General features: G+C 65.4%; 61 protein-coding genes (2 of these 61 running past the window's edge). 38 read left to right on the forward strand and 23 right to left on the reverse strand.

From position 1 onward, the window contains the following. The 3 genes in view from pgmG to N6H05_RS04250 are tightly spaced (at most 19 nt apart) and all read right to left on the reverse strand, a layout consistent with a single transcriptional unit that may run on beyond the window. A protein-coding gene (gene pgmG / locus N6H05_RS04240; RefSeq protein WP_284112834.1) for a phosphoglucomutase/phosphomannomutase PgmG crosses the window boundary here: on the reverse strand, positions 1-428 show its start. The gene continues 955 nt to the left of window position 1, outside the view; the window shows 428 of its 1,383 coding nt (coding positions 1-428); the start codon lies at positions 426-428; its stop codon lies beyond the left edge, outside the window. 19 nt (positions 429-447) lie between these two features. Beyond that, entirely contained in the window at positions 448-906 is a 459-nt protein-coding gene (locus N6H05_RS04245; protein WP_284112835.1) for a J domain-containing protein, read from the reverse strand. Next, on the reverse strand, positions 906-1,712 hold the full coding sequence (locus tag N6H05_RS04250; RefSeq protein WP_004209209.1) for a division plane positioning ATPase MipZ: 807 nt from the start codon (positions 1,710-1,712) through the stop codon (positions 906-908). Before N6H05_RS04250 ends, N6H05_RS04245 begins: the two co-directional genes overlap by 1 nt. A gap of 108 nt (positions 1,713-1,820) precedes the next feature. Here N6H05_RS04250 and panC point away from each other — a divergent pair, with 108 nt between their 5' ends. Then, positions 1,821-2,666, forward strand: coding sequence for a pantoate--beta-alanine ligase (gene panC, locus N6H05_RS04255; RefSeq protein WP_284112836.1), 846 nt, complete (start codon positions 1,821-1,823; stop codon positions 2,664-2,666). Here the strand turns inward: panC and N6H05_RS04260 are convergent. The 4 genes from N6H05_RS04260 to hemE all read right to left on the reverse strand — a co-directional run bounded on the left by N6H05_RS04260 (position 2,663) and on the right by hemE (position 5,198). Next, positions 2,663-2,797, reverse strand: coding sequence for a hypothetical protein (locus N6H05_RS04260; protein WP_017499432.1), 135 nt, complete (start codon positions 2,795-2,797; stop codon positions 2,663-2,665). The genes panC and N6H05_RS04260 overlap by 4 nt on opposite strands. A gap of 172 nt (positions 2,798-2,969) precedes the next feature. Then, on the reverse strand, positions 2,970-3,578 hold the full coding sequence (locus tag N6H05_RS04265) for a hypothetical protein (protein ID WP_004209206.1): 609 nt from the start codon (positions 3,576-3,578) through the stop codon (positions 2,970-2,972). A gap of 118 nt (positions 3,579-3,696) precedes the next feature. Continuing rightward, complete coding sequence (locus N6H05_RS04270; RefSeq protein WP_010335790.1) at positions 3,697-4,137, reverse strand: CopD family protein; 441 nt, start codon at positions 4,135-4,137, stop codon at positions 3,697-3,699. Next, positions 4,137-5,198: a uroporphyrinogen decarboxylase gene (gene hemE / locus N6H05_RS04275; RefSeq protein ID WP_284112838.1), complete on the reverse strand. Its 1,062-nt coding sequence runs from the start codon at positions 5,196-5,198 to the stop codon at positions 4,137-4,139. The genes N6H05_RS04270 and hemE overlap by 1 nt, the downstream gene beginning before the upstream one ends. Before the next feature lie 291 nt (positions 5,199-5,489). Between hemE and N6H05_RS04280 the strand changes: the two genes are divergently transcribed. The 12 genes from N6H05_RS04280 (at position 5,490) to N6H05_RS04335 (ending at position 12,997) form a co-directional block, all read left to right on the forward strand. Next, positions 5,490-6,317, forward strand: a complete 828-nt coding sequence (locus N6H05_RS04280) for a pyruvate, water dikinase regulatory protein (RefSeq protein ID WP_026108809.1) — start codon at positions 5,490-5,492, stop codon at positions 6,315-6,317. Beyond that, a complete protein-coding gene (locus N6H05_RS04285) occupies positions 6,314-6,907 on the forward strand; it encodes a Maf family protein (RefSeq protein ID WP_284112839.1) in 594 nt (197 codons plus the stop codon). Before N6H05_RS04280 ends, N6H05_RS04285 begins: the two co-directional genes overlap by 4 nt. Beyond that, the gene (gene aroE, locus N6H05_RS04290) at positions 6,904-7,743 is read left to right on the forward strand and encodes a shikimate dehydrogenase (RefSeq protein WP_284112840.1); all 840 of its coding nucleotides are present in this window, start codon (positions 6,904-6,906) and stop codon (positions 7,741-7,743) included. Before N6H05_RS04285 ends, aroE begins: the two co-directional genes overlap by 4 nt. 11 nt (positions 7,744-7,754) lie before the next feature. Next, entirely contained in the window at positions 7,755-8,348 is a 594-nt protein-coding gene (gene coaE / locus N6H05_RS04295; RefSeq protein ID WP_284112841.1) for a dephospho-CoA kinase, read from the forward strand. Between the two features lie 32 nt (positions 8,349-8,380). Further along, on the forward strand, positions 8,381-9,082 hold the full coding sequence (dnaQ, locus tag N6H05_RS04300) for a DNA polymerase III subunit epsilon (protein WP_284112842.1): 702 nt from the start codon (positions 8,381-8,383) through the stop codon (positions 9,080-9,082). A gap of 71 nt (positions 9,083-9,153) precedes the next feature. Next, on the forward strand, positions 9,154-9,747 hold the full coding sequence (gene hpf / locus N6H05_RS04305; protein WP_284112843.1) for a ribosome hibernation-promoting factor, HPF/YfiA family: 594 nt from the start codon (positions 9,154-9,156) through the stop codon (positions 9,745-9,747). A gap of 130 nt (positions 9,748-9,877) precedes the next feature. After that, a complete protein-coding gene (locus N6H05_RS04310; protein ID WP_004209197.1) occupies positions 9,878-10,345 on the forward strand; it encodes a PTS sugar transporter subunit IIA in 468 nt (155 codons plus the stop codon). After that, positions 10,305-10,802: a PaaI family thioesterase gene (locus tag N6H05_RS04315; RefSeq protein ID WP_284112844.1), complete on the forward strand. Its 498-nt coding sequence runs from the start codon at positions 10,305-10,307 to the stop codon at positions 10,800-10,802. The genes N6H05_RS04310 and N6H05_RS04315 overlap by 41 nt, the downstream gene beginning before the upstream one ends. Beyond that, a complete protein-coding gene (locus N6H05_RS04320) occupies positions 10,795-11,145 on the forward strand; it encodes a DUF1491 family protein (RefSeq protein WP_284112845.1) in 351 nt (116 codons plus the stop codon). The genes N6H05_RS04315 and N6H05_RS04320 overlap by 8 nt, the downstream gene beginning before the upstream one ends. A gap of 175 nt (positions 11,146-11,320) precedes the next feature. Next, positions 11,321-11,992: a cell wall hydrolase gene (locus N6H05_RS04325; RefSeq protein WP_284112846.1), complete on the forward strand. Its 672-nt coding sequence runs from the start codon at positions 11,321-11,323 to the stop codon at positions 11,990-11,992. A 103-nt stretch (positions 11,993-12,095) separates the two neighbouring features. Continuing rightward, on the forward strand, positions 12,096-12,602 hold the full coding sequence (locus tag N6H05_RS04330) for an MmcB family DNA repair protein (RefSeq protein WP_284112847.1): 507 nt from the start codon (positions 12,096-12,098) through the stop codon (positions 12,600-12,602). A gap of 20 nt (positions 12,603-12,622) precedes the next feature. After that, positions 12,623-12,997 carry a hypothetical protein gene (locus N6H05_RS04335; protein WP_284112848.1) on the forward strand — a complete coding sequence of 125 codons (375 nt, stop codon included), beginning with the start codon at positions 12,623-12,625 and terminating at the stop codon, positions 12,995-12,997. An 18-nt stretch (positions 12,998-13,015) separates the two neighbouring features. Here N6H05_RS04335 and N6H05_RS04340 read toward each other — a convergent pair whose 3' ends face one another. Next, positions 13,016-13,654: an ankyrin repeat domain-containing protein gene (locus tag N6H05_RS04340; protein WP_284112849.1), complete on the reverse strand. Its 639-nt coding sequence runs from the start codon at positions 13,652-13,654 to the stop codon at positions 13,016-13,018. Between the two features lie 44 nt (positions 13,655-13,698). Here N6H05_RS04340 and N6H05_RS04345 point away from each other — a divergent pair, with 44 nt between their 5' ends. From N6H05_RS04345 to N6H05_RS04360, 4 genes are read left to right on the forward strand one after another with little or no spacing between them, the layout of a single operon-like run. Next, complete coding sequence (locus N6H05_RS04345; RefSeq protein WP_284112850.1) at positions 13,699-14,352, forward strand: SCO family protein; 654 nt, start codon at positions 13,699-13,701, stop codon at positions 14,350-14,352. A gap of 3 nt (positions 14,353-14,355) precedes the next feature. Then, a complete protein-coding gene (locus N6H05_RS04350; RefSeq protein ID WP_004209190.1) occupies positions 14,356-14,781 on the forward strand; it encodes a YcgN family cysteine cluster protein in 426 nt (141 codons plus the stop codon). Then, positions 14,738-15,472 (forward strand): M48 family metallopeptidase, encoded by a 735-nt coding sequence (locus N6H05_RS04355; protein ID WP_502958958.1) that lies wholly within the window; start codon positions 14,738-14,740, stop codon positions 15,470-15,472. The genes N6H05_RS04350 and N6H05_RS04355 overlap by 44 nt, the downstream gene beginning before the upstream one ends. A 4-nt stretch (positions 15,473-15,476) precedes the next feature. Further along, positions 15,477-15,737: a hypothetical protein gene (locus tag N6H05_RS04360; protein WP_099231181.1), complete on the forward strand. Its 261-nt coding sequence runs from the start codon at positions 15,477-15,479 to the stop codon at positions 15,735-15,737. On the opposite strand, the gene trhO is transcribed toward N6H05_RS04360, so the two are convergent. Beyond that, positions 15,734-16,558, reverse strand: a complete 825-nt coding sequence (gene trhO, locus N6H05_RS04365) for an oxygen-dependent tRNA uridine(34) hydroxylase TrhO (RefSeq protein ID WP_284112852.1) — start codon at positions 16,556-16,558, stop codon at positions 15,734-15,736. The genes N6H05_RS04360 and trhO overlap by 4 nt on opposite strands. Before the next feature lie 65 nt (positions 16,559-16,623). Between trhO and pdeM the strand changes: the two genes are divergently transcribed. Together pdeM and N6H05_RS04375 are read left to right on the forward strand one after the other, a co-directional pair. Then, positions 16,624-17,283, forward strand: coding sequence for a ligase-associated DNA damage response endonuclease PdeM (gene pdeM, locus N6H05_RS04370; protein WP_284112853.1), 660 nt, complete (start codon positions 16,624-16,626; stop codon positions 17,281-17,283). 190 nt (positions 17,284-17,473) lie between these two features. Continuing rightward, entirely contained in the window at positions 17,474-20,269 is a 2,796-nt protein-coding gene (locus N6H05_RS04375) for a TonB-dependent receptor (protein ID WP_284114163.1), read from the forward strand. Here N6H05_RS04375 and N6H05_RS04380 read toward each other — a convergent pair. Then, positions 20,247-20,981, reverse strand: coding sequence for a YggS family pyridoxal phosphate-dependent enzyme (locus N6H05_RS04380; protein WP_284112854.1), 735 nt, complete (start codon positions 20,979-20,981; stop codon positions 20,247-20,249). The genes N6H05_RS04375 and N6H05_RS04380 overlap by 23 nt on opposite strands. Positions 20,982-21,004: 23 nt before the next feature. Between N6H05_RS04380 and N6H05_RS04385 the strand changes: the two genes are divergently transcribed. The 3 genes from N6H05_RS04385 to N6H05_RS04395 all read left to right on the forward strand — a co-directional run bounded on the left by N6H05_RS04385 (position 21,005) and on the right by N6H05_RS04395 (position 22,385). Continuing rightward, a complete protein-coding gene (locus N6H05_RS04385) occupies positions 21,005-21,559 on the forward strand; it encodes a thiamine phosphate synthase (RefSeq protein ID WP_284112855.1) in 555 nt (184 codons plus the stop codon). Between the two features lie 96 nt (positions 21,560-21,655). Next, entirely contained in the window at positions 21,656-21,979 is a 324-nt protein-coding gene (locus tag N6H05_RS04390) for a carboxymuconolactone decarboxylase family protein (RefSeq protein WP_010335771.1), read from the forward strand. After that, positions 21,966-22,385 carry a putative quinol monooxygenase gene (locus N6H05_RS04395; RefSeq protein ID WP_284112856.1) on the forward strand — a complete coding sequence of 140 codons (420 nt, stop codon included), beginning with the start codon at positions 21,966-21,968 and terminating at the stop codon, positions 22,383-22,385. The genes N6H05_RS04390 and N6H05_RS04395 overlap by 14 nt, the downstream gene beginning before the upstream one ends. A 61-nt stretch (positions 22,386-22,446) precedes the next feature. Here N6H05_RS04395 and N6H05_RS04400 read toward each other — a convergent pair whose 3' ends face one another. Next, the gene (locus N6H05_RS04400; protein WP_004209179.1) at positions 22,447-23,175 is read right to left on the reverse strand and encodes a hypothetical protein; all 729 of its coding nucleotides are present in this window, start codon (positions 23,173-23,175) and stop codon (positions 22,447-22,449) included. A 234-nt stretch (positions 23,176-23,409) separates the two neighbouring features. Between N6H05_RS04400 and N6H05_RS04405 the strand changes: the two genes are divergently transcribed. From N6H05_RS04405 to N6H05_RS04430, 6 genes are all read left to right on the forward strand, one after another. Beyond that, complete coding sequence (locus N6H05_RS04405; protein ID WP_004209178.1) at positions 23,410-23,856, forward strand: DUF3576 domain-containing protein; 447 nt, start codon at positions 23,410-23,412, stop codon at positions 23,854-23,856. A 103-nt stretch (positions 23,857-23,959) separates the two neighbouring features. Further along, entirely contained in the window at positions 23,960-26,473 is a 2,514-nt protein-coding gene (leuS, locus tag N6H05_RS04410) for a leucine--tRNA ligase (protein WP_284112857.1), read from the forward strand. 64 nt (positions 26,474-26,537) lie between these two features. Further along, complete coding sequence (lptE, locus tag N6H05_RS04415; protein ID WP_284112858.1) at positions 26,538-27,083, forward strand: LPS assembly lipoprotein LptE; 546 nt, start codon at positions 26,538-26,540, stop codon at positions 27,081-27,083. Further along, positions 27,080-28,108, forward strand: a complete 1,029-nt coding sequence (holA, locus tag N6H05_RS04420; protein ID WP_284112859.1) for a DNA polymerase III subunit delta — start codon at positions 27,080-27,082, stop codon at positions 28,106-28,108. Before lptE ends, holA begins: the two co-directional genes overlap by 4 nt. A gap of 43 nt (positions 28,109-28,151) precedes the next feature. Further along, the gene (gene msrB, locus N6H05_RS04425) at positions 28,152-28,556 is read left to right on the forward strand and encodes a peptide-methionine (R)-S-oxide reductase MsrB (RefSeq protein WP_004209174.1); all 405 of its coding nucleotides are present in this window, start codon (positions 28,152-28,154) and stop codon (positions 28,554-28,556) included. Between the two features lie 189 nt (positions 28,557-28,745). After that, entirely contained in the window at positions 28,746-30,839 is a 2,094-nt protein-coding gene (locus N6H05_RS04430) for a transglycosylase domain-containing protein (protein ID WP_284112860.1), read from the forward strand. 9 nt (positions 30,840-30,848) lie between these two features. Here the strand turns inward: N6H05_RS04430 and N6H05_RS04435 are convergent, their stop codons facing one another. Then, complete coding sequence (locus N6H05_RS04435; RefSeq protein ID WP_284112861.1) at positions 30,849-31,814, reverse strand: retroviral-like aspartic protease family protein; 966 nt, start codon at positions 31,812-31,814, stop codon at positions 30,849-30,851. Between the two features lie 278 nt (positions 31,815-32,092). Here N6H05_RS04435 and rho point away from each other — a divergent pair, with 278 nt between their 5' ends. Together rho and N6H05_RS04445 are read left to right on the forward strand one after the other, a co-directional pair. Further along, on the forward strand, positions 32,093-33,349 hold the full coding sequence (gene rho, locus N6H05_RS04440; RefSeq protein ID WP_004209171.1) for a transcription termination factor Rho: 1,257 nt from the start codon (positions 32,093-32,095) through the stop codon (positions 33,347-33,349). 116 nt (positions 33,350-33,465) lie between these two features. Further along, positions 33,466-34,185: a YjbE family putative metal transport protein gene (locus N6H05_RS04445; RefSeq protein ID WP_284112862.1), complete on the forward strand. Its 720-nt coding sequence runs from the start codon at positions 33,466-33,468 to the stop codon at positions 34,183-34,185. 39 nt (positions 34,186-34,224) lie between these two features. On the opposite strand, the gene N6H05_RS04450 is transcribed toward N6H05_RS04445, so the two are convergent. From N6H05_RS04450 to N6H05_RS04465, 4 genes are all read right to left on the reverse strand, one after another. Then, positions 34,225-35,250: a phytanoyl-CoA dioxygenase family protein gene (locus tag N6H05_RS04450; RefSeq protein ID WP_284112863.1), complete on the reverse strand. Its 1,026-nt coding sequence runs from the start codon at positions 35,248-35,250 to the stop codon at positions 34,225-34,227. Between the two features lie 272 nt (positions 35,251-35,522). Beyond that, positions 35,523-36,353 (reverse strand): class I SAM-dependent methyltransferase, encoded by an 831-nt coding sequence (locus N6H05_RS04455; protein ID WP_284112864.1) that lies wholly within the window; start codon positions 36,351-36,353, stop codon positions 35,523-35,525. A 188-nt stretch (positions 36,354-36,541) separates the two neighbouring features. Continuing rightward, positions 36,542-37,492, reverse strand: a complete 951-nt coding sequence (locus N6H05_RS04460) for a quinone oxidoreductase family protein (RefSeq protein WP_284112865.1) — start codon at positions 37,490-37,492, stop codon at positions 36,542-36,544. A gap of 20 nt (positions 37,493-37,512) precedes the next feature. Next, complete coding sequence (locus tag N6H05_RS04465) at positions 37,513-38,214, reverse strand: dienelactone hydrolase family protein (RefSeq protein WP_284112866.1); 702 nt, start codon at positions 38,212-38,214, stop codon at positions 37,513-37,515. Between the two features lie 164 nt (positions 38,215-38,378). On the opposite strand from N6H05_RS04465, the gene N6H05_RS04470 reads away from it, so the two are divergent. From N6H05_RS04470 to pepN, 7 genes are all read left to right on the forward strand, one after another. After that, positions 38,379-38,636, forward strand: a complete 258-nt coding sequence (locus N6H05_RS04470) for a DUF6489 family protein (protein ID WP_004209166.1) — start codon at positions 38,379-38,381, stop codon at positions 38,634-38,636. Continuing rightward, complete coding sequence (mnmE, locus tag N6H05_RS04475; protein ID WP_284112867.1) at positions 38,637-39,923, forward strand: tRNA uridine-5-carboxymethylaminomethyl(34) synthesis GTPase MnmE; 1,287 nt, start codon at positions 38,637-38,639, stop codon at positions 39,921-39,923. A gap of 89 nt (positions 39,924-40,012) precedes the next feature. Further along, on the forward strand, positions 40,013-41,863 hold the full coding sequence (mnmG, locus tag N6H05_RS04480) for a tRNA uridine-5-carboxymethylaminomethyl(34) synthesis enzyme MnmG (protein WP_284112869.1): 1,851 nt from the start codon (positions 40,013-40,015) through the stop codon (positions 41,861-41,863). Then, a complete protein-coding gene (rsmG, locus tag N6H05_RS04485) occupies positions 41,860-42,501 on the forward strand; it encodes a 16S rRNA (guanine(527)-N(7))-methyltransferase RsmG (RefSeq protein ID WP_284112870.1) in 642 nt (213 codons plus the stop codon). The genes mnmG and rsmG overlap by 4 nt, the downstream gene beginning before the upstream one ends. Beyond that, entirely contained in the window at positions 42,498-43,280 is a 783-nt protein-coding gene (locus tag N6H05_RS04490) for a ParA family protein (protein ID WP_004209162.1), read from the forward strand. Before rsmG ends, N6H05_RS04490 begins: the two co-directional genes overlap by 4 nt. Then, positions 43,277-44,206, forward strand: a complete 930-nt coding sequence (locus N6H05_RS04495) for a ParB/RepB/Spo0J family partition protein (RefSeq protein WP_284112871.1) — start codon at positions 43,277-43,279, stop codon at positions 44,204-44,206. Before N6H05_RS04490 ends, N6H05_RS04495 begins: the two co-directional genes overlap by 4 nt. 82 nt (positions 44,207-44,288) lie before the next feature. Then, entirely contained in the window at positions 44,289-46,892 is a 2,604-nt protein-coding gene (gene pepN / locus N6H05_RS04500) for an aminopeptidase N (RefSeq protein ID WP_284112872.1), read from the forward strand. Between the two features lie 42 nt (positions 46,893-46,934). On the opposite strand, the gene N6H05_RS04505 is transcribed toward pepN, so the two are convergent. The 4 genes from N6H05_RS04505 to N6H05_RS04520 are packed head-to-tail and all read right to left on the reverse strand — an operon-like array spanning position 46,935 to position 50,514. Then, complete coding sequence (locus tag N6H05_RS04505) at positions 46,935-47,549, reverse strand: ABC-type transport auxiliary lipoprotein family protein (RefSeq protein ID WP_284112873.1); 615 nt, start codon at positions 47,547-47,549, stop codon at positions 46,935-46,937. Positions 47,550-47,560: 11 nt separating this feature from the next. Beyond that, positions 47,561-48,523 (reverse strand): MlaD family protein, encoded by a 963-nt coding sequence (locus N6H05_RS04510; protein WP_284112874.1) that lies wholly within the window; start codon positions 48,521-48,523, stop codon positions 47,561-47,563. A gap of 3 nt (positions 48,524-48,526) precedes the next feature. Then, on the reverse strand, positions 48,527-49,402 hold the full coding sequence (locus tag N6H05_RS04515) for an ABC transporter ATP-binding protein (RefSeq protein ID WP_502958959.1): 876 nt from the start codon (positions 49,400-49,402) through the stop codon (positions 48,527-48,529). Beyond that, positions 49,402-50,514, reverse strand: a complete 1,113-nt coding sequence (locus N6H05_RS04520; protein WP_284112875.1) for an MlaE family ABC transporter permease — start codon at positions 50,512-50,514, stop codon at positions 49,402-49,404. The genes N6H05_RS04515 and N6H05_RS04520 overlap by 1 nt, the downstream gene beginning before the upstream one ends. Before the next feature lie 98 nt (positions 50,515-50,612). Between N6H05_RS04520 and N6H05_RS04525 the strand changes: the two genes are divergently transcribed. Continuing rightward, a complete protein-coding gene (locus N6H05_RS04525) occupies positions 50,613-51,287 on the forward strand; it encodes an HAD family hydrolase (protein WP_202600371.1) in 675 nt (224 codons plus the stop codon). 4 nt (positions 51,288-51,291) lie between these two features. On the opposite strand, the gene N6H05_RS04530 is transcribed toward N6H05_RS04525, so the two are convergent. The 3 genes from N6H05_RS04530 to N6H05_RS04540 all read right to left on the reverse strand — a co-directional run. Further along, positions 51,292-53,145: an AsmA family protein gene (locus N6H05_RS04530; RefSeq protein WP_284112876.1), complete on the reverse strand. Its 1,854-nt coding sequence runs from the start codon at positions 53,143-53,145 to the stop codon at positions 51,292-51,294. Between the two features lie 67 nt (positions 53,146-53,212). Continuing rightward, positions 53,213-54,145: a 2-hydroxyacid dehydrogenase gene (locus tag N6H05_RS04535; protein ID WP_284112877.1), complete on the reverse strand. Its 933-nt coding sequence runs from the start codon at positions 54,143-54,145 to the stop codon at positions 53,213-53,215. Further along, a protein-coding gene (locus N6H05_RS04540; RefSeq protein WP_180275619.1) for a cystathionine gamma-synthase family protein crosses the window boundary here: on the reverse strand, positions 54,145-54,810 show its 3' end. Its footprint extends 675 nt past the window's final position; the window shows 666 of its 1,341 coding nt (coding positions 676-1,341); its start codon lies off the right edge, out of view — the gene reads right to left on this strand; its stop codon occupies positions 54,145-54,147. The genes N6H05_RS04535 and N6H05_RS04540 overlap by 1 nt, the downstream gene beginning before the upstream one ends.

The following is a 54,810-nucleotide window of genomic DNA, read 5'->3' on the forward strand; positions in this document are numbered from 1 at the left end:
TCGCCCGTCAGCCAGTCGCCGGCCGCCGCCATGGCGCCGAGCTGCTGGATCGCCTCGCCATGAAAGGGCGCATGATCCAGGACCAGCTTGAAACCATTCTGATCTGCGGGATTATGGCTGCCGGTCACCTGGATAGCGCCCGCCACGTCCAGTTCGGCCTCGGCATAATAGAGCATCGGCGTGGGCCCCAGGCCAACGCGCAGCACATCGACGCCGCTGTCGGTGAGGCCGCGCACCAGCGCCCCCTCCAGCATGGGCGAACTCAGCCGCCCGTCATAGCCGACCGCGACCGCTGATCCGCCGGCGCGCCGCACCCAGGTCGCGAAGCTGCGCCCCAGCGCATAGCCGTCCGCTTCCCCGAGCATCGGGCCGACAACGCCGCGCATATCATATTCGCGCAGCAGGGTCGGGTGGAAGCGGTGGGCCATATAGTCCTTTCTGGGGCAATCAGCCGGCGGACGGACGATCCCGCTCGGCAAGGTCGGCAAGCAGCAGGTCGCGCGCGGCATTGATCTGGGCCGCCAGCGCTTCGGTTCCACCCTTGTCGGGATGGACCGAGGCGATGAGGCGGCGATGCGCGGCGCGGATATCGGTTGCGCGGGCGTCCGACGACAGGCCGAGCAGGGCGCGCGCGCCCTCCACGTCGGCCCTGTCAGTCTGCACCGGCGGCGCAGCCTTGCGTCTGGCGCGGTTAGCGCCCTTCTTCGCCTTGCCCTGCGACGCGAAGAAAAGGGCCGCGCCCAGCAGGATCGGCGCGCCGAGCGCCGGCTTGCCCTTGGCCGCCAGCACTGCGCCGACCAGCGCCGCCCCCAATGCCATGCCATCCTTGGTCGACATGCGCTGCAATCTCCCGGTCCAGATGAGCCAGCCCGCCAGGCCGATCAGCACCAGCGCGATCAGCCCCATCAGGCGGCGCCGAGCATGTCCACGGACGCGGCATGATCGCCGGTCGGCAAGGCCAATCCGGCCACCATCTCGCGCAGTTCCTGGCGCGCGGCGATGTGGCTGATGCCCAGGTCGCCCAGATGTCCCTTGTCGAGCAGGGTCAGGCCCGAGGGGAAGAGTTCGCGGAAGATGACGCGCTCCGACAATCCGGGAATGACGCGGAAGCCGACCCGGCGCGACAATTCCATCAGCGCATCGCCGACGCGCTTCTTGTTGCGGGCATCATGATGCTGGACGCGGTTGCGCAGCACCACCCAGTCGATCGACACGCCATCGGCCTTGGCCCGCGACTTGCGCGCTTCGAAGATGAGTTCGGAATAGAAGGACAGGCGGCGCACCCGGAAGGTTTCGGCATCGACCTGGCCGATCAGGTCGAAGTCGACGAAACTGTCGTTCATCGGCGTGACCAGCGTGTTGGCGCGGGCCGCCATATGCCGGGCGAAATCATCGTCGCGGCCGGGCGTGTCGACGATCAGGAAATCCTTGCCCTCCGCAACCGCCGCCGCCTGTTCGTCGAGCGCGGCGACATTGTCGCCCTGAAACACCGCAAAGTCGGGCGCCGACAGATCGATGCCGCGGCGGCGCGCGGTTTCGGCGCGGTTTTCCATATAGCGGGTGACGGTGCGCTGGCGCGGGTCGAGATCGATCAGGCCGACGCTATGGCCGAGCGCGGTCAGCGCGATCGCCGTGTGGACGGCGGTCGTCGACTTGCCGGTTCCGCCCTTTTCATTGGCGAAGACGATGAGGTGCGTTTGCGCGTTCGCCATCGGACCTTGATAACCCCGTGTTTGTCGCTCTAGATTCTTGACGGTCCCGTGGCGCGAAGCCTAGCAGGACGCCCCTGTGTCCCTGCCCTTATCGGAGCCCCTCGTCCCGTGCAAATTCTCCGTGACCTTTCCGCCCTGCGTGCCGCCGTCGCCGCGCTGAAGTCCGACGGAAAGAAACTGGCGCTGGTTCCCACCATGGGGGCGCTGCATGACGGGCATATGGCGCTGGTCGAGGAAGCGCGCCGCCATGGCCGCCATGTCGTGGTGTCGATCTTCGTCAATCCGCGCCAGTTCGGCCCGAACGAGGATCTGGACGCCTATCCCCGCCGCGAGGCGAAGGATGCGCAGCTGTTGCAGGCCGCCGGCGTCGACATCCTGTGGGCGCCAAGCGTGGAAGTCATGTATCCGGCCGGCTATGCCACCAATATCCGGGTGTCGGGGGTGAGCGAAGGGCTGGATGGCGCGGCGCGGCCGGGCCATTTCGACGGCGTCGCCACCGTCGTCACCAAGCTGTTCAACCAGGTTGCGCCCGATGTCGCGATCTTTGGCGAGAAAGATTATCAGCAGCTCGCCGTGATCCGCCGCATGGTTGCCGACACCAATCTGGACATCGAGATCATCGGCATGCCGACCCAGCGGGCCGAGGATGGTTTGGCGCTGTCGTCGCGCAACGCCTATCTCAGTGAACAGGAGCGCAAGGATGCGCTGGCGCTGCCGCGCGCGCTGGGTGAGGCGAAGCGGCAGATCGAGAAGGGCGAACCGGTTGAGGCAGCACTGGCGAAGGCGATCGCCACGCTGGCGACCCATGGTTTCGCCCCGATCGACTATGTGACCCTGTGCGACGCAGACAGCCTGGAGCCGATCACGACGCTCGACCGTCCGGCACGGCTGCTGGGCGCGGCGAAGCTGGGCAAGACCCGGCTGATCGACAATATCGCGGTCGATCCGGCCTAAGCCGAAAGTCCGCGCTTGAGCAGGACAGCGGCAAGGACGAGCAGGCCGACCACCGCCCAGCCCTCCCAGGTGCGGGGACCATAGCCCCAGCCGATACGCTTGGGGCCGAACCAGATGCGCGGGTCATTCATGGGCGTCTCCGCTTAACTTCGCACATTTCCCGCACATTTTGACATTATGTTGCGCGGGGGCGATCCTATTCGCCTGTCACCCGATCGGCGACACTCCCGCTATAGCATGGCCATGTCCGCGTAGGACAGCAGCCCGAGGGACCGGGGCGAAGGCCCCGATCCCCCCTGTCGATCAGAGCGCGCCAGCGGCCGGAGCGGCGGTTCCTTCTGCCGGCGTTGCGGCAGGGGTCGCGGCGATCGGCGCCGGCGTCGCCGCCGCGCTGTCGACCGAGAAGGCCAGATCCTCGTCGAGGAAGGCGGGGATGATCGAGCCTGACGGGATGTTGGCGCTGGTGCCGGTGGTGAAGAAGCCGGCGACCGGGATCAGCGCGATCGCACCGACGACGCCGGCGGTGCCGGTCACGCCCTTGTCATTGAAGGTGCCGGTCAAGCGCACCTGCCGGCCCCCCAGCCGGACATAGAGCACGCGGCCCTCGATGAAGCCGGACTTGCCCCACATGCCCTTGTTCCGCACGCTGGTGATTTCCGCGATGCCGGGCGTGCCGGCGGGGATCACCACATTATTGCCGACCATCACGGCTTCGGCGGTCTCGATATTGACGCGATCGCCGACCTTCACCGCCTTCTTCTTGGTGGTGAGTTCGACCAGCGTGCGAACGGGCACCTTGGCACCGGCGCGCAGGACATTGCCATCGACGGCAGGCGCGATGGTGACGGCAGGCTGCTGCGCAGCCGCCATCGGCGCGGCCAACGCAGCCGCGCAGAAAAACAGACGAATCATGATACCCCCACAGAAAGTCCGCAGGATGCGGACCGGCGGAGGCAAAGCATAGTCCGAAGACTTGCGCCAGAGGCCAAGTAAAGCGCCCGATCTTTTCGGACGCTTTACGCTACGACCATCAGAAGGGGCGGACGATCACCATGATGACGATCACCGCCGCGGCGATGCCGGGCACTTCGTTCAGCATGCGCAACTGCTTGTCGGCAAGGCTGCGCTGACCGCGTGCGAGCTTCTTCGCATAGCTGGCGATCCAGCCATGATAGCCCGACAGCGCCAGGACGAAGAGCAGCTTCAGGTGGAACCAGCCGAAATGCCAGGCGCCGATTTCCACCATCAGCATCAGGCCGAAGACCCAGGTAAGGATCAGCGACGGGTTGAGGATGATCTTGAGCAGGCGCGTCTCACGCTCGATCCAGCGCTGGTCCTCCGCCGAGCCCGGCACGGTTTCCTGATGATAGACGAAGAAGCGCGGCATCATGAACAGCCCCGCCATCAGGAAGATCACGAAGATGACATGGGCGGCCTTCACCCACAGATAGGCAGCGCCGAGATAGGGCATCAGCGTGTCTCCGTTCCGCGGACATAGGCGATCAGCGCCTCGACATGGGCGATCGGCGTATCGGGCAATATGCCATGGCCCAGGTTGAAGATATGGGGCCGGCCGGCAAAGCCGGCGCGCAAGTTATCCACAGCCTGTTCCACCGCCTGACCGCCGGCAATCAGCGCCAGCGGATCGAGATTGCCCTGCACCGGAAGCCCGGCCGGCAGCGCCTGGTTGGCCCAATGCGGGTCGACCGTTTCATCCACACCCACCGCATCGACGCCGGTGCCGATCGCATAGGCCGGCAGTTTCGCGCCGGCGCCCTTGGGAAAGCCGATCACCGGAATGTCGGGATGGAGCGCCTTCAATTTGCGCACGATCGCGGCATTGGGCTCTATCACCCAGCGTTCGAACTGGAGCGGGGCAAGGCTGCCGGCCCAACTGTCGAACAATTGCACCGCTTCCACGCCGGCTTCGATCTGGCCGGAGAGATAGATGACGGTTGCGTCGACGATCGCGTCGATCAGCGCGGCGAAGCGATCGGGCTGTTGATACGCCATGCGACGCGCGGCGCCCTGGTCCTTGCTGCCCTGTCCCGCGACCATATAGGTGGCGATCGTCCAGGGACTGCCTGCAAAGCCCAGGAAGGTCACAGACGGGTCCAGCGCGGCCTTCACCTGCCGCACCGTTTCATACACAGCCTCATATCGGCTGAAATCGGGTGTCAGCGCCGACAGGTCGGTCTCCGCCAGGATCGGGGCGAGACGCGGGCCTTCGCCGGCCTCGAACCAGAGATCCTGTCCCATCGCATAGGGGACGATCAATATGTCGGAAAAGAGGATGGCGCCGTCGAAGCCGAAGCGGCGCAGCGGCTGGAGCGTGACCTCTGCCGCGGCGGCGCTGTCATAGACCAGTTCGAGGAAGCCGCCCTTGTCGGCGCGAAGGGCGCGATATTCCGGCAGATAGCGGCCTGCCTGGCGCATGAGCCACATCGGCGGGACGGGCGGCACCGCGCCGCGCAATACGGAAAGGAGCGGCTTGGCGCTGACTGCGCCGGCGTGAGCGTCGGGACCCGTCATGAACTCTCTACTTTATAAAGATATTTAAAAAGGAATGTTGAGGTTGTTGGGCTGTTGGTTCGGGGGTTTATGCGCTGTCCCCGCTTTTGCCAACAGCTTGACTCCTGGAGTCACGCGATTCCGCGGCGAGTCATCTGAATCATCCCCATTACCCACAGGCTGTGGATAAGATTCCGGCCCTGTTGAGAGGCTGTGGATAAGATTCCGCTTTCTGGGGACGAAATGGGGCTGCAAAGTTATCCACAACTCTATCCCTTGCTTTATCCACAGGGGACTCACAGAGATATGCCTGTGTCACGTATCCATCTTCACCTGCTTTCGGACTCCACCGGCGAGACGCTGGAGAATATCGCCAAGGCGGCGATCGGCCTGTTCGAGAATGTCGAGGCGATCCGCCATTTCTGGCCGATGGTCCGATCCGAAGTGCATCTCGACCGGATCATGGAGGAGATATCCGCCCATCCCGGCCTGGTGCTGTTCACGCTTACCAACCATGTGCTGCGACGGCGGCTGGAAACGCGCTGCCGCGCGCTCGGCCTGCCCCATGTCGCCGCGCTGGACAGCGTGGCCGATGCCCTGTCCAACATATTGGGGCAGGAAACCCGGACCCGGCCGGGCCGCAAGCATATCCTGGACGAAGCCTATTTCGCGCGGATCGAGGCGATCCAGTTCACCATCGCCCATGATGATGGCGTGGGACATGAGAATTGGGAGGAGGCCGATATCGTCCTGGCGGGGGTGTCGCGCGCGTCGAAGACGCCGACCTCCATCTATCTTGCCAATCGCGGCTACAAGACCGCCAATATCCCGCTGGTGCCGGAATCGCCGCCGCCGCGCAGCCTTTATGGCCTGAAGCATCCGATGGTGGTGGGGCTGACCATCAGTCCCGAGCGGTTGATCCAGATACGGCGCAACCGTTTGCTGTCGCTCAACCAGGCGCCAGAGACCGCCTATGTGGATAGCGACAAGGTGCAGGAGGAACTGGCCTTTGCCCGGCGCATGTTCGCCGACAATGGCTGGCCGGTGATCGACATGACCCGCCGGTCGATCGAGGAAGCGGCCGCCGCCATCATCAACCTGTTCAACGACCGCGAACTGGCGGAAGGAAATGAAGCATGATCGTCCTAGCCTCGCAGAGCGCCAGCCGGCGCGCCATGCTGAGCGCGGCCGGTGTGCCGTTCGAGGCGCTGTCGCCGGGTGTGGATGAAGAGGCCGCCAAGGAAGCGCTGCGCGCCGATGGCCATGATGGCCGCGCGCTGGCCGATGCGCTGGCGGAGCTGAAGGCGCTCAAGGTGTCGCGCCGCGTGCCGGGCGCGCTGGTGCTGGGCTGTGACCAGACCCTGACTCTCGACGACGGGACGATGATCGACAAGGCGATCGACAAGGCGGATGCCGCGCGCATCCTGCGCCTGCTGTCGGGCCGGGTCCATCATCTCCACAGCGCGGCGGTGATCGTGCTCAACAATGAGCCGATCTGGCGCCATGTCGAGCGGGTGCGGATGACGGTGCGGCCGTTGTCGGACGGATTCATCGATTCCTATCTGGAGGACGACTGGGACGAATGCCAATGGTGCGTCGGCTGCTACCGGATCGAGGGGCCGGGCGCGCAACTGTTCGCCAGGGTGGAAGGCAGCCAGTTCGGTATCCAGGGCCTGCCGCTGCTGCCGCTGCTTGACTTCCTGCGCATAAGGGGCGTTCTGGCGTCATGACCGACAAGCTTCCCTATGCCCCCCTCCCTTATGCAGAGGTGATCGGCGATCCGATCGACCACAGCAAATCGCCCCTTATCCACAATTTCTGGCTGCAGGCGCTGGATATCGAGGCGGAGTATAAGAAGACTCATGTTACGCCCGAGGGGCTGTCCGCCTATTTCCTGCAGCGCCGGGCCGATCCCGACTGGCTGGGCTGCAATGTCACGATTCCTCACAAGATCGCGGTGATGGACTATACCGACGATCCGGGCGGCGTGCGCGACCGGATCGGTGCGATGAACACCATCGCCAGCGAGACCGCAGGGCCGCTGATCGGCACCAACACCGATGCCGGCGGATTCCTGCAGCCGCTGCTGCGCGATAAGTGGAAGGGCCGCCATGCGGTGCTGATCGGCGCGGGCGGCGCGGCGCGGGCGATCCTGTTCGCGCTCACCAGCCTGGGCGTGCCGGAGATCACGATCATGGCGCGCGACCCGGCCAAGGGACAGGCGCTGCTCGACCGGGCCGGGGTGAAGGGCAAGGTGATCGGCATGACCGATGCGCTGCCGGCCGCCGACTTGCTGGTCAACAGCACGTCGCTGGGCATGGTCGGCCAGCCGGTGCTGGATCTGGACCTGTCGCCGTTGCCGGGCAGCGCGACCGTCTATGACATTGTCTATGCGCCGCTGGAGACCGGGCTGCTGAAGGCGGCGCGCGACCGGGGCCTCAAGACTCTCGACGGGCTGGAAATGCTGATCGGCCAGGCGGCGCTGGCGTTCGACATCTTCTTCGATGCGGAGGCGCCGCGCGAGCTGGACGCGGAACTGCGCGCGCTGCTGCTGGCGGCGGACTGAACGGCGACGGGGTGAAGATCTACGGCCTCACCGGCTCGATCGGCATGGGCAAGTCGGCGGTCGCGGCGATGTTTCGCCGCGAGGGCGTGCCGGTGTTCGATGCCGATGCCGAGGTGCATCGGCTGCAGGGGCCGGGCGGCCGGCTGATCCCGGCAATCGAGGCGCGCTTCCCCGGCACCACTGGGCCGCAGGGCGTCGATCGGGCCAAGCTGGGCGCGGCGGTGTTTGGCCATCCCACCGAGCTTAAGGCGCTGGAGGCGATCGTCCATCCCGCCGTGGGTGAGTCGCGTCGGCGATTCCTCAAATGCCATCGGTCGCGCCAATTCGTGATTCTGGACGTGCCCCTGCTGTTCGAGACCGGGGGGCACCGGCGCATGGCCGGGATTATCGTGGTCAGTGCGCCCGCCTGGAAACAGCGGCGGCGGGTGTTGGCCCGGCCGGGCATGACGGTGGCAAAATTTCGCAGAATCCTGCACTTGCAGCTGCCCGATGCTGAAAAGCGGCTAAGGGCAGACTATATCATCAACACGGGTACGACATTTGCCGCGACCCGGGCACAGGTCAGGCGTCTGGTCGCTTGCCTTGGCGCCCGGACAGGCAGATAAGTAGAGTCATAGAGAGTCGGTTCAAAAGGGCGATGCGCGAGATCATTTTCGACACCGAAACGACGGGATTTGATCCGGCATCCGGCGATCGGCTGGTCGAAATCGGGTGCATAGAGCTTATCAATCGCGTGCCGACCGGCCGCACCTTCCACGCTTATTATAATCCACAGCGCGACATGCCCTCCGCCGCCGAGGCGGTGCATGGCCTGTCGAGCCAGTTCCTGTCGGACAAGCCGCTGTTCCGCGAGGGCGTGGCCGAACTGATGGATTTCCTGGAGGACAGCCCGCTGGTCGCGCATAATGCGCGCTTCGACTTCGGATTCCTCAATCACGAATTGAAGCTGTGCGCGCGCGACGCCGTATCGATGGACCGGATGATCGATACGGTCGCGATCGCCCGCACCCTGCATCCCGGCGCCAAGCACAGCCTGGACGCGCTCTGCACCCGTTACGGCATCGATCGCAGCCATCGCGTCAAGCATGGCGCGCTGCTCGACGCCGAACTGCTGGCGCAGCTCTATGTCGAATTGACCGGCGGCCGTCAGATCGGCCTGGGTCTTGCACAGGAGGAAGTCAAAGAGATCGTCAGGGTGGAACTGACGGAAACCGCCGTTGTTCGCCCTGTTCGTCCCGCGCGCGTCTTCACGGCGAGCGCGGAGGAGCTGGAGAGGCATGCCGCTTTCGTCGCGAAGCTGGACAAGCCGCTCTGGCTTGAGGAGGCACCGCCGGCCTGAACCTGCCGGCGTCTGCCACGTGCCAACCGGGCCGCTGATCCGGCGACCCGGCAAGAATAAGGAGAAGGCATATGGATATTCGTATTTCCGGGCATCAGGTTGAGACGGGCGAGGCGCTCAAGCAGCACGTCAGCGACCGGCTGGAAGCGATAGCCGAGAAATATTTCTCCCGCACGATTTCCGCCCAGGTCACCTTTCGTCCGGCCCCGCATGGTGCCTTCCATTGTGACATTGTCTGCCATGTGATGACCGGCCTGATCCTGAAGGGCGCCGGCGAGGCGCAGGAGGCGCATCCCGCCTTCGACCAGGCATCGGACCGGATCGAGAAGCAGCTGCGCCGCTATATGCGCCGCCTGAAGGATCGCAGCATCCAGGCCGCCGCGGCCGAAGCGCAGCGCGCCAATGGCTATAGTGTGGATGATATTGATGGTGCGGGTTACACCATCTTTGCTGCCGGTGTGGACGAGGAAGAGGCGGCCGATGCCCCCCTGATCGTTGCCGAAACGCGGGTCGATATTCCCGAAGCCAGCGTGTCCGACGCGGTGATGATGCTGGACCTGCGCAACACCAATGCCCTGCTGTTCCTCAACGCCGGGACCGCCGCCTATAACATGGTCTATCGTCGCCAGGACGGCACGATCGGCTGGGTCGAGCCGCGCGGCTGACGCCTCTCCTACCTGGGCCGCCTGTTGACCTCTAGGTGCAGGCGGCCTATGGGGCCGGGCTTTAGTTTCTCCGAGCAACGCGCATTTTTTTCGACAGGCTGGGCGCGCCTCGGCTGCCCCCGGAAGTAAAATGGTGCATTTCAACGATATTGTCTCGCCGGACGCGCTGGCCACCGAGGTGACTGTGAACGGCAAGAAGATGCTGTTCCAGAAGATCGCGGCTCTGGCGGCGCAATCCTATGGCGTGGATGCCGAAGCGGCCGCCGATGCGCTGCTGGAGCGCGAGCGTCTGGGCTCCACCGGCTTCGGTGGCGGCGTTGCCATTCCCCATGCCAAGCTGCCGGGCCTCGACCGCATGTGCGGCGTGGTCGTGCTGCTCGATCCGCCGGCGCCGTTCGACGCGGTCGATGATGCGCCGGTCGATATCGTGTTTGCCCTGCTGTCGCCGCAGGACAGCGGCGCCGAGCATTTGAAGACGCTGGCGCGTGTATCCCGCTATCTGCGCGACGAGGCGCAGGTGACGCGCCTGCGCGGTGCCAAGTCGGCCGAGGCGCTGCATGCGCTGCTGGCCGGTGGTGAGGCGCGTGACGCCGCCTGAGGCCGCCGCGCTCGCCAGTGGCGAGGCGGCGCATTTTCGCGCGCTGGAGCAGCTCTACAACAGCGCGCCGATCAACGACCTGTTTCTGTCGACGCTCCGCATATCGGAACCGGGTCGGTCGGTGATCGATTTCGAGGTCGACGAGCGGCATTTCCATGCCGCCGGCGCGGTGCATGGCACCGTCTATTTCAAGATGCTGGACGATGCGGCCTTCTATGCCGCCAACAGCCTGGTCAGCGACCGTTTCCTGCTGACCACCGCCTTCAACCTGCTGTTCACCCGGCCGATCGGCCCTGGAAAGCTGCGCGCCGAGGGGCGCTGGATCAGCGGCAAGCGCCGCGTCTATGTCGCCGAGGCGAGTATTCTCGATTCGGACGGGGAAGAGGTGGGCCGGGGCACCGGCACCTTCATGCGGTCACAGATTCCGCTGTCATCGCTGCCGGGATATCATGGCTGAGGATAGTCCGGCCGCGCGGCTGACCAGCGCAATGCTGGTCGGCGCGCTGGTGAAGCGGGTGAATGCCGCCGGCGGCTTTGCCATGATCTTGGCCAAGGGCGACGAGATGAGCGGCGTCGTCCTGGTCCAGGTGATGGACAAGGGGCGGGAATCCGCAATTTTCGAGCGGGTATCGAACTTTCGCGGCGGCCATGCATTGATGCGCTGTGGACCCCCTGCGGAAGAGGGGCCTCAGGCGTTCGCTGCCTATGCCGAACGCCGGCGCAGGTCGGACCCCGACCTGTGGCTGGTGGAGCTTGATATCGCGGATGCGGAACGGTTCGCCGCTCAAACGATCTGCTGATCGTTGACTCCTTGCACGCGCGCGGGCAATGGCGGCCAACGCTGAACGCGCAGGTTGCCTGCATTCGTCCATGGGGGGCGGGCCGGTAAACACGCAGACGGGGGGCGGCCGAACGTCACAGAATATCGGTTACAATCGACGTTTCTGGCCAATAACCGCACGATTTTGAGCAATAATGAGTTTTCGTCTGAAGGCCGCGATCATCGCGGCATTTACGCTGTCGGCCGCTGCGGCTGTTACGGCGTCGGACATGTCGAGCGCCAGCGAGGCCTCCCTGTCCACGGTTTCCCTGCCGGAAACCGCCGCGCTGACTAGCGCACCCACGGCCGGCACCAAGCCAGCCGTCGTTTTCGCTGCGCCGCAAGAAGTCGCGCAGTCGCTGGATTCCGGCTCCAAGGCTGGCAGCAATTTTTCGACCGATACTGAGCCCAAGGCCGAGACCCTGGCAGCCCTGGTTGATGCGCAAGGCGCTCCCGAGGATGTCGAAGGCGACATGAAGTGCCTGGCCGGTGCGGTCTATTTCGAATCCAAGGGTGAAACGCTGGAGGGCCAGCTGGCCGTTGCCCGCGTCATCATCAACCGCGCCAAGTCGGGCCGCTTCGCTAGCAGCCTGTGCGGTGTCATCTATCAGCCGAGCCAGTTCAGCTTCGTGCGTGGTCACGGCATGCCGCCGATCAACATCGCCAGCGATTCCTGGCGCGAGGCGGTTGCGATCGCGCAGATCGCCCTGGACGACAGCTGGGACAGCCAGGCCGAAGGCGCGCTGTTCTTCCATGCCCGCCGCGTGTCGCCGGGCTGGGGCAAGACCAAGCTGGCGTCGATCGACAATCACGTCTTCTATCGCTGATCCGCGCTCACCGCGCGACAGTGACGCCCTTTTGAAGGCCGGTTCGGACCCCATGTCCGAATCGGTCTTTTCTTTTGTTCTCTTCTTGTTCTAGTCTGGTGCCATGACCATCCAAGACGCCCCTCAAGACGCCGGTCGCTCTTCACCGCTGACCGACGGGACCGCGCTGGCGGTTGCGCGCGGTACGCTGCGCTTGTTCCATCGCCATGACATGAACGGCCTGTTGGAAGTGCCGCTGCCCAATGGCCGACGCGCCGACATCATGGCGATCGACAGCGCCGGGCGCCTGACCATCGTCGAGATAAAGTGCAGCCGGGCGGACCTGCTGGGCGACATGAAATGGCCGGATTATTTCGATTATTGCGACCGCTATTTCTGGGCGGTGCCATTGGGTTTCGACACCAGCCTGTTCGACAGCGAGGCATTGTGGCCGACGCGCACCGGCCTGATCGTCGCCGACCAATATGATGCCGAACTGGTGCGTGCCGCGCCGTTCGAGCCGCTGGCCGCCGCCCGGCGCAAGGCAGAGACGCTGCGTTTCGCCCGCCGCGCCGCCCGCCGCCTGTCGGCGCTGGCCGACCCGGATTATGCGACGAAATTGGGCTGGTAATATCAGAAGAAGGGTGGTCGATGCGCTCGCATCTGGAATTTCGATCGGCAGTTTATGCAGACGATGGGGCGGCCATCGCCCAGGTTCTGGCCGAACGCCTGCCTCATTATGGCTTTCAAGCCCAGCCGATCGTTCAGGAGGATTGGGGCTGGTGCGTTCCGATCGCGCATGAGGCCTTCTCACTGTGGATCGGATGTGGCCACTATCTGGAATATCCTGACGGTGTGCTTTGTTTCATCGAACCTTCACGGCCCTTTGTGAGACGTTGGTTTCGTCGAATCAGCACCATGCAGACGGTAGAAAGGCTGGCTGATGCCCTAGAGGCGATTGTCGACGCCAGTGGCGAAGCGAAGCATATCCGCTGGTGGACTGACGATGAAGTGGCCGCGGGCTAAGCACGGCCACCCGGCGTTTCAGAAAACCGGACCCTGGACCGGGCCTTTGGGCGCTGCGGCGTTGGCCTTGGCGGAATCGAGCGCCTCGACCAAGCCGGGCGTACGGCTGTCCCGTTCGGCATAGTCGCGGGCGGACATGCCAGCGATGGTGTCGCGCTTGTCGGGATTGGCGCCCTGGGCCACCAGCAGACGGACGAGGCCGATGTCGCGCAGCTGCACCGCGCGGATCAGCGGGGTTTCGCCGCTGCCATTGGCCTTGTCGACCTGCGCACCATGGGCGAGCAACAAGCGCACGCCTTCCTCGAACCGGTTCTGCACGGCGAGCAGCAGCGGCGTGGTGCCATTATTGTCGGCAAGGTTCGCATTGGCGCCCTTCGACAGCATGAAGTTGAGCCAGGTCGTGTCGCGGCGGCCGATGACGATGTGCAGCGCGGTTTCGCCGGTGGTGACGTCACGGCTGTTGATGACAGTCGAACCGGGCTTCTGCAGCAGTTCGGTCGCCTTGTCGCCGTCGGCGTCCTTCACCGCCTTGAGGAAGTTGTAATTGTTGGAAAACTGGGCCTGGGCCGCAACCGGGGCCATCAGTGCCAGGGTGATGGCGGCAGGCCGCGCCAGAAACAGCCAGGTGGAAAGTCCGCTCTTCATCCCAATCTTCATCGTCGCGCGCCCCGTTCGATTTGCAAATCGGCCCATAGCAAGGCATGGCAGGCGACACCATGAACAAAGCGCTGATCTCGCTCGCCCTGCCGCTTCTGGCCTTGCTGACGGCATGCAATATGGGGGCTGGCGGCAACGCATCAAGCGGCGAGAGCGAACAGGGCAATCTGGTCGGCGCGCGCATCGGCGCGCCCTTCACCCTGACCGACCAGGACGGCAAGACCGTCCATTGGGACGATTATAAGGGCCAGTATCGGATCGTCTATTTCGGCTACACCTATTGCCCGGATGTCTGCCCGGTCGATCTGCAACGGATCATGCAGGCGTTCAGCGCCTTCGAGAAGGCAGCGCCCGCCCGCGCCGCGAAGGTGCAGCCGATCTTCATCAGCGTCGATCCCAGGCGGGACACGCCGGCGGTGCTGAAAACCTATGTCGCGGCCTTCCACCCGCGCCTCATCGGCCTGACCGGCACGCCCGAGCAGATCGCGAAGGTGGCCAAGGACTTCGTCGTCCTCTACAATGCGGAAAAGCCGGAAGGGGCGAGCGAGTATCTGGTGAGCCACAGCCGCACGCCCTATCTGTTCGGGCCGGACGGCAAGCCGATCGCGCTGGTGCCGGTGGATGATCCGGGCACGCCGGACGTGGACGAGGGCGCACCCGATATCGTCCGCGCCTTTCTCGAAAAATGGGTCAAGTGACATTTGGACTTCTGGGACAAGCCCCTCGACAAGCTGAACCGCGCCGAATGGGAAGCGCTGTGCGACGGTTGCGGCAAATGCTGCCTGCACAAGGCGGAAGATGAGGATACGGGCCGCATCTATCCGACCAATGTCGCCTGTCGACTGCTCGACCGGCATAGCGGCCAATGCACCAACTATCCCGACCGGCGGCGGTTCGTGCCCGATTGCGTGCGGCTGACCCCGGCCAAGGTGAAGCAGATCAGCTGGCTGCCGCGCACCTGTGCCTATCGGCTGCGCGAGGCGGGGCTGCCGCTGCCCGACTGGCATTATCTGGTCTGCGGCGATCGCGAGGCGGTGCATCGGGCCAAGGAATCCGTGCGCGGCTGGACCGTGGCGGAGGCCGATGCGGGCGATTGGGAACATCATCTTGTCGACCGAGAGCTCTGAGGCAGAAATCCTGATCGACGGCGTGGCCATGCCGGTGCGGGTGCGCCGGTCGGCCCGCGCACGCGCTTACAAGCTGACCATCGACGGGCTGCGCGGCGAATTGCGCCTGTCGCTGCCGGCGCGGGCAAACCTCAAGCGCGCGCTGGGCTGGGCGCAGGGGCATGAGGACTGGGTCCGGGCGCAGATGGCGGTGACGCCGGCGGTGACGCTGCTGGGTGACGGCGCGACCTTCCCGCTGGAGGGGCGCGAGGTTCGCATCTGCTGGATCGCGGGGGCGACTCGGACAATCAGGCTGGAGGGCGACCGGCTGATCCTGGGCGGGGCGGCGGAATCGGTCGGTGCGCGGGTGCTGCGCTGGCTGAGGACACGGTCCAAGGCGGTGCTGGAGGCGGAGACGCTGGCGATGGCGCAGGACCATGGCCTGATCGTCGCCTCGGTCGGCACCGGCGACACGCGCAGCCGCTGGGGCAGTTGCACCTCGACCGGGGCGATCCGCTATAGCTGGCGGCTGATCCTGGCGCCGGCCTGGGTGCGGCGATCGACCGTGGCGCATGAGCTGGCGCATCTGCTGCACATGGACCATAGCCCCGCCTTCCACGCCGCCCATGCGCGCATCTATGGCGAGGATCCGCGTCCTGCGCGTGCCTGGCTGAAGGCGCATGGGGCGGGCCTGCACCGCTATCAGGCCTGAACCGATGGCGCGCCGGAAACGCTATCTGACGGCCACCATGCCGGACGGTTATGTGAAGAAGATCGGGCCGACCGCCGACCCCTTCACCCATTATTGGCGGATCGTTGCCATACTGGAAAATGGCAAGACCGAAGTCTTCTGGGGCCATACCCGTTCGCTGGCCGAGGCGAAGAAGAAGCGCGCGGCCGCGCCCGATGGCGCACGGATGCGGGGCTGGAAATCCTATCAGTTCGAGATGGTCGAACTGGTGGAAAGCGCGGATTAGCCCCGATGCGGCCAGGCGCCGTCGGCGCCGCCGCCGGGGCAGTCATGGTCGGCATCGCGCGGATAGGGCAGGCCACAGGCGCTGCAGGTGGCATAATGGCCCTGTTTGAGGCCATGGCCGACCGCGACCCGCTCGTCGAAGACATAACAGTCGCCCTGCCAGCGGCTCTTGGCTTCCGGCATTTCCTCCAGATAGCGCAGGATCCCGCCCTTGAGGTGATAGACTTCGTCAAAGCCGCGCGCCTTGACCAGCGCGGTCGATTTTTCGCAGCGGATGCCGCCGGTGCAGAACATCGCGATCTTGGGGCTGCGGCCTTCGTCGCGCAGCTTCGCGGCGAAATCGTCGAACCAGGCTGGAAATTCGCGGAAGGAGCGGGTGGCCGGGTCGATCGCATTCTCGAACGTGCCGACCGCCACCTCATAGGCATTGCGCGTGTCGATGATGACGGTGTCGGGATCGGCGATCAGCGCGTTCCAGTCCACCGGATCGAGATGGACGCCGGCCTGGTGGGCGGGGTCCAGGTCGCCCGCGCCCAAGGTCACGATCTCCGCCTTCACCTTCACCTTCATCTTGCCGAAGGGGGCACTGTCGGCGGTCGCATATTTCACATCGACATCGGCGCAGCCGGGCAGGGCGCGGATATGGGCGACCAGCCGCTCGATCGCCTCGGCCGTGCCCGCGACCGTGCCGTTGATGCCCTCGCGCGCCAGGATCAGCGTGCCGCAGGTGCCGAGATCGGCGCACAGCGCGCGCAGGTCGGCAGCAGTTGCCTGCGGGTCGGCGAAGGTGGCGAAACGGTAGAGGGCTGCGACGGTGAACATGGGGAGCCCTATAGGCGCTGGCGCGCATACTTGAAAGCCGGGCGAAGAGGGCGCATAGCCGGGCGATGGTTCCCCTTTCGTTCGCAGGTCATGATTTCCTGGCTTTGCCGGAGGCGGCTTTGTTCTGGCCGGCGCAGGGCGCGCTGCTGGTGGCCGACCTGCATTTCGAGAAGGCGAGCTGGTATGCGCGCTTCGGCCAGTTCCTGCCGCCGCACGACAGCGCGGCGACGCTGGACATGATCGAGGCGCTGGTGGCGCGCACCGGCGCGCGGGCGATCTGGTCGCTGGGCGACAGTTTTCATGATGCCGATGGCGCGGCGCGGCTGGACCCGCGGGCGCGGGCGCGATTGCAGGCGCTGACCGAACGGCTCGACTGGCTGTGGATAACCGGCAATCATGACGTCGGCGTGGCGCAGATGCCGGGCGGACGCCGTGCGGTCGAGGCGGAGGTGGACGGCGTCTGGCTGCGGCATGAGGCCGACCCGGCCGATCCCCGGCCGGAGATATCGGGCCATTTCCACCCCAAGCTGCGCCTGTCGCTGCGCGGCCGGCATGTGTCGCGCCGCTGCTTCGTCGGATCGCCGACCAAGCTGATCCTGCCGGCGCTGGGCGCGCTGACGGGCGGGCTGGATGCGGGCCATGGCGAGATACAAAGGGCCGTCGGGCCGGGTGCAATGGCGTTGATACCCGTTTCCGACCGATTGCTGCGCTTTCCGCTGACGTAAGCAAACGCTACGGAAACCGGGCGTTAAATTGTTGCTGCTAGGCAACAGGGCCATGCGGCCATCATCACGCAACTGCGGAAAATGCCCGGAATCACGCGATATATTGCGTTATTCCGACTGTGGCAGCATAATCGCGCATAGTCCCGACCCGGCAAAAAGCCAGGCGGGCCAGGAGAGGATGCACATCATGATGCACAAGAGCCTTTGGCTGCTGTCCGCCGGTGCCGTCGCACTGGCGGGCGCGATGCCGCTTGCCCATGCCCAGGATGCCGCGCCGCAGGCGGCGGTGGACACCGAAAGCGTCGACATCATCGTCACCGCGACCCGCCGTGCCAGCCCACTGTCCGACGTGCCGATCGCGGTATCGGCGGTCGGCCAGCAGGCGATGCAGAATAGCGGCGCCAATGATATTCGCGCGCTCAACCAGCTGGCGCCGTCCCTGCTGGTCTCCTCGACCGGGACCGAGGCCAATGGTTCGGCCCGTATTCGCGGCATCGGCACGGTCGGCGACAATCCTGGCCTGGAAAGCTCGGTCGCGGTGTTCATCGACGGCGTCTATCGTTCGCGCACCGGCGCGGGCCTCAATGATCTGGGCGAGATCGAGCGGGTCGAAGTGTTGCGCGGGCCGCAGGGCACGCTGTTCGGCCGCAATGCTTCGGCCGGCCTGATCAACATCGTCAGCAAGGCGCCCGAATTCACCCTGGGTGGCATGGCCGAGGCGACCTACGGCAATTATGATTATTGGCGCCTGGCCGGGCGCATCACCGGCCCGATCGCCAAGGGGATTGCGCTGAGCCTGGACGGCGTCTGGTCGAAGCGCGACGGTTTCTACGATCTGGTCGATACCAGCGGCAAAAAGGTCGGCGATACCAATGATCGCGACCGCTATTTCCTGCGTGGTCAGGCGCTGATCGAACCCAATGATGCCCTGTCGATCCGACTGATCGGCGATTATACCAATCGCGACGAAAGCTGCTGTGGCGCGGCCTATGTAGAGACGCGCGAACGACGGCCGGCGACCGGCGGCGGCTATAGCACGGCGCCGTTCAACCGCATCGGCGCGATCCTGGCCGGGCAGGGCAGCGTCTTCCCCGCCGATCCCTATGATCGCGAGCTGACCATCACCGAAGGGCGCGACTATGTCAGCAAGCTCAAGGATTGGGGCGTGTCGGGCGAGATCAACTATGATCTGGGCGGCGCGAAACTGACCAGCATCACCGCCTATCGCGACTATAAATCCCGCGACTATGGCGATTATGACTATTCGGGCGCCGACCTTCTCTATCGCGATCCCAACACCTATCGCCAGTTCAAGACCTTCACCCAGGAATTGCGGGCGCAGGGTTCGGCCTTCAACGAAGCGCTCGACTGGCTGGTGGGCGGCTATTACGCCAATGAGAAGCTGACGCTGGAGGATAATATCCGCTTCGGCGCCGACTATGGCCGCTTTGCCGCCTGTCGCCTGATGGCGGGCGCGGGCGTGAACAGCAACTTCACCGCGGCGCAACTGGCGGCCTGCGGCAGCGGCCTGGCCACGTCGGCGCTGATTGGCGGCACGCAGGCAAATCTCAACGCCGGACTGACCGCCGCGCTGATCAATGCCGGGTTGCCGGCCGGCGTTGCGGCGGCGCAGGCGGGGGCGATCTCCACCGGTCTAGGCAATGGCCTGCGCGCGCTGGCGGCGATTCCGGAAGGCACCGGCGACGTTGCCTCCATCTATCGCCAGAAGAGCGAGAATTGGGCGCTCTTCACCCATAATATCATCCACATCACTAAGCGGCTCGATCTGACCCTGGGCCTGCGCTACACCCATGAATCGAAGAAATTCTCTTCGGATTTCAATAACAACAATGCGACTTGCGCGGCCTTGCAGACCTCTTCACTGCCGGCGCTGGCGACCAATGCGTCGCTGGGCAGTGCGGCGGCGCTGGCGGGCGGCATCCTGACGCTTGGCTGCCTTGGCAACGGCTCGACCACGCTCAATGCGCTCGACCTCAACGACAAGATCAGCGACGGCGAGTTCAGCGGCACGGCGGTGCTGTCGTGGAAGCCGATCGACGAGATGCTGGTCTATGGCAGCTATTCCAAGGGCTATAAGGCGGGCGGCTTCAACCTCGACCGCTTCCAGCTGGGATCGACCGGCCTGAACACGGTGCCGGCGGTCTACGCGCCGCGCACCAATGCCGATGTGACGAGCCTGCGCTTTGCCGCAGAGAAGGTCGACGCCTTTGAAATCGGCCTTAAATATACCCAGCCGAAATGGAGCGCGAACATCGCGGCCTTCCGTCAGGAGTTCAAGAATTTCCAGCTGAACACCTTCAATGGCACCAGCTTTGTCGTGCAGAATATCAATGGCTGTGACAGCGCCCTGTCGGCGGCGCGGACCTGCGATTCCGGCGATGTCGGGCCGGGCCTGATCAGCCAGGGCGTGGAATTGGAACTGACCGCTTCACCGGTGCGCCATTTCCGCCTGACCGGCGGCCTGACCTATGCGCGCGCGAAATTCGCCAAGCGGCTGGTCGGCAGCGGCGATGGCAGCGTGCCGCTCGATCCGGCGCTGTTCCTGTTGCCCGGATCGATCAACAGCAATGCGCCGCAACTGGTGACGACCGCGAGCATGGCCTGGACGCCCGATATCGGGTCGAACGGCCTGTCCGCGCTCTTCTACATCGATGGCCGCATGATGAGCGACTATAATACCGGGTCCGACCTGTTCCCGGAAAAGGCGCAGGACGGCTTTGCGGTGTTCAATGCGCGCGTCGGTCTGCGGGGCAAGGACCAGCGCTGGGCGGTCGAATTCTGGGGCCAGAATATCTTCAACCAGGATTATACCCAGGTCGCCTTCAGCAGCCCGCTCCAGTCGAGCAGCCCGGCGACATCGACCACCGGGCAGTTCGCGCAGGGCGCGCCGATGGCGAACCAGCTGATCTCTGCCTACCTGGCCGAGCCCCGCACCTATGGCATTACCTTGCGGGGGCGTTTCTGATCATCCCCAGGCCGCTCCGGGGAACGGGGCGGCTGACGGGGGCGCGTTCGCCGAACAGGGCGGTGCCGACGCGAATGTCGGTGGCGCCCAGCATCAGGGCGGTTTCGAAATCGCCCGACATGCCCATCGACAGGCGCGGGAGGCCCTCTTCCCGCGCCATTTTCGCGAGCAGGGCGAAATAGGGGGCGGGCTCGACATCGGCCGGCGGCACGCACATCAGGCCGAGCAGCGGGATGTCGGCGTCGCGCGCGGCGGCGATCAGCGCCGGGACATCGGCGATCGGACAGCCGCCCTTCTGTTCCTCGGCACCGATATTCACCTGGATGAAGCAGGGCAGGCGCTTGCCTGCGGCGTCCATCGCCTTGGCGAGCGCGGTCAGCAGCGAGAGGCGATCGAGCGAATGGATGACGTCGAACAGGGCGACGGCATCGGCGGCCTTGTTCGATTGTAACTGGCCGACCAGATGCAGGGTCAGATCCGAAAATTGCTCGCGCAGGGCGGGCCATTTGTCCTGGCTTTCCTGGACGCGGTTTTCGCCGAAGACGCGCTGGCCGGCGTGGATCAGCGGAAGGATCGCTTCGGCCGGCTGGGTCTTGGACACGGCGATCAGGCTGATGTCGTCGGCGCTGCGCTGGGTCAGGCGGGCGGCGCGGTCGATCTGATCGCGCAGGGTGGCGAGGCGGGCCGCAGCTTCGGGGATGTCGGTGGTCATGGCGGCTGCTATAGGCGATGGCCATGCACGCCCGCCACCGCAAAAAGCTGCCCGGCCTCTGGCTGATGACCGATGAGCGGGTGGAGGATGCGTCCTTGCTGGCAGCGGCTGCGCGTCTGCCACGCGGGCGCGCGGGAATCGTCTTTCGCCATTATCGCACCGAGGCGGTGAAACGGCGCGCGCTGTTCGAGGCATTGCGGGCGATCGCGCGGCGACGGCGACTGGTGCTGATGCTGGCGGGGGACGCGCGGACGGCGGCGGCCTGGCGCGCGGATGGCTGGCATGGGCGGGATGGGTCGAAAAATTTCCACAGACTTATCCACAGCCAGGCGGCGCATGATCGGCGTGAGCTTCAGGCGGCCGCGCGCGCGGATATGGTTTTCCTGTCGCCGCTGTTCCCGACCCGGTCGCATCCTGGTGCCGGGGCGCTGGGGCGGATCGGCTTTGCGGCGCTTGCGCGGCAGGCGAAGGCGCCGGTGATGGCGCTGGGCGGGGTGAAAGCCAAGCACCGGCATATGCTGCGCGGGATCGGCGCGGTGGGTTGGGCGGCGATCGACGGACTGACCGACCATATATGAATCCGGGTCATGGGCCCTAGCGCGGATGTGGGCCTAATAGCCTGTGGATAAGTCGGGTAGGTTGGAGAGACGCCGTCCATTTTGCGGAGACCCGACATGACCGAACCCACCGACGCGCGCCGATCCTTTGGCGATCTGGCGCCTCATCTGGCGGAAATGACCGACAAGACCCTGTTCGGCGAAGTCTGGGCCGATCCGGCGCTGTCGCCGCGCGACCGCAGCCTGATCACCATCACCAGCCTCATCTCGCTCTATCGCGGCAATGAGCTGCCCTTTCACCTGCAGCGGGCGCTCGACAATGGGCTGACGCGCGCGGAGATCATCGCGACCATCACCCATCTGGCCTTCTATGCCGGCTGGCCGCCGGCGATGACGGCACTGGGGATCGCCCGCAAGCTGTTCGACGATGCGCAGGACTAAGGCGGCGATGGGCGTATTGACGCTGGCCGCCTTCATGCTGGGCGTCGGGGCCGGGCGGCAGGCGAGGGCACAGGCCGCGCCGGATAGGCCGATCGTGCGGATCGCGGAGCTGGAGATCGATCCGGCGCAGATCGAGGATTATAAGGCCTATCTGCGCGAGGAGATTGCCGCATCGGTGGCGCAGGAGCCGGGCGTGCTGTCGCTGTCGGCGGTGGCGATCGCCGGGAAGCCTGCCAGCATCCGCCTGCTGGAAGTCTATGCCAGTGACGCGGCCTATCAGGCGCATCTCAAGACACCGCATTTCCTGAAATATAAGCAGGGCACCGCCGACATGGTGCAGTCGCTACGCCTGATCGAGACGGAGCCGGTCATGCTCTGCGCCAAGGGTGGCGGCAGTTACTGTTGACGCGTTGGAGCGATCGGCATCAGGCGATGCCGATCATGCGTATCCTTGCCCTTTCAGGCGATCAGAATTTGAAGATGGTGCCCAGATAGACGGCCTGGTTGTCCTGGCGTTCGTCGGTCATCGGGGTCAGGCGGCCGGCAACGCTGTTGTTGTAGCGGATGCCCGCCGTCACATTCAGGTTGCGGGTCAGCGAGTAGGAGCTGGCCAGATCCAGCGAATAATCCTTGTCCGCACTGGGGTTGCGGACGGTCGCCGTCGGTTCGCGACGGCTTTCCAGCAGCACCTTGGTGCTGAATCGATCCTTCTTGCCGTCATCCAGCGAGAAATTCTTCGCATCGACCATGGTTTCGACCGGCACCGGGTCCAGCGCCTTGCGGCCGGTATTTTCCGGCAGGGCGAACTTGCGCCAGCCATGCTCGCCGTTCAGGCTGAAGCTGACGGGCGCGATGTTGACCGGGACCACCGAGCGGTTGGCGGCGACGCGATCGACGTCGCTGGCGCGGACCATGACAGTGATCGAGCGCTGGCCGCTGAGCGAACCGCTGGTCGGCGTGAAGCGGAAATTCTGACGACCGGCCGAGGCGGCGATCTTCGCATAGGCCGCAGCCAGACGCGAATCCTTGGTCGTGGGGGTGAAGGAGGATATGCTGCCCAGCGCGCCGAGCGACACCGGGGCTTCCTCACGCATGCGGACGAGATCGGTTGCGGCGCCAAAAGCGGGCGACAGCATGAAGCCAGCGACGGCGATTGCCGAGCCTGCCAATGCCAAATGTCCCCGTTTCACGCGCATGATTCGAATCTCTTCCCCACCGGTTATTTTTCAAGACGCATTAGACACCAAAAAGCGCCATTGACCAGAGGCGCTATCCGCTTTTTGTCTGAGCTGTTGCACAGAGTACACAGACTCCGAGGACGGGTTGCGACGATCCGTGGCGTGTCGGACCCGCGCGCCCCCTTGCCCAATGGCGCGCGTCGACTATAGAAGCGGGGCGTTTTTCGTCTTTTTCAAGCTAGGACATGCCTGATGGTCCGTCGCCTTCCCGTTACCCTTTCCTCCGGTCTTCTGCTGGCTGCGCTCCTGCCGCTTGCCGCATGCGGTGGCGGCGCGAAGGAACGGCCCAAGGCCGATCTGGCCGCGTCGAAGGTCACCACCATCGGCGTCAACGCCTATCTGTGGCGCGCCAGCCTGGACACGCTGTCCTTCATGCCGATGGTGCAGACCGATTCCAACGGCGGCGTCATCGTCACCGACTGGTATACCAATCCCAACACGCCGAGTGAACGGATGAAGGTCACCGTGTCGATCCTGGATCAGGATCTGCGGGCCGACGCGCTGCGCGTGGCCGCCAGCCGCCAGGTCAACCAGAATGGCCAGTGGGTCGATGCCCCGGTGCAGGCCGCGACGGTGCAGAAGCTGGAAGAGATCATCCTGACCAAGGCGCGCGACCTGCGCCGCATGGCGATCGGCTGAACCACCCCTTTCGGGCGCGACTGATACGGTAACGCCCTGTTTTCAAACCATCGGGGCTGGGCTTTTACGGAGCCCAGCCCGCTTGCATTTGTAAGGACATGACATGCAAAGGCGCTTCAACCCGCTGGAGGCCGACGCCCGCTGGCAGGCCGTCTGGGACGAGAAGCAGAGCTTCAAGGCGGACGATGCCTCGACGAAGCCGCGCAGCTACGTGCTGGAGATGTTCCCTTATCCGTCGGGGCGCATCCATATCGGTCATGTCCGCAATTACTCGATGGGCGACGTGCTGGCGCGCTTCCGCCGGATGACCGGCCATGAAGTGCTGCATCCGATGGGCTGGGACGCGTTCGGCATGCCGGCCGAAAATGCGGCGATGGAAAAGAAGGTGCATCCGGGCGAATGGACCCGGTCCAACATCGCCAATATGCGCGCGCAGCTGAAGAAGCTGGGCTTCGCGATCGACTGGAGTCGCGAACTCGCCACCTGCGAGCCGGGCTATTATGGCCATGAACAGGCGCTGTTCCTGGACATGCTGGAATCGGGCCTGGTCTATCGCAAGGAAAGCCAGGTCAACTGGGATCCGGTCGACATGACCGTGCTGGCGAACGAGCAGGTGATCGACGGGCGCGGCTGGCGCTCGGGCGCGCTGGTCGAGAAGCGCAAGCTCAACCAGTGGTTCCTCAAGATCACCCAGTTTGCCGACGATCTGCTGGAGGGCCTCCAGACGCTCGACCAGTGGCCCGACAAGGTGCGGACCATGCAGGAAAAATGGATCGGCAAGTCGGTCGGCCTGCAGTTCAGCTTCAAGCCGGTCGCGCCGTTCGACAGCGCGATCGAGGTCTATTCGACCCGCCCCGACACCATCTTCGGCGCCAGCTTCGTCGCGATCGCGGCCGACCATCCGGTCGCGCAGGCCGTTGCCGCGAACAATCCCGATGCCGTTGCCTTCATCGAGAAGTGCAAGGAAGGCGGCACCACCGCCGCCGAGCTGGAAACGGCGGAGAAGCTGGGCTTCGACACCGGCTTGACGGTTGCGCATCCGTTCGATCCCGATTGGCACCTGCCCGTCTTCATCGCCAATTTCGTGCTGATGGACTATGGCACCGGCGCCGTCATGGGCGTGCCCGCACATGACCAGCGCGACCTCGACTTCGCGCGCAAATATATGCTGCCGGTCGAGCGCGTCGTCGCGCTGGACGGCGAAGCCGACAAGCCGATCCATGACGAGGCCTATACCGGCCCCGGCCATCTGGTTAACTCGCGCTTCCTGGACGGCATGGCGGTCGAAGCCGCCAAGGCCGCCGTCATCGCCCGCGCCGAGGGCGAAGGCTGGGGCGCGGGCAAGACCGTGTTCCGCCTGCGCGACTGGGGCGTGTCGCGCCAGCGTTACTGGGGCACCCCGATCCCGGTCATCCATTGCGATGATTGTGGTGTGGTGGGCGTGCCCAAGGACCAGCTGCCGGTGAAGCTGCCTGAGGATGTGACCTTCGACATTCCTGGCAATCCGCTGGATCGTCACCCGACCTGGAAGCATGTCGATTGCCCGTCCTGTGGCAAGCCGGCGCGGCGCGAGACCGACACGCTCGACACCTTCGCGGATTCGAGCTGGTATTTTATCCGCTTCGCCAGCCAGCCCGACGACAAGCCGTTCGATCGTGCGACGGTCGAGCAGTGGCTGCCGGTCGGCCAATATATTGGCGGCGTTGAACATGCGATCCTGCATCTTCTCTACGCCCGTTTCTGGACCCGCGCGCTGCAGCATATGGGCCAGCTCGGCTTTGCCGAGCCGTTCACCGGCCTGTTCACCCAGGGCATGGTGACGCACGAGACCTACAAGGCCGGCGATGGCAGCTGGCTGTCGCCGCAGGAGATCAAGAAGTCCGGCGACGACTATATCCATATCGAGAGCGGAGCGCCGGTGAGCGTCGGCCGCGTCGAGAAGATGTCCAAGTCGAAGAAGAATGTCGTCGATCCCGATGACATCATCGAGCAGTATGGCGCCGACGCCGTACGCTGGTTCATGCTGTCGGACAGCCCGCCCGAGCGCGACCTGCCCTGGACCGAGGCCGGCATCGAGGGCAGCTGGCGCTTCGTCAACCGCGTCTGGCGCCTGTTCGGCGAAGCCGATGCGGCGGCAGAGGGCCAGGACAAGGCGCTGGACCGCAAGCTGCACCAGACGATCGACGGCGTCGCCAAGGATATCGAGGCGCTGGGCTTCAACAAGGCCGTCGCCAAGATCTATGAGCTGGTGAACGCGATCGAGAAGGCCAAGCCGTCGGCCAGCCGCACCGCGGCGATCCGCGCGCTGGCGCTGCTGGTGGCGCCGATGACCCCGCATCTGGCCGAAGAGGGCTGGGCCGAGATGGCGCAGCCGGGCCTGATCGCCGAAGCCGCCTGGCCGGCGGTCGATCCGGCGCTGCTGGTCGAGGATGAAGTGACCATCGCCTGCCAGGTGATGGGCAAGCTGCGCGACACCATCACCGTCCCCAAGGGTACGCCGAAGGACGAACTGGAAAAGCTGGCGCTGGCCGCGCCGAACGTCGTTCGCACGCTGGATGGCGCCACCCCCAAGAAGGTGATCGTGGTGCCCGACCGTCTGGTCAATCTGGTCATCTGACCTGTGCCCGTCACCCCGACCTTTGGTTCGACAAGGGCGGGGTGACGGGATAAGGATCATGCCCATGAAGCGCATCCTTCCCCTCGTCGCCCTCACTCTTCTTACCGCCTGCGGGCTGCGCCCGGTCTATGGCGGCGGCAGCCATGGCGCGGTGGCGCAGGGGCTGGGCCATGTCGAGGTGCAGGATATTGCGGGCAAGGGCGGCTGGTTGATGCGCAATGCGCTCAACGACCGGCTGGGCGCGATCAGCAATGGTTCCGGCCCCAGCTACAAGCTGGTGGTGAAGCTGGATGACCAGATCAGCGGTTTCGGTTTGCGGTCCGACGCGGCCATCACCCGCGAGCGGCGCACGCTGCGGGCGCGCTATCAGCTGATCGACGAAGCGACCGGCGCGCAGGTGCTGGACGATAGCGCCGGGTCGGACGCCGGCATCAACGCGACGTCGAGCGAATATGCGACGATCGCGGCGGAAGACACGGCGCTGGAGCGGCTGTCGGAGATCGTTGCCGACCAGATTGTCACCCGCCTGGCGCTGTATGCGACGCGCAAGGAAGGCGCCCAGGTGGCGCCATCGTCGGCCCCATCGTCGGCGGCATCGACCGGCCAGTGAAAGCCAATCGCGGCCAGATAGAAAAGGCGCTCGATGCGCCGCCGTCGGATATCCGCTTCTTCCTGCTCTATGGTCCTGACGAGGCGGGCAGCACCGCGCTTGCCAAGCGGCTGGAGCGGGCGATGGGGCCGGGGGCCGAGCGGGTCGATCTGGACGTGGCCACGCTGCGCGAGGATCCGGCACGGCTGGCGGACGAGGCGGCGTCCTTCTCCATGTTCGGCGACAAGCGCTGGGTGCGGATCAACGGCATGGGCGATGAATCGCTGCCGGCGGTCACGGCGTTGCTGGAGGCGGAGGCGGCGGGCAATCCGGTGATCGCGATCGCGGGCGCGCTCAAGGCGACGTCGAAGCTGGTCAAGCTGGCGCTCGACCATAAGGGCTGCATGGCCTTCATCTCCTATCAGCCCGATGCCCGCGAGGCGGAGCAGATCGCGATGGCGACCGCGCGCGAGAACGGCCTGCGCCTGCCGCAGGAACTGGCGCGCCGCATCGTCGACCTGGCCAATGGCGACCGGGCGCTGATGGGAATCGAGATCGAGAAGCTGGTCCTCTATCTCGACGCCGCGCCGGAACAGCCGCGCGAGGCGACGGCGGAGGCGCTGGACGCATTGTCGGCCGACAATCCCGATTCCGATGCGGCGCCGCTGGTCAATGCGGTGCTGGGCGGCGACCTTCGGGCGATGCACAAGGAACTCAACAATCTGGCGGAGATCGGCGCGGCCATGGCGTCGGTGATCCGGCCGCTGCTGACCCGTGCCATGCTGATCGCCAATATCCGCGCCGATTTCGACAGTAGCGGACGGCTGGAGGCGGCGGTGGAATCGGCCGGCAAGGCGGTCTTCTGGAAGGAGAAGGGGCTGGTCACCCGCCAGGTGCGGCTCTGGGACGCGACCGGTATCGCCCGCGTCATCCAGCGCCTGGCCCAGGCCGAACGGTCCAGCCGTGGCGGCAAGGGGCTGGGCGACCTGCTGGTGCGGCACGAGCTGCTGGCGATCGCCCGACAGGCGGCGCGCGAGCGGGCCTGATCGCGGACTTGATAAGGGCTTCGGCGGACGCCATATTGCGGCCATGGAAAAGCTGGACCTGAGCGAAGCCGAATGGCGTGCGCGCCTTTCCCCCGAACAATATCATGTGCTGCGCGAAGCGGGCACCGAACGGGCCTTCACCGGCAAATATAACAGCAACAAGGCGGACGGCGTCTATTATTGCGCCGGTTGCGGCGCGGAGCTGTTCGATGCCGAGGAAAAATATGACAGCGGGTCGGGTTGGCCCAGCTTCACCGCGCCGGTCGATATCGACGCGGTCGAGGAAATTCGCGATGCCAGCCATGGCATGATCCGCACCGAGGTGCGCTGCGCCACCTGCGAGGGCCATCTGGGCCATGTCTTCCCTGACGGCCCCGGCGTCAACGGCCTGCGTTACTGCATGAACAGCGCGTCGCTGGATTTCAAGTCGCGCGACGACGCGGAATAAGAACGACAGAGGGACGGACCGCTGCGGGGCGGGGCAGCATGTCCTGCCCGCCCCGGCTTGTTCGGACCTCCACCGATAATATTCATCGCGGGTAAAGCCGCATCATCCTTACAGACCGGGGAGTTTTCCGGACGAGCGCCCTGATTTGCGCTGGTCCGGGCCGGTAATAGCGCGTATCCGGGGCGGCAAATGGCACGATCTGACAAGAGCAAGAAGGCGCCGGGCAAGGCGAAGAAATGGCTGGTGCGCGGGCTCAAGATCGGTCTGGTCGGCGCCTTTGCCGGTCTGGTCGCGATCGGCGTGGCCGTGTTCATCGCGATGCAGTCGCTGCCCGATTATAACAGCCTCAAATCCTCCCCCAATGGCCAGATGATCCGCGTCCATGCGGCGGACGGATCGGTCATCGTCTCCCTGGGGCCGAGCTTCGGCCGCTGGCTGAGCTATGACCAGATTCCCTCGGTCATGGTCGATGCGATGGTGTCGACCGAGGATCGCCGTTTCTACATGCACCCCGGCGTCGATCCGGTCGGCATGGCACGCGCGGCCTGGGTCGCGCTGGAACGGCGGGGCAGCGGCCGGCGCTGGCAGGGCGCGTCGACCATCACTCAGCAGGTTGCGCGCAACATCTTCCTCAACAACAGCTATAGCTGGGGCCGCAAGGTCCGCGAGATGGTGCTGGCGATGGCGCTGGAGCGCAAATTCTCCAAGCAGCAGATCCTGGAACTCTATCTCAACAAGGTCTATTTCGGCGGCGGCGCCTATGGCATCGACGCCGCCAGCCGCAAATTCTTCGGCCATCCCGCACAGAGCCTGGACCTGCCCGAGGCGGCGATCATCGCTGGCCTGGTGAAGGCGCCGTCCAGTTACTCCCCCACCGCCGATGCCGAGGCCGCGATCGGCCGCGCCGGCGTGGTGCTCGACCTGATGCAGGAAAATGGCAAGATCAGCGCTACCGATCATGCCAATGCCAATCTGGACGGCGTGCGCATGGCGCCCGAGCCGCCGCAGAACAGCGTGCGCTATTTCACCGACTGGGCGCTGCCGCAGCTCGATACGCTGATCGACGAGCCCAATGAGCCGCTGGAAGTCTATACCACCATTGACCTTGGCATGCAGAATGCGGCGACCGCTGCAGTGAAGGCCAATGTGTCGAACGGCATGCAGGGCGCGCTGGTCAGCCTGGACCGCGACGGGGCGGTGCGCGCCATGGTCGGCGGGCTCGACTATGTGACGTCCAACTATAACCGTGCGACGACCGCCGTGCGTCAGCCCGGTTCGGCCTGGAAGATCTTCGTCTATATGGCGGCGCTGGAGGCAGGCTATACGCCCGATACCGGCGTTACCGATGAGCCGGTGACGATCAATGGCTGGAGCCCGCGCAACAGCAATGGCCGCTTTGCCGGCGCGATCGATATCCGCACCGCCTTTGCCTATTCGATCAACACGGTCGCGGCGAAGCTGGGCGTGGAGGTCGGCTTCCCGACCGTCGCCGACATGGCGCGCCGCTTCGGCATCACCACGCCGATCAACACCCACCCCTCGATGGTGCTGGGCACGTCGGATGTGCGGCTGATCGACATGACCCGCGCCTTCGCCTCGATCGCGCGCAAGGGCGTGGCGGTGACCCCCTATGGCATCACCAAGGTGACGACCGCCGACGGGCGGATGCTCTACCAGCATCAGGATGACACCAGCCGCGTGCTGGTGGCGCCCTGGGTCGCGGCGGGCATGACCGACCTGATGCAGACGGCGGTCAGTACCGGCACCGGCAGGGCGGCGCAGATCGGTCGCCCGGTCGCGGGCAAGACCGGCACCACCAACAGCGGCAAGGATGGATGGTTCCTGGGCTTTTCCAGCGGTATCACCACCGGCGTCTGGGTCGGCCGGGATGACGCCAAGGCGGTGCCTTCGCTCTATGGCGGTCGCGCGCCCGCCCACGCCTTCGCCGATTATATGAAGGTCGCCGTCGCCAAGCGGCCGGTGGAGCAGTTCGAGACCCAGGTCACCCTGCCCGAATGGCAGCTGGAGCCGGACGAGGAAGCCTATTACGGCCAGCCGGACAACGGCATGGAAGGCGGCATGATGGTCGATGAAAATGGCCTGCCGATCGACCGTGCCCGGCCGGCCGGCAGCGAGGCGGAGGATGGCGAGGAGGCGGCCCAGCCCGATCCGGCCGATCGCCCCGCGCCGCCGCGCCTGGACCAGCAGTGGATCGACAATGTGCTGGGCCGCACGCCGCGCCAGCGCCAGCCGGCCCAGCAGCAGCGACCCGACAATCCCTGATCTTGTGCCTCAGCGTCCCTGACGGGGCGCTGAGGCGGCCAGCCGGACCGGATCGAGCGCACCGGTATCGGGCAGCAGGAAATCGACCTTGCCCCGGCCGAAGTCGATTGCCACCCGGTCGAACAGCCGCAGCGCGTTCATCCCCAGCATCAGCGCGGGCTTGTCGGCCAGGCCCAGCTCGGCAAAGGGGCTGGCCTCGGCGAACAGCACTGGCACGCCGGTCAGCTTGACCCGGCCCATGCGCACGAAATCCAGCCGCCCGACATCGCCGGTCAGCGTGTCGCCGGTCACGCTGATCAGGCTGGCCTGCAGCAGTTCGGGCGCGCGCTTCTTGCGCACCAGCTTGTCGCGCAGCGCCAGATTGCCGACGCTGAAATTGGCGCCGGTATCCAGGATGATGTTCACCTTCATCCCGTTGACGTCGGAATCGAGCAGGATCAGCTGTCCCTTGCGCCGGCGCGCCTCGACGATGATCGCATCGGGATCGCGCGGGGGCAGGCGGCGGCTTTCGCTGATCTCCATCCGACCGGTGCGGAAATTGAGCAGCACCCGCTTGGCATGCAGGCTGTCGAGGCCGAGCAGCCCGGCGGCGCCCAGATGCTCGCCGTTCAGCACCGGCGCCTCTATATCATCCACCGTGGTTGCGCCGAAGCCAAGCCGGGGCACGGCGACGGTCGGCACCTCCGCCTTGCCGGTCATGCTGAGGATGGTGACGATCCGCCGATTGGGCAAGGCGAGCCGGTCGGCCAGGTCGCGGGCGATGACCGTGCGCTGCGAGCCGGTGTCGATCACGAAGTTCCACGGCCCCTTGCCGTCGATATTGATGGGAATGGTGACGCGATCGTCGAGCGAGGGGCCGGTGCGGATGACGGTAGGCGGTATGTCGGGATCGAGCGGGGGGCTGTCCTGCGCGGCGAGTGGCAGCGCGGTGAGCGCGCCCGTGGCGATCGCCATCAGGGCACGGAAATAACGCATTTCCTCATCCTTCCGATATTTTATGTCTCATCATATCATGGGGCAGGATATGTCGTCCATCGCCGCAGATGGGGCACCACCTGTCGAAAATCCCCGGATAGCCGATGATTTCAGGCGGAATAGGGAAATGTCCTCGCTTGACTTGGGGGCCGGGCGCTCGCTAAACGCCGACTATTCCCCTCGCCCGTCCGGCGCGAGGCTTTCCCGAGACATTGACCGGGCAAAATCTCCTTTCTTACCCGGCTATTCTATCCCTCACTCCATCGGACCGACTCGCAATGCATCTCAAGGACCTCAAGAAGACAGTTCCCGCCGACCTCGTCACCATGGCGGAAGAACTGGGCGTCGAGGGCGCATCGACCCTGCGCAAACAGGATCTGATGTTCGCCATCCTGAAGGCCGAGGCCGAAAATGGCGCGCAGATCATGGGTGAGGGCACGATCGAGGTGCTGCCGGACGGCTTCGGCTTCCTGCGCAGCCCGGAGGCGAATTTCCTCGCTGGTCCCGACGACATCTATGTCTCGCCCAACCAGGTCCGTCGCTTCGGCCTGCGCACCGGCGACACGGTCGAAGGCGAGATCCGCGCGCCCAAGGATGGCGAGCGTTATTTCGCCCTGACCAAGCTGCTGTCGGTCAATTTCGATGATCCGGACGTCGTCCGCCATCGCGTCAATTTCGACAACCTGACCCCGCTCTATCCCGAGCAGAAGCTGCGCCTCGACACGCTGGACCCGACCATCAAGGACAAGTCGGCCCGCGTCATCGACATCGTCTCGCCGCAGGGCAAGGGCCAACGTACCCTGATCGTCGCGCCGCCGCGCGTCGGCAAGACGGTGATGCTGCAGAACATCGCCAAGGCCATCACCGACAATCATCCCGAAGTCTTCCTGATCGTCCTGCTGATCGACGAGCGACCGGAAGAAGTCACCGACATGCAGCGCAGCGTGAAGGGCGAGGTCGTTTCCTCGACCTTCGACGAGCCTGCCACCCGCCACGTCCAGGTCGCCGAAATGGTGATCGAGAAAGCCAAGCGACTGGTCGAGCACAAGAAGGATGTCGTCATCCTGCTCGACTCGATCACCCGCCTCGGCCGCGCCTACAACACCGTCGTGCCCTCGTCGGGCAAGGTGCTGACCGGCGGTGTCGATGCCAACGCGCTGCAGCGCCCGAAGCGCTTCTTCGGTGCCGCGCGCAACATCGAGGAGGGCGGCTCGCTCTCGATCATCGCGACCGCGCTGATCGACACCGGCAGCCGCATGGACGAAGTCATCTTCGAAGAGTTCAAGGGCACCGGCAACTCGGAAATCGTGCTGGACCGCAAGGTTGCGGACAAGCGCATCTTCCCGGCGCTGGACGTCGGCAAGTCCGGCACCCGCAAGGAAGAGCTGCTGGTCGAGAAGCCGACGCTCAGCAAGATGTGGGTGCTGCGCCGTATCCTCATGCAGATGGGCACGGTCGACGCGATGGAATTCCTGCTCGACAAGATGAAGGATTCCAAGACCAACGAAGATTTCTTCGCGACCATGAACCAGTAAGCGCGGCGGCGGCTGCGCGGATGTGCGGCCACCCTGCCATATATTTTGCGGTGAGAGCCGGGCCATGTATATGGTCCGGCTTTCTTCATTTTCACATACAGGGACGTTAGGCCGTCATGCTCGACCTTATCGCCACCGCCGCTTCGGCCGCCCAGGGGCTCGGCTCCCCGGCGGATATCTGGCAGCATATCGTCAACGACTTCAGCAATATCGGGACGCCCAGCGCCCTGGCCGCTTTTGGCCAGGTGTTGATGATCGATATCCTGCTGGCGGGCGACAATGCGATCGTCGTTGGCGCGCTGGCCGCCGGCCTGCCGCCCAAGCAGCGCCAGCAGGTCATCCTGATCGGCATCATCGCCGCGCTGGTGCTGCGCATCGGCTTCGCGCTGGTGGTCAGCCAGTTGATGCAGATTGTCGGCCTGATCCTGGCCGGCGGCCTGCTGCTGCTGTGGGTCAGCTGGAAGATGTGGCGCGAGCTGCGGCCCAATGCCGGGGCGCATACGCCTGACGATCCGAGCGACGATGATGTGTCGGGCGTGCGCCCGGCCAAGAGCTTTGCCGCCGCCGCCTGGTCGGTGGCGATCGCCGACGTCAGCATGAGCCTGGACAATGTGCTGGCCGTGGCCGGTGCAGCGCGCGATCATCCCGGCATCCTGATCATCGGCCTGATCCTGTCGGTGGCGATGATGGGCATCGCGGCGAACATCATCGCCAAATATATCGAACGCTTCCGCTGGCTGGCCTATCTGGGCCTGGCAGTGATCGTCTATGTTGCCTGCTCGATGATCTATGATGGCATCATGGATCGGTCGGTGGGCGTTTTGACGCTCTTCTGATCGATCCTCTCGACGCTATCGCAATCGGCCCGCCCACGCTCAGTCGTCGGCGGGCCTTTTCATGCCTGCCGGCCGCCAGGGATGGCCGATCCAGCGCGCCACGGCATCGCGCAGCCCCCAGCGCAGATTGATGCGTCGCTCGGTGATACCTGGCAGGCTCCACAGGTCTAACCCTACCAGCGGACGGAAGGGGTTGCGCCGGCCATAGGCCCAGAGTTCGACGCGAGTGGAACGCTGCGTCGCTTCGCCACGCGCATGGAAGCCGAATGTGTCGGCGATCACCAATGTGTTGGCCGGCACCGGAAACTTGCGCGGCGGCGGCAGGCCAAGACCGGCCAGCTCGGTTTCCTCGATCCGCAGCGATCCGCGGGCCGACAGGCGGCAATCACCATCGCGTGCTGTCAGGCTGCGCTGCTTTTCCCATGTCGCGCGCGCCGGAGTCAGTCGGTGCGATCCGGGCACATAGGTGAAGGGGCCACCTTCGGTCGGGACGTCCTCCAGAAACAGCCAGGCCTTCATCGCGGGATGGAAGGTATCAGCATGCAGTCGGGTCTGCGGATCAGGCGCGCCGTCCCGTCGATGGGTAAGAATGGTCTGGATGTAGATCAGCGGCTCTACGTTAAAGCTTGCTGCATAGCGCGCCAGCGCACGCCAGCGAGGGTGACCTAGGAAGTTTGCCAATGCCGGGATGGCGCGCTGGGCAGCACCGTCCACCGCATAACGGCGGGTGATGGTATGGCCCTGTGCCATTTCACGTGGAACAGCCTGATAGGCTGCAATCTGCTCCTGCAAGGCGGCAAACTGCTCCGGCGGCAGGAAGTCGCGAATCTCGATGAAACCGTCGCGATCAAAGGCGAGGCGATCAGCCGGGGATAGAAGAGCGGCCAATCGCGATCGACGGCGGGCAGTCATGCACTGGGCGAGCCTGACGCGCCCGACATGCAGACCGAGTGCGTTGAGCCGGGGGGAGCCGATCAGGGGATTGTCGAGGAAGGATTTGGCGCCCGTCGCCAATTGCAGGGTCCACCAGGGAAGCAGCAGCAACCTGGTCAAGATATGTGGCATATTCTTCTTATTGGACAGGATCATCGCCTTGGCAAATACTGCAATTGCGAACCGATGGGTAAGGCTTTTCCCATGGTGTCCCAAAAAGAAGAGGGTGGTTCATGCTCTCTTTTCCGCAGTGTCTTGGGAGGGTGACCATTCGCCTGCGCCATTATTGGAATGTCATCTGAAACGCGAACGACCGGGAATTGCCGTTGTGGCAATTCCCGGTCGGAGGAGGTTGAACCGGATCGACGCTTCGGGTTGCTGCGATCCGGTCACACTTACTGGCTTCAGGCAACGGTCCTGCGATCGACGGTCTGCGCGAACTTGACCTTATCCTTTGCGACCAGTTCGGGCAGCTTGGTACAGATCATCATGTCCTGCAGGGCCGAGCCAACGCCACCGCCCATCCAGCCACCATATTCAACCTTGGTGATGGCCATGCCGGCATCCCACACCATCTTTTCGATCAGCTGGCGGTCAAAGGCGATGAAGGCCAGCGGATCATCCTTGTGACCGATGAGAACATCGCCACCATCTTCGAAAACATGGTCTTCGAACGGGAATACCGACTGTCCCTGTTCGATCATGTGCCGAGAATAGCGATTCAATTCAAAGCAGGTCATGAGGAAGCGGCCGCCGGGAACCATCATGCTGGAAATGAATTTGAGCAGGCCGCCGAAATCTTCCTTGGTGACATGGGTGAAGACGGAGAAGGCATAGCCATCGGTGAAATGCGATGCATATTCCTTCGACAATTGCGCTTTGGGTTTCCGAACCTCGTTGCCGATGAACTGATCATAATGATCATTGCTGTCATCGATCAGCTCGAACTTGGTATTGTTGAACCGGGTCGCAATCTCGCTCCGGCAGAAATCGATGACCGGGGGCATGATGTCCATCCCGACGATTTCGGCCAATGGATGCGTCTTGCGCAGAGACGCCAGGCCTCGACCGATACCGCAGCCGAAATCGAGAATTCGACTGTCATTAGTAATCGGCAGAAGGTGGCGCATATAATGGGCCGATGCGTCTCCAACACTTTCTGGATCAGTGCCGCCAACCCAATCATTCATGGGGCTTTTACGCATGAGTTCGAACAACTCTACGGTGGACTGCATCGATTACTCCTCTGTTCGCATTATCATTTGTACGGTCGCGTACAATGTGGTTCGGACGTCTTGAGAGAACATTCTTTATAATTTTCAATCAATGACATGCTTGAAACATGTCATTTTGGCCGATTGAAATGGGTTGATGCCTCAGATGCTTGGCCATTCATAGTCAATCATTTGGCATGTGATGTCGTTTACGGAATAAAAATTGTGCTGCCGGTCGTCTGGCGCCCTTCCAGTGCGCGATGGGCATCCGCGGCATCGGCGAGAGCGAAGCTCTGGCCGATCTGCGCTGACACGATCCCGCGCGCCATGCGATCGAATAGCCGCTCAGCGGTGTTGGCCAGATCCTCGGCCGTCGCGACGTAGTCGAACAGGGTCGGGCGGCTGACATAGAGCGAGCCGTTGCGGCTGAGATCGAGCAGGCTGATCGGCGGGACGGCACCCGACGCATTGCCATAGCTGACCAGCAGGCCGCGGCGGCGCAGGCTGGCGAGCGAGGCGGCCCAACTGTCCTTGCCGACGCCATCATAGGCAACGGCGACACCCTTGCCGTCGGTCAGGTCGCGCACCTGCGCAGCCAGATCGTCGAGCGGACCGGACAGGCTATGGTCAGCATTTACCCTGGCTGCCTTTTCGGGCGATCCGCTATGGGCGATCACGACCACGCCCTTGTCGCGCAGCCAGGGCACCAGTACCGATCCGACACCGCCGGCGGCGGCATGGACCAAGGCGACATCGCCGGGCAGCAGGTCGATCATGTCCTCGGCCAGATAACAGGCGGTCATGCCCTTGAGCATCATTGCGGCGGCATCGCGCGTGCTGACTGCATCGGGGATGCGCACCACGCGATCGGCCGGAACGATGCGGTGGGTGGCATAGGCGCCCAGGCCGGCGGCGCAGCCGACCTTGTCGCCCACGGCAATGCCGCTGACGCCCGCACCAACCGCAACGACGTGGCCCGCACCTTCCGATCCCAGCGTCAGGGGCAGGGGGGCGGGGTAGAGGCCGGTGCGATAATAGGTGTCGATGAAATTGAGGCCGACCGCATCCTGCGCGATCAGCACCTCGCCTTCACCGGGCGTGCCCGGATCGAAACGCTCGCGCTCGATCGACTCGGGCCCGCCATGGGCCCGGACGATCATCCGCCATGCATCCCCCGACATCAGGCGAGCGTCTGCGCGAAGAAGTCGGCGGTGCGACGGTCGGCCAATTGCGCGGCTTCCTCGACGCGGCGATCGCCCATCTCGGCGGCGAAGCCATGATCCAGCCCTTCATAATCATGCAGGGTGACGTGACGGTTGTCCTTCAGCCCGTCATGCATCTTGGCCTGGACGTCGGCGGGGACGAAGCCGTCATGGGTCGGGATATGCAGCATGGTCGGCTTGCCGATGGCATGCTGTTCGCCCAGCAGCCCGTCGATGCCTACGCCATAATAGCCGACAAAGGCATCGCCATCGGTGCGGCAGGCGGTCATGAAGGCAACGCGGCCGCCCAGGCAATAGCCGACGACGCCGACCTTGGCCGGGCCTTCCAGCATCGCGCGCGCGGCGCGGATGGTCGCCTCGATATCGCGGACGCCCTGATCCTGGTTGAAGCGGGGGATATAGTCGAGCGCCTGCTGCATTTGTTCGGGGATGTCAGCGTCCAGCTCGATATGCGGATCGATGCGCCAGAACAGGTCGGGCGCGATCGCCAGATAACCGGCGCGGGCCCAGCTGTCGCACTTGCGGCGGATGCCTTCATTGACGCCGAAAATTTCCTGGATGACGATGATCGCCGCCTTGGTCGGGCTGTCGGGCGTGGCGACATAGGCGTCGAACTGGCCGTCGCCTTCCAGCGTCTTGATCGGAATATAGTCTGCCATGGGATATCCTTCCGCCTTGGGGAGTCTGTTGGTCGAGGCGCATATTGGCGCCTTGGGCGAGGGGCGCAAGCGCGCTGTCGCGCCCAAAAAATTTGCCATCGCCGGCCTGTTTGCGGCATGAGATGGAGCGACAGGCGGATGACCGCGACAGGGAAGGGCAGTAGATGAAAGTGACCGTCGACGTGGATTGCACCCCGGCCGAGGCGCGCGCCTTTCTGGGCCTGCCGGACGTCAGCCCCATCCACGACAAATATATCAAGACGATGCTCGACAGCATGGACGGTATTGGCAGCGTCGAGCAGATGGAGACGCTGTTCAAGAGCTTCTCGCCGATGGGCGATGCGGGCGTGCGGCTGTTCAAGCAGATGATGGATATTGGCCTGTCCGGCATGGCGGGCAAGAATGGCGACAAGAAGGATTAAGTGAGCGAGACGATCTTCGCCCTGTCGAGCGGTGCGCCGCCGGCGGGGATTGGCGTGGTGCGCGTCAGCGGCCCGATGGCGGGCAATGCGTTGCAGGCGCTGGCCGGGCGACTGCCCACCCCCCGCATGGCGAGCCTGGCGCTGCTGAGCGATCCGCGCGACGGTGCGCCGCTCGACCGGGCGCTGCTCTTGTGGTTGCCGGGACCGGGCACCGTGACGGGCGAGGATATGGCCGAGCTACATTGTCATGGCGGCCGTGCGGTGATCGCGGCGGTCGAGGCAGCGCTGGGCGCGATGCCAGAGTTGCGCCGCGCAACTGCGGGCGAGTTCACCCGTCGTGCCTTTGCCCGTGGCCGCATGGACCTGAACGAGGTCGAGGGACTGGCCGACCTGCTGGCGGCGGAGACGCAGCAGCAGCGGCGTGCGGCGCTGGCGATGATGGAGGGCCATTTCTCGCAGCGGATCGACGGCTGGCGGATGCGGCTGCTCGACCTGTCGGCAATGGCTGAAGCGGCGCTCGACTTCTCCGACGAGGATGATGTGCCCGATGCCGATATCGAGGCGCGGATCGGGCAGGGGGTGATGGCACTGGCGGATGATGTCGGCGCGCTGTTATCCGCACCTTCTGCCGAGCGGCTGCGTGACGGCATTCGGGTGGTGTTGGCCGGGCCGCCCAATGCCGGCAAGTCGACCTTGCTCAACCGGCTGGTGGGGCGCGAGGCGGCGATCGTGTCCGACATTGCCGGCACCACCCGCGACCGGATCGAGGTGCCCGCCGCGATCGGCGGCACCGCCTTCCTGTTCACCGACACGGCCGGGCTGCGCGACGAGACCGGCGATGCGATCGAGGCGATCGGCATCGATCGCGCACGCGCCGCGCTGGAGGCGGCGGATATCATCCTGTGGCTGGGCGACCCGGCCGAGGCGCCGCGCGAGGATGCGCTGCTGATCGCGGCGCAGAGCGATGTCGCGCTATATGGTTCCGACCGGCTCGGCCTGCGTCTGTCGGCGCGGACGGGGGAGGGGGTGGACGCGCTTGTGACGATGCTGCTCGATCGGGCGGCGACGCTGCTGCCGGGCGAGGGCGACTATGCCCTGCATGCGCGGCAACGGGACGGCGTGCGCCAGCTGCACGATCATCTGCTCGCGGCAGGAGTAGCCCGCGACCTGCTGGTGCTGGCGGAGGAATTGCGACTGGGGCGGCGGACGATCGATGCGCTGACCGGACAGGCAGGGACCGAGGATATGCTCGACCGTCTCTTCTCGGGATTCTGTATCGGGAAGTGAGCGAAATTTACGCGTGTGATGGCTGATAGTGCGATGTTCCACGTGGAACGCTTTTGACCGCAGGCCCCCGAATCTGATATGGGGCCGCCATGCGAACAAGCTATGATGTGATCGTGGTCGGTGGCGGCCATGCCGGCTGCGAGGCGGCCGCTGCGGCAGCGCGCAAGGGTGCGGCGGTGGCGCTGCTGACCTTCGAGCGGGCGACCGTGGGTGCCATGTCCTGCAACCCGGCGGTCGGCGGTCTGGGCAAGGGCCATCTGGTCCGTGAAGTCGACGCGCTCGACGGGTTGATTGGCCGCGCCGCTGATGCCGGCGCGATCCATTATCGTATGCTCAACAGCAGCAAGGGCGCCGCCGTGCAGGGGCCGCGCGTACAGGCCGACCGCAAGCGCTACAAGGCGGCGATCCATCAGATGCTCGACGCCCAGGCGGGACTGGAAATCGTCGAGGGCGAGGCCGTGGGCCTTATCGTCCGGGAGGGCACTGTGGCGGGTCTGGCGCTGGCCGATGGCCGGACGCTGGAGGCGCCTTCGGTCGTGCTGGCGACCGGCACCTTCCTGGGCGGCAAATTGTTCCGCGGTGAGGATGTGGATGTCGGTGGCCGCACCGGCGAGCGGGCGGCAACGGCGCTGGGCGTGCAGTTGCGCGAGATGGGCCTGCCGATCGGGCGGTTGAAGACGGGGACGCCGCCGCGCATCGACGGCCGCACCATCGACTGGGCAGTGCTGGAGGAGCAGGCGTCGGACGGCGAGGGCTGGACCATGTCGCCGCTGTCGGATCATCGGCCGCTGCCGCAACTCGCCTGTGCCATCACCCGCACCAATGAACGGACCCATGCGATCATCCGCGAAGGGCTAGGGCGCTCGCCCCTGTTCAGCGGCGCGATCGAGGGGCGGGGGCCGCGCTATTGCCCGTCGATCGAGGACAAGGTGATCCGCTTCGGCGATCGCGACGGCCATCAGATCTTCCTGGAGCCCGAAGGGCTGGACGATGCGCTGGTCTATCCCAATGGCATCAGCACTTCGCTGCCGGCTGACGTGCAGCTGGCGATGATACGATCGATGCGCGGGCTGGAGCAGGCGGAGATCGTCGTGCCGGGCTATGCTGTCGAATATGACCATATCGATCCGCGTGCGCTGGATGCCAGCCTGGAAGTGCGGGCGCTGCCCGGCCTCTTCTGCGGGGGGCAGATCAATGGCACGACCGGCTATGAGGAGGCGGCGGCCCAGGGGCTGGTCGCCGGCACCAATGCCGCTGCCCGCGCGCGCGACGAGGCGCCGATGATCCTCGATCGGGCCAGCTCCTATATCGGCGTGATGATCGATGATCTGGTGCTGCAGGGCGTGACCGAACCCTATCGCATGCTGACCGCACGGGCCGAATATCGGCTGCGGCTGCGCGCCGACAATGCCGAGACGCGGCTGGGGGACATAGGCCTGGCCCATGGCATCATCGGTCCGGGTCGGGCGGCGCGCTTCGCCGCACGGGCCAGTGCGCGCGCTATGATCGAGGCCGAACTGGCCCGGCCCTATACCGCGACCGAGATGGCGCGGGCAGGGGCGAGTGTGCGGCAGGATGGCGCGCGGCGCAGTCTGTTCGAATGGGCGCGCTTCCCCGAAGTGCAGGCCGACCTGCTGGTGACGCTGGCGCCGAGCCTGGCGGAGGCGCCGGCCGATCTGCGGACGGAGATTTTGGAGGACGCCCATTATGCACCCTATCTCGAACGACAGGATGCGGAAATCGCCGCCCTGCGTCGGGACGAGCGGGTGGCCATTCCGGCGGACTTCGACTTTGCCAGCGTCGGCGGCCTGTCGACCGAGATGATCGAGCGGCTGGACGGCGCCCGTCCCGACACGCTGGCCGCTGCGGGCCGTATCCGCGGCATCACCCCGGCGGCGCTTGCCGCCATCCTTGTCCATGTGCGGCGGAAGGCAGCATGACCGAAGACGAAGCGCGGGCCTGGCTCGATGCGCATTTTGATGTTCCACGTGAAACATGGGATCGGCTGGAGCGCTATGTGTCGCTCTTGCTGTCCGCGATGGACGAGCAGAATCTGATCGCCGAATCGACCCGGCCCCATGTCTGGGCGCGGCATATCGTCGACTCCGCCCAGTTGCTGTTGCATGCCAAGGATGCGGGGGAGGGGCCTTGGATGGACCTGGGTTCCGGTGCCGGCCTGCCCGGCATTGTCGTCGCCAGCATGTCCGACCGGCCGCTGATCATGGTTGAATCGCGCCGCAAGCGGATCGACTTCCTCAATGAGGTGATCGCGGAGCTGGGGCTGGGCACCGCCTCCGTCTTTGGCGGCCGGGTCGAGGTCACGCCGCCGACCAAGTCGGCCGTCATCAGCGCCCGCGCCTATGCGCCGCTGCCCAAATTGCTCCAGTCGGCCCAGCATCTGTCCGATGAAAAGACGATTTGGGTGCTGCCCAAGGGACGAAATGCGCAGAATGAACTGGAGGCCGCGCGTCCGGCATGGCAAGGTGCGTTTCATGTGGAACGCAGCGTGACCGACGCCGACAGCGCCATCATCGTCGCGCGATCCGTCAAACCTGTCAAAAAGAGGGGTCGAGGATGATTTGTATCGCCATCGCCAATCAGAAGGGCGGAGTCGGCAAGACAACCACGGCTATCAATCTGGCGACCGGCCTGGCCGCGACGGGCCTGCGCGTGTTGCTGGTCGATCTCGATCCGCAAGGCAATGCCTCGACCGGGCTGGGCGTCAATCATGCCGATCGCGAACGGTCGAGCTATGACCTGCTGGTCGGCAATTGCGAACTGGACGAAGCGGTCGTCACCACCCGCGTGCCCAAGCTGGACCTGATTCCCGCCACCCAGGACCTGTCGGGCGCCGAGATCGAGCTGATCGACTATGAGCAACGCACCCATCGTCTGGAACGGGTGCTGGCTGAGGCCCCGGCCGGGCGCTGGGACATCTGCCTGATCGACTGCCCGCCCTCGCTCGGCCTGTTGACGGTCAATGCGATGGTCGCTGCGCAATCACTGCTGGTGCCGTTGCAGTGCGAATTCTTCGCGCTGGAGGGGTTGTCGCAGCTGTTGCAGACGGTCGAGCGCATCCGCAGTCGGTTCAACACCGGCCTGTCGATTCTAGGCGTGGCGCTGACCATGTATGATCGCCGCAACCGGCTGACCGATCAGGTCGCCGACGATGTGCGCGCGGTGCTGGGCGACCTCGTCTTCACCACCGTCATTCCGCGCAATGTGCGCCTGTCCGAAGCGCCGAGCCATGGCGTGCCGGCGCTCATCTATGATTTCCGCTGTTCGGGGTCGGAAGCCTATATGCGTCTGGCGCGCGAACTGATCGCGCGTCTTCCCCGGCAGGAGGTAGCGGCTTGAGCGACGAGATTGGGGAAAAGCAGAAGCCGGTAAAGCGGCCGCACGGTCTGGGCCGTGGCCTTTCGGCACTGCTGGGCGATGTGAACCGGGAAGAGCCGGTGGCAGCGAGCGCGAGCAGCGCCGCGCCGTCGAGCAAGGCGGTCCAGAATATCGAGGTCGCGCTGATCCAGCCGCACCCCGAACAGCCGCGCCGGCATTTCGACCAGGACGCGCTGCAGGAACTGGCCGACAGCATCGCCAAGCGCGGCGTGATCCAGCCGATCATCGTCCGCCCCCATGGCGGCGGCTTCCAGATCGTCGCGGGCGAGCGGCGCTGGCGCGCGGCGCAGAAGGCGCAGCTGCACCGCATTCCGGCGATCGTGCGCGACTTCGACGAGCAGGAAACGCTGGAAATCGCGCTGGTCGAGAATATCCAGCGCGAGGATCTCAACCCGATCGAAGAGGCCGAGGCCTATCGCAAGCTGATCGGCGAATTTCATCATAGCCAGGAAGCACTGGGCCGCATCGTCGGCAAGTCGCGCAGCCATATCGCCAATCTGATGCGCCTGCTCGACCTGCCCGATCCGGTGCAGCAGGCGGTGTCGCACGGGCGGATCAGCATGGGCCATGCCCGCGCGCTGATCGGCGTGCCGGGCTGCGAATCGATGGCGCTGATGGTCGAGCAGAAGGGGCTTTCGGTCCGTGAGACCGAGCAGCTGGTGCGCAAGACCAAGAAGGGCGAGGATGCCGAGCCCAAGTCGCGCGGCGCAACTCGCGGTGGCAAGGATGCCGATATCGCCGCACTGGAGCAGCATCTGGCCGATATTCTCGGCCTGAAGGTCGAAATCGCCGATAGCGGCGAGGGGCCAGGCACATTGTCGCTGCGCTATTCGACGCTCGACCAGCTGGATATGCTGTGCCAGCGCCTGTCGGGCGAGCGGATCTAAAAACGCCGCGTCGGTTCGGTCCCGGATGAGGGGGACGTGCAAAGCGCTTCCCCCTCACAGAATCAGGCACTAGGCTGGTGCCATGGCCGATATCCAATCCACCCAAGCCGCCGCTCCCGCCATCATCCGCCGCGCCGATTATCGCGTGCCCGACTGGCTGATCCCCGACATCGCCCTCGACTTCGACCTGGATGCCGCGCGGACGCGGGTTTGGTCGGACATGTCGGTGGCGCGCAATGGCGACCATGACCGGCCGCTGCGGCTCGACGGCGACGGGCTGGTGCCGCTGGCGGTGAAGGTCGATGGCCGCACACTCAACGAAACGGAATGGACGCTGGAGGCCGGCGCGCTGGTCGTCCCCCTCGGCGGTGCGACGCACAAGGTGGAGGTGCTGGTCGAGCTGGCGCCCGAGAGCAACAGCAAGCTGATGGGCCTCTATGCCAGCGGCGGGCTGCTCTGCACCCAGTGCGAGGCGGAGGGCTTCCGCCGCATCACCTTCTTCCCCGACCGGCCGGATATCCTGTCGCGCTACAGCGTGAAGCTGACCGCCGACAAGGCGCGCTACCCGATCCTGCTCGCCAATGGCGATCCGGTCGAGCAAGGCGATCTGGAGGGCGGCCGCCATTGGGCGCTGTGGAATGATCCTTTCCCCAAGCCCTGTTATCTGTTCGCGCTGGTGGCCGGCGACCTCGCCTGCAACGCCGACCGTTTCGTGACGATGAGCGGGCGCGAAGTGGCGCTGGGCATCTGGGTGCGCGAGGCCGACCTGCCGCGCACCGACCATGCGATGCAGGCGCTCAAGAACAGCATGGCCTGGGACGAGCGCGTCTATGGCCGCGAATATGATCTGGACGTGTTCAACATCGTCGCGGTCGCCGACTTCAATTTCGGCGCGATGGAGAATAAAGGCCTCAACATCTTCAATTCGCGCTATATTCTCGCTGACCCCGAGACCGCGACCGATATCGACTATGATGGTGTCGAGGGCGTGGTGGCGCATGAATATTTCCACAATTGGTCGGGCAATCGCGTCACCTGCCGCGACTGGTTCCAGCTGTCGCTGAAGGAGGGCTTCACCGTCTTTCGCGACCAGAATTTTTCGGCCGACATGGGCAGCCATGCGGTCAAGCGGATCGAGGATGTGCGCATCCTGCGCGCGGCCCAGTTCCAGGAGGATTCCGGCCCGCTGGCGCATCCGGTCCGGCCCGAATCCTACATGGAAATCAGCAACTTCTACACCGCGACCATCTATAATAAGGGCGCCGAGCTGATCCGCATGATGGCGCTGATGCTGGGCGCGGAGCGGTTCCGCGCCGGCACCGACCTCTATTTCGACCGGCATGATGGCGAGGCGGCGACCTGCGAGGATTTCGTCCGCGCGATGGAGGAGGGCGGCGAGATCGACCTTGGCCAGTTCCGCCGCTGGTATGAGCAGGCGGGCACGCCCCATGTCCGCGCGCTGCTGAGCCATGATCCGGTCAGCCGCACCGCCGAGCTGCTGCTGGAACAGAACGTGCCGGCGACGCCGGGCCAGCCCGACAAGCGGCCGATGGCGATCCCGCTGCGCGTCGCGCTCTATGATCCGGCGACCGGCAGCCATCATGGCGACCAGTTGCTGATGCTGACGGAGGCTCAGCAGCGTTTCACGTTCGACAATTTCGCCAGCCTGCCGATCCTGTCGATCAACCGCGGCTTTTCCGCGCCGGTGATCGTCGAGACCAATCGCAGCCAGGCCGATCTCGCCTTCCTGTCGGCGCATGATGATGATCCCTTCGCGCGTTATGAAGCGATGCAGCAGTTGATGGTCAATGTGCTGGTCGGCCAGGTGGCGGGCCAGAGCGTCGATGTGAGCGCGGTGGTCGACGCGGTGCGCAACACCATCACCGACCCGCTGCTCGATCCCGCCTTCGTTGCGGAGGCGGTGCGCCTGCCGAGCGAAGCCTATCTGGGCGACCAGATGAAGCAGGTGGACCCGGATGCCATCCACGCCGCCCGCGATGCCCTCCAGACGCGCCTGGGGGCCGATCTGGAGCCGCTATGGCGCGATATCCATGCCAGGACCAAGGCGAACGGCTTTGCTGTCTCGCCGGCCGCCAAGGGCGCGCGCAAGCTGCGCAATGTCGCGCTGCTCTATCTGGTCGCCTCGGGCGCGGAGGACGGGCCGGCGATCGCCTATGCCCAGTATAGCGAGGCCGACAACATGACCGAACGCCAGTCGGCGCTGGCGACGCTGGCGAGTGGCACCAGCCCGGAACGGGAGGCGGCGCTCGATATCTTCTACAATCGCTACAGCGACGATGCGCTGACGCTGGACAAATGGTTCCAGACCCAGGCCTTCGCCTTCCATCCCGATACGGTGGAGCTGGTCGCAGAGCTGGGCCAGCACAAGGCGTTTACGCTGGGTAACCCGAACCGGGTGCGCTCGCTCTATGGCGCCTTTGCCGGCAACCAATGGGCGTTCCACCACAAGTCGGGCAAGGGCTATCGGCTGGTCGCCGACTGCATCATCGCGCTCGACAAGCTCAATCCGCAGACCGCAGCCCGGCTGGTGCCGCCGCTCGGCCGCTGGAAGCGCTTCGATGAAGGCCGCGCCGCGCTGATGCGGGCGGAACTGCAACGCATCCTGAATGAGCCCGGCCTGTCCAAGGACGTGACCGAGCAGGCGAGCAAGAGCCTGGAGGGATAAGGAAAAGGCGGCGGCCGGGGCGTTCAAACCCCGGCCGGCCGATCAGTCCTTTTGCGCCGCGACCCAGGCGGCGACGTCGGTCGCCACCTTGTTGGCGGCGCTGTTGAGCGGCGCACCGACGCTGCCGGCGTCGATCTTGCCGCCGACCGGCGCGCTGGCGGTGAAGCGCTGGCGGGCGATCGCGACGCCGGCCGGGGTCATCAGCGCCGCGTCGAAGGTGACGACGGCGCTGTTGCTGGCCTGGTCGATGGTGAAGCTGATCAACTCGCCGCTCAGGCGCTGGCCGCCGTCACCGGAAAACTGGCCGGGATCGAGCACGATCCGGTCGGTGGTGGCCGATACGGTTTCGGCCAGCAGGCGGCGGAACAGATGGCGGGGCGTTTCGGCCCATTGCACCTTGGTGACATAGGCAACCGAGGTCGGCGTCACCTGCACCGGCACGCGCACCGTGTCGATGACGCGCGCGGCTTCGGGATCGACGATGATCAGGCTGCGGCCACCGCCGGCATTGCTTTGCGCGCCGGTCGGCACCTTGTGCGCGGCGTCGAGCGTCAGCAACTGCTGCGGCGGCTTGCTGCCGATCGAGACGCAGCCGGACAGGGCGATTGCAGCGGCCAGCGCCAGCGATGCGCCACCCAGTTTCTTGTGGACCATCATCCGGCTCCCTTTCATGGCTTATAGTCGGGCAGCTGGGGCGATCCGACGATCGAGCCCGCGCCCTGCTGGTCGAGTTTTTCGGCGACGCCGCGGAAGGCGCGCGACATTTCACGCAGGTCGCGAACCAGGCGGTTCACTTCCGGCATGGTCTGGTTGCTGAAGGCATGCACGCCGGGCTGGGCCTCGGCGATCGTCTTGTCGAGCGTGTCGATGCTGCGGCTGGCGGAAGCGACGCTCTTGCGCAGGTCGGCCATCAGCGGGCGGCCTTCGTCATTGATCAGGCCGTTGGTGGTCGCGGCCAGCTCGCCGATCTGCTGCGCGGCGACACCGGTGCGCTGCACCGCGATGCGCGCTTCGGCGAGCGTGGCGGCGATTTCCGGGCTGCGATCGGCCAGCGATCCGGTCACGCGGTCAAGATTGGCGAGGATGCCGGCGATCGACTGCTGATTCTTGTCATCGAGCAGCTCGGTCAGCTTCTCGGTCAGGGTCGACAGCCGCTCCAGCAGTTGCGGCGCATTGTTGAGCAGTTCGCCCAGCGCACCCGGCTTGGTCGGGATCACCGGCACGCCGTCGGGGCAGGCCGAAGCGATATTTTCGGCCGGGCAGAGGATCGGCGGCGCGCCCTTGACCGCGCCGTCCAGCACGATCTCGCTGACGCCGGTGAAGCCGACGCCGGCGATGGTCGCGGTCGTGCCCTGCAGCACCGGGGTGCCGTCCTTCACTGAAATGCGCACCTTCACGAAGCTGGGGTCGCGCTTCCACAGTTCGATCTTCTCGACCTGGCCGGAAGGGACGCCGGAATAATTGACGCCCGATCCCTTGGCGAGGCCATTCACCGACTGCTTGAAGAAGATGTCATATTCCTTGTTGTCGCCCTGCGACAGGCGCGAGAACCAGAAGGCCGCCGCCATGATGGCGGCCAGCAGCAGCAGCGTGACCGCGCCGACCAGCACATGATTGGACCGGGTTTCCATATCCTATTGCCTTCCGTCCGCTTGTTTTTCGGCAGCGGCCTTGCCGCGTTCGCGCGAGACGGCCGCGGTTGCGGCGCGGCCTCGCGGACCGTTGAAATATTCCTGAATCCAGGGGTGATCGAGCGCCAGCAATTCGTCGATCGTCCCCACCGCGATCACCTTCTTGTCGGCGAGCACCGCCACACGGTCGCAGATCGAATAGAGGGTGTCGAGATCATGGGTGATGAGGAAGACGGTGAGGCCCAGCGTCTCCTGCAACTTGCGCGTCTGGTCGTCGAACGCGGCCGCGCCGATCGGGTCGAGGCCGGCGGTCGGCTCGTCGAGGAACAGCAGGTCCGGGTCCAGCGCGAGGGCACGGGCCAGGCCCGCACGCTTCTTCATGCCGCCCGACAGTTCGGCGGGATATTTGGGGCCGGCTTCGGCCGGCAGGCCGGTCATCCGGATCTTGTAGGCGGCGATCTCGTCGCGCAGCACCGGGCCGATATTGGGATAATATTCGCGGATCGGCACTTCGACATTCTCGGCCACGGTCAGCGTCGAGAAGAGCGCTCCGCCCTGGAACAGCACGCCCCAGCGCTTGCGGATCGCCAGCGCCTCGTCATCGTCCAGGCGGCCGACCATATCCTCGCCAAAGACATGGACCTGGCCCTCGTCGGGCACCTGAAGCCCGATGATCGACCGCATCAGCACCGACTTGCCGGTGCCCGATCCGCCGACCATGCCCAATATCTCGCCCTTGCGCACGTCGAGGTCGAGATTTTCGTGGACGGTCTGGTCGCCGAAGCTGTTTTTCAGGCCGCGCACCGAAATGGCGATGTCGTCGGACGCGACCGCGCGTTCGATCCGCTCTTCTTCGGCCTGGCGTTCATCGGTGGTCATCAGTTCCAGCCCACCCAGGTGAAGAACACGGCGAAGAAGGCGTCGAGCACGATCACCAGGAAGATCGCCTGGACCACGGCCGCCGTGGTGCGCAGGCCGACTTCCTCGGCATTGGCCTTGACCTGCATGCCCTGGAAACAGCCGCTGATGCCGATGATCAGGCCGAAGACCGGCGCCTTGATCAGGCCCACCCACAGATCGTGGATCGGCACCACTTCGCGCAGGCGCTGGACGAAGGTGATCGGCGGAATGTCGAGCGACACGGCGCACAGGAAGCCGCCGCCGATGATTGCGATGATCGAGGAATAGAAGCCGAGCAGCGGCATCATCACGACCACCGCCAGGGTGCGCGGCAGCACCAGCGCCTCCATCGGCGAGACGCCGATGGTGCGCATGGCGTCGACCTCCTCGGTCAGCTTCATCGTGCCGAGCTGGGCCGCGAAGGCCGAGCCGGAGCGACCCGCGACCATGATCGCGGTCATCAGCACGCCCAGTTCGCGGAAGGTGAGGCGGCCGACCAGGTTGATGGTCAGCATCTCCATGCCGAACTGGCGCAACTGGACCGCGCCCTGCTGGGCGATGACGATGCCGATCAGGAAGCTCATCAGGCCGATGATGCCCAGCGCCGATACGCCGACCACCTCGAACCGCTGGACCACGGCATTGATGCGGAAGCGGCTGGGATGGCGGATCAGGCCCCAGACCGTGACCAGCACGCCGCCAAAGAAGCCGAGCAGGCCGACCAGCGTGTTGACGGAATTGATCACCGCCTCGCCGATCTGGCCCAATACCCGGTTGAAGGGGGAGACATAGGTCGGGCGGATCTCGACCGGTTCGTCGATCTTGCCGACCGCGCCGATCAGTCGCTTGCAATCCGTGCTGCCGCCGGACACTTCGGTTTCCAGCCGCTTGGCGGTGCGATGGATGGTCCAGGCGCCGATCGTGTCCATATGGTCGATATCAGCGACGTCGATGCTGGCGACCGGGCCGGAAATGGCATCCAGCCGGTTCGGCATGTCGTGCAGACAGGCGATCGACCAGGTGCCGGACAGGCGTATGACCTTGCCGCCGTCGTCGCGGCTTTCCTCAACGAGATCAGCGGCTTTGTTCATGTGGAGGGATTAGTGGTCCATTATCGGTTGCGCGGCAAGCCGAAACGGCCCATCCGCCAGACAGAACGACGGGCAGGGATAAAAGTTTCGGACACGGCATGACATACAGGCTGGCGATTTACGACATGGACCGCACGGTGACCTTTTCGGGTACCTATACCGGCTTTCTCATCCATGTGGCCGCCCATATGGCGCCCTGGCGATTGATCTTCCTGCCGCTCATTCCCTTCGTCATGCTGGCCTATGTGGTGAAGCTGATCAGCCGCCAGACGCTCAAGGAAACCAACCAGTGGCTGATGATCGGCGGCCGCGCCGACCGGGCGAAGCTGCAGCCGCATATCGAAAGCTATGCCGACAAGGTGATGGCGAAGAATGTCCGCGCCGGCGCGCTGGAGCAGATCGCGCAGGATCGCGCGGCGGGTTATCGGCTGGTGCTCGCCACCGCCTCCTACCGCCTCTATGTCGAGGCGATCGCGCGGCGGCTGGGCTTCGACACGGTGATCGCGACCGACCATGTCGGGCAGGACCTGCCCTATGTCCGAGCCAAGATTTCCGGCGAGAATTGCTACGACACCGGCAAGCTGCGGATGATCAAGGCGTGGATGGCGGCCGAGGCGATCGACCGCAGCCAGGCGCATATCCGCGCCTATTCCGACCATGTGTCGGACGCGCCGATGCTGGAATTCGCCGATGAGGCTTTCGCGTCCAACCCGCACCCGCCTCTTGCGAAGCTGGCGGCCGAGCGCGGCTGGACGCGGGTGGACTGGAGCTAAGGGATCAGCGCATCGCGGTGCGGGCGAGGCTATCGCAATCGGCGTCGCCCACGCTCGGCTGCTTCTCGCCGCCGATCGCATCGCCGATCATCCTGATTATGCCCTTGGCCGAACGGGCGTCGCTGGGCAGCTGAATATCGGGCGTCTTGATCGTGCCGCCGACCGGCACGCTGCCCTTCAGCCGTAACAGGCTGTCCTGCTTGGGCACGCCGCTCAGTGCCAGCGCCAGCCGCTCGTCCGACAGGCGGATCGTGCCGGTGGCATGGGTCTGGGCGCGGGAGGTGTCGATCAGCACCGGACCCGGCCGGGCGATACCGTCCCGCACATCCAGCCGGGTGATGATGCAGCGCAGGACGGCCTCCTTCCGCTTCGACAGGGTCAGGCCGCGGCCGACATCCTGCCCCATCAGCGCGGCGGTGCGGTCCGGGATACGGCCGTCGCGCGCGACCAGCACGATCGTGCCGGTCGACGCGCCCAGCGCCTGACGGATGGTTCTGCCCCGTCCCTTGATCGCGACCCGGCCGACCAGGGCGCCGTCGATCCGGGCGTCGGGGAAGAAATCGAGCAGCCGTGCGTTGCGCATCGTCATGGCGATGTCGAGCAGGGGGCCGCCGTCGCGCTGGTCGACGCCGATCCGGCCGGACAGCGTGCCGCGTGTGAGCCCCAGCGTCAGTGGTTCGACCGACAGCCGGCTGCGTTCCAGGCTGATCGTGCCATGGAGCGAGCGGAACGGGCTGGGGCCGGGCCAGAGCAATTGCCGGACCTGAAGGTCCAGTTTGCCGTCGGTGCGATCGACGGTGGCGAGGTCGATCGCCGTATCGGGGATCAGGCGCGGGCCGAGCTGCGCGCGCTTGGCCGCCGCCTTCGCCTTGCCGGCATTGCTCGCCAGATCGTCGAAATCGAAGCGCTCGGCGCTCAGCGCGCCGTCGATCCGGGTACGGCCGTCGCGCTTGCGGATGGTGGCGTGGCCCGCGATGTCGGACCGGCCGATCGTGCCTTTCAGCCCCTCGACGATCCAGTCCGGCCGGTCGCGTGTCACCCGCGCGGTCAGGCGGACCGGCTGGGTGCCGGGCAGGCCGGCCTCGATGATGGCGTCGAGCAGGGCGAGGTCGGTGCCATGGGCGGTCGCTTCGCCGCGCAGATGGCCGATGTCGAGCGGGCCATCCATCGTGCCTTTCAGGGTGAAGCCGACCGCGTCGCCGCTGATCGCCGCGTCGAACGGCCAGCGCTGGCCCGGCCGGCTGTCGAGGATCGGGCCGCCGGTCGCGGTGACGATCACGGCATGGCCGCGCACATCGCCGCTGCCCGAAAGGCGCAGGCCGCGCGGATCGACGGTCAGCGCGGCATCGACCGATCGCCCGCGCTTGTCGTCGCGATAGGCGATGTGGCTGTCGGCGACGATCAGGCTGTGCAGCGCCGGACGGCCACCGCGCCGATCGCTGCCCTTGCTGCGCTCGCCGCTCCAATTCTCGCGGCCCTGCGCGTCGCGATAGAAATGGAGCCGGGCATGCCGCGCTTCCAGCCGCTCCAGCACCGGCCCGCCGGTCAGCAGGCCCCAGACCGAAAAACCGGCGCGGATCTCGCCGATCCGGGCCAGGTCGGGCAAAGCGGGCCTGACCCATCCGGGTTGCGGCACGCGCAGGTCGCGCAGGGTGACGACGGGGTGGAAGGACAGGCTGTCCGCCCGCGCCATCGCGCTGATCGTCACCGGCTTGCCGATATGGTCGGACAGGCGGCGCTCGATCGGCCCCTTCATCCAGCCCCAGGGAAAGGCGGCCAGTGCCAGCAGCAGGATCGCGCAGAGCAGGATCAGGCCGACCAGCCCACGCACCACCCATCGTCTCGCCCCGCTGGCCATCCGCATCGCTCTCCCGTCCGGCCCGGTCGGCCGTGTCGGCGCTCAACGCGCGGCGTTGCGGCTTGGTTCAGAGCACGCGATTGGGCAGCGGTTCTTCCGCCACGAAGGCGCGGATATTGGCGAGCAGCATCTGCGCCATCTGCGCCACCGCCGCGTCGGTCGCGCCGCCGGTATGGGGGGTCAGGATGCAGTTTGGCACATCGGCCCAGCGCGCCGGATCGGTCGGTTCCTGCGCATAGACGTCAAGCGCCGCGCCGCCCAGCCGGCCGGCGCGCAGGGCGTCGATCAGCGCATCCTCGTCCACCAGCTGCCCACGCGCGACATTGACGAGCAGGCCGTCGGGGCCGAGCGCATCGAGGATCGCGGCGGAGATCATGCCGCGATTGTCGTCGGTCGCGCGCGCCGCGACGACCAAGATGTCGCTTTCGGCCGCTAATGCCTCCAAACTCTCGCTGCGCGGCCAGGCGAGGCCGGGCTTGTCGCGCGGACCCCACCAGCGGGTCGTCATGCGCAGGACATCGGCGCGGGTGGCGACGCCGATGCCGATGCTGCCCATGCCGACGATGCCCAGCCGGGCGCCGGCGATCGATCGGGTGATGGTCTTGCCGCCGGGCAGCCATTCGCCCGCGCGCAACGCCCGGTCGCCGCTGACGATCTGGCGCCGATGGGCGAGGATCAGGCCGATCGCATGGTCGGCGACATCCTCCGCATTGGCGTCGCCCGCATGGCTGACGGCGATGCCGTTTGCCCGTGCCCAGTCGAGATCCACCCCGTCATAGCCGACGGTGAAACAGGCGATCAGCCGCAGCCGTGTCATCGCTGCCAGCATAGCGGGATCGAGCCGGAACTCGCCGGCCGTCACCACTATCTCCGCCTCGGCGAGGCGGGCGCGCCCGGCCTCCTCCCATAGCCCCATGACGTCATATTGCATCGCCAAAATGGTTAGCAGCGGCGCCAGATGGGGCTGGGCGATCAGGATGACCGGGCGCAGGCGCTCCATTATCCTATCGCCTTCAGCGCCTGGGCGAAGTCGGCGATCAGATCGTCGGCATCCTCGCAGCCGATCGAGATGCGCACCATATTGTCGCCGATCGCCAGCGCCTTCTTGCGCTCGGCCGGCACCGACAAATGAGTCATCGCGGCGGGATGGCTGGCCAGCGTCTCGGTGCCACCCAGACTCACCGCCAGCTTGGCGATCTTGAGCGCGTCAAGGAAGGCAAAGGCCTCCGCCTCGCCGCCCTTCAGGTAGAGCGAGAAGGTGGAGCCCGCCCCGGTGCAATGGCGGCGATAGATATCGGCCTGCCGCTCGGTCTCCGGAAAGCCGAGATAGACGACCTTCTCCACCTGCGGCTGGTCCTTCAGCCAGGTGCAGACCTTCTGCGCATTCTCGCCGGCGCGGCTCATGCGCAGTTCCAGCGTCTCCAGGCTGCGCAGCAGCATCCAGGCGCTGTGCGGGTCCAGGATCGTCCCGATCGTGTTGCGCATCAGGCGAATGCTGTTGATCAGCGCGTTGGAGCCCAGCACGCCGCCCGCGACCAGATCGCTATGCCCGCCGGCATATTTGGTCAGGCTGTAGATGACGAGATCGGCGCCATGGTTGATGGGCCGGTGCCACAGCGGCCCCAGGAAGGTATTGTCGATCGCGATCGGCGGGACATGATCCTC

This window comes from Sphingobium sp. WTD-1, assembly GCF_030128825.1.
In the GTDB taxonomy this organism is placed as follows: Bacteria; Pseudomonadota; Alphaproteobacteria; order Sphingomonadales; family Sphingomonadaceae; genus Sphingobium.

Bases quoted from the DNA above. Each gene is read 5' to 3' on its own strand.
- hemE (WP_284112838.1), bottom strand. From the start codon at position 5,198: ATGACGGGTCCCGACGCTCACGCCGGCGCAGTCAGCGCCAAGCCGCTC.
- trhO (WP_284112852.1), bottom strand. From the start codon at position 16,558: ATGTTCACCGTCGCAGCCCTCTACCGTTTCGCCACCTTCGCCGACCCG.
- N6H05_RS04470 (WP_004209166.1), top strand. From the start codon at position 38,379: ATGAAAGTGACCGTCGACGTGGATTGCACCCCGGCCGAGGCGCGCGCC.
- N6H05_RS04375 (WP_284114163.1), top strand. From the start codon at position 17,474: ATGCACAAGAGCCTTTGGCTGCTGTCCGCCGGTGCCGTCGCACTGGCG.
- N6H05_RS04310 (WP_004209197.1), top strand. From the start codon at position 9,878: ATGGTGCATTTCAACGATATTGTCTCGCCGGACGCGCTGGCCACCGAG.
- leuS (WP_284112857.1), top strand. From the start codon at position 23,960: ATGCAAAGGCGCTTCAACCCGCTGGAGGCCGACGCCCGCTGGCAGGCC.
- N6H05_RS04490 (WP_004209162.1), top strand. From the start codon at position 42,498: ATGATTTGTATCGCCATCGCCAATCAGAAGGGCGGAGTCGGCAAGACA.
- N6H05_RS04455 (WP_284112864.1), bottom strand. From the start codon at position 36,353: ATGCAGTCCACCGTAGAGTTGTTCGAACTCATGCGTAAAAGCCCCATG.
- N6H05_RS04270 (WP_010335790.1), bottom strand. From the start codon at position 4,137: ATGCCCTATCTCGGCGCTGCCTATCTGTGGGTGAAGGCCGCCCATGTC.
- N6H05_RS04285 (WP_284112839.1), top strand. From the start codon at position 6,314: ATGATCGTCCTAGCCTCGCAGAGCGCCAGCCGGCGCGCCATGCTGAGC.
- N6H05_RS04435 (WP_284112861.1), bottom strand. From the start codon at position 31,814: ATGCGTTATTTCCGTGCCCTGATGGCGATCGCCACGGGCGCGCTCACC.
- N6H05_RS04345 (WP_284112850.1), top strand. From the start codon at position 13,699: ATGGCAGGCGACACCATGAACAAAGCGCTGATCTCGCTCGCCCTGCCG.
- N6H05_RS04265 (WP_004209206.1), bottom strand. From the start codon at position 3,578: ATGATTCGTCTGTTTTTCTGCGCGGCTGCGTTGGCCGCGCCGATGGCG.
- N6H05_RS04430 (WP_284112860.1), top strand. From the start codon at position 28,746: ATGGCACGATCTGACAAGAGCAAGAAGGCGCCGGGCAAGGCGAAGAAA.
- N6H05_RS04465 (WP_284112866.1), bottom strand. From the start codon at position 38,214: ATGGCAGACTATATTCCGATCAAGACGCTGGAAGGCGACGGCCAGTTC.
- N6H05_RS04380 (WP_284112854.1), bottom strand. From the start codon at position 20,981: ATGACCACCGACATCCCCGAAGCTGCGGCCCGCCTCGCCACCCTGCGC.
- lptE (WP_284112858.1), top strand. From the start codon at position 26,538: ATGAAGCGCATCCTTCCCCTCGTCGCCCTCACTCTTCTTACCGCCTGC.
- N6H05_RS04505 (WP_284112873.1), bottom strand. From the start codon at position 47,549: ATGATGGTCCACAAGAAACTGGGTGGCGCATCGCTGGCGCTGGCCGCT.
- N6H05_RS04335 (WP_284112848.1), top strand. From the start codon at position 12,623: ATGCGCTCGCATCTGGAATTTCGATCGGCAGTTTATGCAGACGATGGG.
- N6H05_RS04260 (WP_017499432.1), bottom strand. From the start codon at position 2,797: ATGAATGACCCGCGCATCTGGTTCGGCCCCAAGCGTATCGGCTGGGGC.
- mnmG (WP_284112869.1), top strand. From the start codon at position 40,013: ATGCGAACAAGCTATGATGTGATCGTGGTCGGTGGCGGCCATGCCGGC.
- N6H05_RS04530 (WP_284112876.1), bottom strand. From the start codon at position 53,145: ATGGCCAGCGGGGCGAGACGATGGGTGGTGCGTGGGCTGGTCGGCCTG.
- N6H05_RS04355 (WP_502958958.1), top strand. From the start codon at position 14,738: ATGCGGGCGATTGGGAACATCATCTTGTCGACCGAGAGCTCTGAGGCA.
- N6H05_RS04520 (WP_284112875.1), bottom strand. From the start codon at position 50,514: ATGAACAAAGCCGCTGATCTCGTTGAGGAAAGCCGCGACGACGGCGGC.
- N6H05_RS04445 (WP_284112862.1), top strand. From the start codon at position 33,466: ATGCTCGACCTTATCGCCACCGCCGCTTCGGCCGCCCAGGGGCTCGGC.
- N6H05_RS04515 (WP_502958959.1), bottom strand. From the start codon at position 49,402: ATGACCACCGATGAACGCCAGGCCGAAGAAGAGCGGATCGAACGCGCG.
- rho (WP_004209171.1), top strand. From the start codon at position 32,093: ATGCATCTCAAGGACCTCAAGAAGACAGTTCCCGCCGACCTCGTCACC.
- N6H05_RS04325 (WP_284112846.1), top strand. From the start codon at position 11,321: ATGAGTTTTCGTCTGAAGGCCGCGATCATCGCGGCATTTACGCTGTCG.
- N6H05_RS04250 (WP_004209209.1), bottom strand. From the start codon at position 1,712: ATGGCGAACGCGCAAACGCACCTCATCGTCTTCGCCAATGAAAAGGGC.
- pdeM (WP_284112853.1), top strand. From the start codon at position 16,624: ATGGTTCCCCTTTCGTTCGCAGGTCATGATTTCCTGGCTTTGCCGGAG.
- hpf (WP_284112843.1), top strand. From the start codon at position 9,154: ATGGATATTCGTATTTCCGGGCATCAGGTTGAGACGGGCGAGGCGCTC.
- N6H05_RS04400 (WP_004209179.1), bottom strand. From the start codon at position 23,175: ATGCGCGTGAAACGGGGACATTTGGCATTGGCAGGCTCGGCAATCGCC.
- N6H05_RS04405 (WP_004209178.1), top strand. From the start codon at position 23,410: ATGGTCCGTCGCCTTCCCGTTACCCTTTCCTCCGGTCTTCTGCTGGCT.
- N6H05_RS04385 (WP_284112855.1), top strand. From the start codon at position 21,005: ATGCACGCCCGCCACCGCAAAAAGCTGCCCGGCCTCTGGCTGATGACC.
- N6H05_RS04360 (WP_099231181.1), top strand. From the start codon at position 15,477: ATGGCGCGCCGGAAACGCTATCTGACGGCCACCATGCCGGACGGTTAT.
- N6H05_RS04245 (WP_284112835.1), bottom strand. From the start codon at position 906: ATGGGGCTGATCGCGCTGGTGCTGATCGGCCTGGCGGGCTGGCTCATC.
- N6H05_RS04460 (WP_284112865.1), bottom strand. From the start codon at position 37,492: ATGATCGTCCGGGCCCATGGCGGGCCCGAGTCGATCGAGCGCGAGCGT.
- rsmG (WP_284112870.1), top strand. From the start codon at position 41,860: ATGACCGAAGACGAAGCGCGGGCCTGGCTCGATGCGCATTTTGATGTT.
- N6H05_RS04330 (WP_284112847.1), top strand. From the start codon at position 12,096: ATGACCATCCAAGACGCCCCTCAAGACGCCGGTCGCTCTTCACCGCTG.
- aroE (WP_284112840.1), top strand. From the start codon at position 6,904: ATGACCGACAAGCTTCCCTATGCCCCCCTCCCTTATGCAGAGGTGATC.
- N6H05_RS04535 (WP_284112877.1), bottom strand. From the start codon at position 54,145: ATGGAGCGCCTGCGCCCGGTCATCCTGATCGCCCAGCCCCATCTGGCG.
- N6H05_RS04315 (WP_284112844.1), top strand. From the start codon at position 10,305: ATGCGCTGCTGGCCGGTGGTGAGGCGCGTGACGCCGCCTGAGGCCGCC.
- N6H05_RS04340 (WP_284112849.1), bottom strand. From the start codon at position 13,654: ATGAAGATTGGGATGAAGAGCGGACTTTCCACCTGGCTGTTTCTGGCG.
- msrB (WP_004209174.1), top strand. From the start codon at position 28,152: ATGGAAAAGCTGGACCTGAGCGAAGCCGAATGGCGTGCGCGCCTTTCC.
- N6H05_RS04320 (WP_284112845.1), top strand. From the start codon at position 10,795: ATGGCTGAGGATAGTCCGGCCGCGCGGCTGACCAGCGCAATGCTGGTC.
- N6H05_RS04390 (WP_010335771.1), top strand. From the start codon at position 21,656: ATGACCGAACCCACCGACGCGCGCCGATCCTTTGGCGATCTGGCGCCT.
- N6H05_RS04450 (WP_284112863.1), bottom strand. From the start codon at position 35,250: ATGCCACATATCTTGACCAGGTTGCTGCTGCTTCCCTGGTGGACCCTG.
- pepN (WP_284112872.1), top strand. From the start codon at position 44,289: ATGGCCGATATCCAATCCACCCAAGCCGCCGCTCCCGCCATCATCCGC.
- N6H05_RS04525 (WP_202600371.1), top strand. From the start codon at position 50,613: ATGACATACAGGCTGGCGATTTACGACATGGACCGCACGGTGACCTTT.
- N6H05_RS04510 (WP_284112874.1), bottom strand. From the start codon at position 48,523: ATGGAAACCCGGTCCAATCATGTGCTGGTCGGCGCGGTCACGCTGCTG.
- N6H05_RS04395 (WP_284112856.1), top strand. From the start codon at position 21,966: ATGCGCAGGACTAAGGCGGCGATGGGCGTATTGACGCTGGCCGCCTTC.
- dnaQ (WP_284112842.1), top strand. From the start codon at position 8,381: ATGCGCGAGATCATTTTCGACACCGAAACGACGGGATTTGATCCGGCA.